We start from the raw sequence: 57,671 nt of genomic DNA on the forward strand, positions 1-57,671 counted from the left end.
AGCGGGGAATAACCATCTCCATGAACCCATTTCTGTATGCTTACTATACGAAAGGAATCTACTCTAAACAGATGCAATGGTATGTAAAATACAAAACGTGGGTCAAACTTGTGAAAGACAGCTCGTTAGGTATGGTTAACTTCAAGTTCTTTCATCAGACTGGAGAAGAAATTGAAGTTAGTAATAATGTGTAGTAACGTAGTAAAATTTTACTACGTTACTACATTTATCAACAAAGGTCAGCGCAAACGTTTGCGCTGACCTTTGTTGATTTAAGGAGGTTAGTATAGCACCTCCATTTCAAGTAATTCGTCAAACATCTGCTGACCAAGTTGGTCTTTAACAGAATCCATCGTATCAAGATTTAGAAGTAAATCACGTAGATCTTCAGTAATCTCGTATGTTTGGTACAGTCGCCTGTCAAATAGAATGGGCGCCTGTTCCAACTCGCATAGCGTATAACGATTTTCGTTAAAGGCCAACTGCTTCGGACGATGTCCGAAAAATTTGTTTCTAGGCGTTTCAGGCTCCAAAAAGGAGTGGATATAATTCCAGCCTTCCCATTGCGCTGGATGCCGATTTAAGTAGGGCCAGAAGGCATCATACAATTGTTGCATAGCTTCCTGACAATAGATTTCTCTGTCACTCTGACTAATTGGCCTAATGGGCTTGAGAAACCGAAGAACATTCGTCATATCAGCCTGCCGATAGCTTACCACAGGCACAATAGGTACACCTGCTGCGTGTGATAGAAAGCCAACACCTTTACGTGTTAAAACAGACCGATGACCAAAGCGCACCGACAAGAATTGATTTTCTTCACCCGGCTCAGGGGCAGTCTCAGGGCTGCCGTCCACATAAACAATTAGCGATCGGCCAGCCTTCAGTTCACGCAGGACGGTAAGTCCGGCGGAAGCACTCCCTGCTTCGACTACTCGAAAAACATTGGTTAGGCCATGTTTTTTGCGTAATCCCTCAATATGCTCTGTCATACCATCACCCTGGCTGCGGTTCATATTGTTCCCTACAAGCAATACGCAATCTATACCACGTCGAAAGAGTACACTCGTCAATAACCTGTAGGAACCAAGGTGGTACGTACAATAAATTTGGGGACCATCTGCTTTAGTTATTTTCTTATGCTCCCCGCGTAACTTTACCAGATCGCCAGCGGTTAGAAACCGCTGATCGAAAGATGTAAAGACTTGCTGCAACAATAGCTCCCGAAACAGTGTTTCGTGCTCATGGCGGGCAATTGAAGGAAGTATATTCTCAATATTAGCCGAGAATGTGGTAAACTTCATCAGATAACCCCGCTCTTTTTGCAGATCTATTTGCTCGAACTGCTCACGACAATGAGCTAATTCCTGTTGATAAAGTTGCTTTGCGGTTAACATAGTACACAGAAATTAGCGGTTGACTACTACCATTCTGGAAAGATCCCACTCGTGGCAGCAAGGTGACGTATCGTCGGCCAAAAGTCTTAATACACCTGTAGATTCTGCTTTAGCAGCTTTCGTGATTGCTTTTACTAATTGAGCTGGTTTGATGTTGAATTGCTTTTTCATGATGACTAATTGCTTTTGAGATTGAGATGATTTGTTTGTTAAATCAGCGCGTTTACAGCGCCTTTTTGTTGATACAAAGCTACTGCCTCCAGCAAGGGTCATCAATCGGCAAAAAGTCACAATTGACTGTTTGGATTTAGTTAAATATTACCACTATCTTAGTAGAAGTTTTGACTATAGGGACAGCATGAAGGAAATTCGACTTACCCGGGACTTCCTGAGAAAACCGATCAATAGCGTACTTATCCTGATGAGCATCGTACTGTTAATCGAAGCTCTGTCATGGTCAATAGGGTACGACATTAAAGCCAGCAAAATGCAGCAGGCTGGTGGCTTCGTTCACTATGCTGGTGTATTGCTACGCTCGCTAATTATTCCCGAATTAGTTACGCTTTTTATCACGATTACACTTATCAACCAGTTTCACAAGTGGTTGAGGCTGTATTCTGTACAGAATAATTGGCAGGCTATCGGTCGATATGAAATAAATTTCTTGCCCGTTTTAGCCTTTGCTTACTGGCTATTCACGCCCGTTACGCAGACTGTCCGTTACTTATTGGAAAAGTTTCCAACGTATTCTTTTTCTCTTTACTGGCAGAAGTATATTCTTTATACATTTAGCTGGTCCGTATACTTTACCTATTTATTCCCGGTAACTCTTATTGGTTATCTTGCTCTTAATATTTCACTTCTTAAAGATTATTTGAAGCAACGGCGACAAGCCCAGGAAACAGCAGAGGCAGAAGCAGCCGAAGCAGCTCAGAAAGCACTAGCACTCTCAACAACGTTTTCACCAAAGCCTACAGTATCGTCATCTCATTTGACTCATTTAAAAGGCAAAAATGCCATTGGTGAACTGGACTTTCCAGTCAATGATGTCTATTTCTTCACCATAGAAGATCGCTTTTATTATGCCGAACTAATCAAAGGGCGTTATTTAGTTGGCAAAACATTAAACGAACTCGAAACCGAATTGGATCCTGCCCAGTTTTTCCGCATCAAGCGTGATTATATAGTTAACCGACAAGCTGTATTGAACTATGCTTACTGGGAAAACGGTAAATACATTGTTCGGCTTAATTCGCCCGAACAACACAGTATTGTCGTACCCCGCGCCCGCATGCAGGAATTCCGGGAATGGCTTCAAAGCGACCATCGCCCTTATATCGACTCCAATTCACTTACGATGGCTTCTGACTGAATTCATCCCTCAGAGGTAATTCTTCACAGCAATGCCGTATCGCGGTAATTGCCGACAGCTGCTCAACTCCAGCTTTTTGGCTATATGGGCTTTATGGTTAACAGCCGTTCGATAGCTGATGCCCAACTCGTCAGCAATTTCATTGGCCGTGTGTCCATTGGCAATCATACGTAGTACTTCCCGCTCCCGGCCGGTTAATCGACTTAATTCAGCACGTGTTGTATCAGAAATTACCTCGACACCAAAATTCTTGAGCAACTTCATGAATCCATTACTATAATAGCATCCACCATTGCTGACAATCTGAAAGCATCGATACAATTCATCCAGTCCATCAGTAGCATAAAGGAATCCTAGAAACCCTATTTGCATCGCACTAGCTACCATCCGCATATCGGCATGACGCGTGTATAGAATGAACTTGGTCTCCTGATTCGATTGCCGCATCTCCTCAACAATATCAAAGCTCTGTTGACCTGAAATCTCAGACTCCAGAATTACACACTGTGGGCGCTTAACCCGGATCTGCTGAAGTGTGTCCTCCATCTCAACAGCACGACCGACAACATTGTAGCCCTGCTCCTTTAATAATTGACTCAATACTTCACAGTTGAAAAGCTCCGATTGCGCAACGAGAATTGAAAAATCTCGACGCCGAATCGCGAATTTCTTAGTGATCTCCTGAGCACTGTCTAATTCATTCATGATCTAATGACGCGTATAGGTGGATGAAAGTAAGACTGATTAAATAGTTCACATAACGGCTAGTAATGAAATCACCAATTCCCCGGATGAAATCACCTATTTAGATAAAACTTTATGGGTGATTTCATCCGGTAAAATGGTGATTTCACGCAAAGCATGTTGCATTAGGCCCCAGGACGACCCTATTTTTGATTACTCAATTGCGAAACAGGTATTAAAACGTAGGGTGATGAAACAGGAAAAATCAGTAGTATTGTCCGGCTACGAAGCATCGGCCGAGGAAGTACAAAGTTTGATTATGCAATGGGCAAAAGCGACCGAAGCCTTTCATTATCGCTACGTCAAGCTAGATAAAGCAATCAATACCTTACAGAAGGCTGCACGTCAGCAACCTAAAACTAACCGGGCTCAGCTACGTCGACTCATGGAATTACGTCAACATACAACCGACGTACTCATGACACTCTTGCTCGATATGTCGGGCCAGAAGTCAGAGCGTACAGCGCAACCTTCTAAACCTGGTCAACTCCACTCGCATGCCTGCTTGCTGGATGAATTGAACCGGAAAATAGATGCCGAACTGATTACTGTCATGCCGGTAGCTCAAGCTTAGTGTTCACCCTCCCCGTTATAAAGGTAAGCCCCGATCAATCAGGTCGGGGCCTTTTTGTGATCTGTTTTCCCTAGCCTGATATTACAGTACCCAGAAGGCTCGAAATTTCAATATCTATCCGTTTAAAGTGCATAAACTCAGTCAACAGTTGATCCGCTTCCTCAGGCGATTTGCTACCGGCCTCCCGCAGCAACTGTTGAAGAGCAGCCATTCGTTGTTCAGCCAGCATCTTCTTGATCCGTAAAATATTCCGGTAGGCTGCATCAGCTAGAATTCCAATCTCTTCTTCTGAAGGAACCAGAATTTCGTGCTTTAACCATCCACCACTAATTTCGTAGCGGGGAGTGGTTAAATGAATCGCCTGATGCTGGATGTCTATATCGTTGGCCTGCTCTGTTGTATTAGACCGACGATTCAGAAAGTCCCCAGCGGTCAGAATATCACCCCGGCTGTAGGCCTCCCTAAAGAGCGTTAATATCAGATCAAGGGGCGAGGTTTGAAATTCGATCTCGTGTAATTCGCTTAGCACGTACTGACAAAGCGTGATGCCCGGTTCCAGCTCACGTGCGCCATAATTTATTAATAGTCGGATACATTCTTCTTCCTGATAAGATATGGGCGTACGGACCAAATTAGCGCGGTCAGCAGTAGCGGGCCGAGGTGACGTAGTAGTTCTCAGCTCATCAAATCCGGAAGCATCAACATCGAAATCACCAAAGAGCGCATTTAGATCATCGACCGACGGTTCTGGCGAAATAGATGCAGGGCCAGGAGGTTGCTGTCTACCAAGATCCGAAGACCGCTGCTGTCGTTCGGAATCTTTCCTGCCCTGATCCTGCTGCTTCCGAAGTAATCGATTTATCTCCGAAATAACAGATTGCTCACTGACATGAAAGACTTGAGCTACCCGTTGCGAGAGTGTCTGGCGTTTGAGAAGGTCAGGAATTTTAGTGATGCTGGCACAGACGTCAGATATTCCTTCGGCACGTTTCAACGGATTATCACCCGCTTCGGTCAGCCAACGGCTCGCTTTAAAATCAATAAAGTCCTGCGAATGCTCGTTGATATAGGCTTTGAAAGCCTCTGCGCCAAGCTTATGAACGTAGCTATCGGGGTCTTCACCATCAGGCAATAGCAGCAGCTTAAGGTTTAAGCCTTCCTCCAATACCATATCTAACCCACGTAGCGCGGCTTTAATACCAGCAGCATCACCATCGTAGAGGATTGTTACGTTAGGCGTAAAGCGTGCAATCAGCCGAATCTGCTCAGTAGTCAGTGATGTACCCGATGAAGCTACTACGTTCTTGATTCCCGCCTGATGGAGCGAAATAACGTCGGTATAGCCTTCTGTCAGGTAACAGACATCTTCCTGACGAATAGCTTGCTTCGCCTGAAAAATACCATAGAGAACCTGGCTTTTATGGTAAACAGTTGTTTCGGGTGAGTTGAGGTACTTAGGCTGAGTTTTATCTACTTTCAGGATACGCGCGCCAAACGCGATTACCCGGCCCGAAACGTTATGAATCGGAAACATGACCCGCCCCCGAAACCGATCAAACATTTTCTGCTTTCCGCCGTCAGTGCCTTCTTTGGTTAAAATCAGACCCGCTTTTTCAAGTAGCTCGGTACTATACCCCCGCCGTTGGCCCTCCTGCAATAGTGCACTCCATTGATCGAGTGTATAACCCAGTTCAAAGGCCTCGATGGTTGGATTAGTGAAACCCCGTTCCCGAAAATAGCTTAGTCCAATTCCTTTCCCTTCGTCGGTATTCAGCAAGGTTTCCTGAAAAAACGTTTTGGCGAAATTCAGGACAATAAGCAGGCTCTCCCGCTCATTCTGACGTAACAAATCTTCCGGTGTTTGCTCCTGCTCCTCAATTTCAACACCGTATTTTTTAGCCAGATAACGTAGTGCTTCGCCATAACCGATGTTCTCAATGTCCATGACAAACCGAACGGCATCACCCGCTTTACCACATCCGAAGCATTTGTAGATCTGTCGAACGGGATTAACGTTAAACGACGGCGTTTTTTCGTTGTGAAACGGGCAGCAGGCAATGTAATTACTACCCCGTTTCTTGAGCGAAACAAAGTCGTTAATCACTTCAAGAATATCAGTAGACTGTCGAATTCGTTCAACAGTTTCTTCAGGAATACGCATCGGACGGATTAATATTTAGTCCAGTTTACAAAATTCATATCAAAAAAAGAGAGGAAAGAGCAAAAAAGGATTATAGAATCCGTTCTCTCTTTCCTCTCCGTTCGTTATCGTCAATCTTTAATAAGCCCGAACCAATTTGCCTTCCATAAAATTCACGAAGGCTTTGTTCACAACGTTGTTACCACCGGGTGTTGGGTAGTTCCCCGTGAAGTACCAGTCGCCGGAATGATTTGGGCAAGCCTTGTGTAAATTCTCGACGGTTTGATAAACAACGGCTACTTCGGCGTTCAAATCATCGGGCGTTACAATCTGAGCTACTTTTTGAGACAATTCCTCATGTGTAAAGGGGTCAAATAAAGCCTTTACGTAATTCTCTTTGCTGGCATTTCCTGATTCGATAGCCGCCACACACTGCGCATAGACTTCATCCAGCAAATTCTCCTGACCACGCTCACGGAGTAACTCCAGCGCAGCCCGAAAGCCAATGAATTCCTTGAATTTCGACATATCGATGCCGTAGCAGTCAGGAAAGCGAATCTGGGGAGCCGATGAGACGATAATAATTTTCTTGGGCCCTAAACGATCCAGCATGCGCAAAATACTCTTTTCCAAAGTTGTACCGCGCACAATGGAATCATCCACGACGACGACATTGTCTTTGCCTTTTTTAATGACCTCGAACGTAGTGTCATATACATGCGACACCATATCGTCCCGCTGTGAGTCGTCGGTAATAAAGGTGCGCAGTTTTACATCTTTGGCAACCAGCTTTTCGATACGTGGCCGAAAGGAAAGTACCCGATCCAGCTCTTCTTCAAACAGAATACCTTCCATTATCGCTTTTTTGCGCTGCTTGGCCAGGTAATCTTCCAGCCCCTCAACCATGCCAAAAAACGCCGTTTCGGCCGTATTTGGAATGTATGAGAAGACTGTGTTTTCTAGATCATAATCTATTTCTTTGAGAATCTGCGGAATAAGCAGTTTTCCCAGTGTTTTGCGCTCGTTGTAAATATCAGGATCGGTTGCTCGCGAGAAATAAATCCGCTCGAAGCTACAGGACTTCTTTTCGATAGGTTTTACAAATTCCTGCTCCATATACTCACCATATTTGTCAATGATGAGCGCATGACCAGGCTTCACTTCCTGAATAGCACTGTATTCGACATTAAAGGCAGTTTTGATGGCTGGTTTTTCTGATGCTACGACCACCACTTCATCGTCGGCATAGTAATAAGCCGGACGAATACCGGCTGGATCGCGGGCGACAAATGAAGCACCATACCCCGTCATGCCGACCATAGCATATCCGCCATCGAAATCACGGCAGGAGCGGTGTAAAACGCGCTGCATATCGACGTTGTCTTCGATAATATCCGACAAATCAGGGTTTTCGTAAATGCCTTTGAAGCGTTCAAACACGCGCTGGTTTTCTTCGTCCAGAAAGTGGCCGATTTTCTCCATTACTGTAACAGTATCAACCTTATCCTTCGGATGTTGACCCAGCGAAACGAGCTTGTCAAACAACTCGTCGACATTCGTCATGTTGAAATTACCGGCTACGACTAAATTTCGACTACGCCAGTTACTTTGGCGAAGCATAGGGTGACAGTTTTCAATCTCATTGGCCCCATGCGTACCGTAGCGCAGATGGCCCATCCAGACTTCGCCCGTAAAGGCCAGGTTTTCCTGAAGCCATTTAGCGTCTTTAGCTTTGTCTTTGTTGCCTTTAAGCGCCTTGCGAAATTTCTTATTGACTTTCTCGAAGATGTCCGTTACGGGTCGTTGATCTACCGAGCGATAGCGACTTATGTAACGACTACCGGCTGGCACATCGAGTTTGATATTTGCAATTCCGGCACCGTCCTGACCTCGATTGACCTGCTTTTCCATGAGCAGGTATAGCTTGTTGGCTGCGTAGAGAGGAGTACCGTACTTATCAATATAATACTGATACGGTTTGCGGAGCCGAATTAAGGCTATGCCGCACTCATGTTTGATGGCGTCACTCATGAGAGAGTTTGTCGAAGCGTGTTGGTTTACTTACGAATGAAGTAATAAAGAAGTAACGGCTCCTCATTGGCAATGGTTCGGCCGGTTGTTAAACAAAAGTAGGTAAAAACATTAATCCACCCCGCTTTTTATAGCCCATTTGCTTAGTAATACGTAAACTAATAGGGTTGAGATTGTGCCGATAAGAGAGCCAACGTAAGCATCTTCCACGAAATGCTGAAATAAATAAACGCGAGAATACCCCGTCAATATGGCTAACAGCAGGAAAATCCAGCCCCTACCCTTCTGAACATCAAGCAGAGCCAGCAGGCTGAACATAGCAAAAGCCGTTGTTGTATGACCTGAGGGAAAGCTATTAAAACTATGAATATCTAATCCCTCAATGAGGTGATATTTATTTATTGACTGCTCAAAAAACTTCAGTGGCCGGGGTGAATCTGTAAAGACCAGCTTTTTCAGGAATTCGGATGTCAGTGAAGAGAGGCCAAAACTAGCCAGGCCCATTAAGCCGACACGCCAATTATGAGTCATTAAGATCAGACACACAACCACGTAGAACGCACCGTCACCCAGATACGTAACGTACGGGAAAATAAGGTCAGCCACTAAACTATTGCGACGGTTTACCCATAGCATTAACTCTCCCTGCGTGTACTTAATCTGTAGTGTAGCAACTACAACCAGTATCAGAACATACGGAAGAAAGAAAAAGCGATTTTTTCGCAACAGTTCAAGCATCACTTACTAATTGCTGTAATCCCGACGTAGGAGGGATTTTGAAGTCTACTGTTGCCGCAACGGCGGCCCGGCAAAGATCCCTCCTACGTTGGGATTACAGAAATTTATTTGGCGGGAGCCGCCTTTTCGACGGTGATGCCTACGCTCTGAATATTGAGCAACGGGTCCTGACGCATATACTGCCGAATTTGCATAGTGTATTTACCCGGTTTTGGGAAGCGATAATTGCGCTTCATTAAAAACTTATGATCGAATAGGTCGCCAAGACCATCGCCATTGGGTTTGCCGGTTTTCGGGTCCATCAATAGTAATTCGTCCAGACGTGATTCGAGTTCCTTGCCACTGGCATCGCGCAGATAGCGAGTCAGATAGAGGTTATAGTAACCATAGGACAGGCTATTCCGAAGGTTATAATAAATATTGTAGGGCACCGAAGCATCCTTAATCTCAAACGTGAACGACGGCGCGTTTTTGATATACCACTTCCCATCATCAATGTCGGTGTACTCTTTATATACTGCATTCGTATCACAGCCGCCAATCAACAACGCCATGAACAGGAAAAGTCCTAATCGTTTCATACGTAACTCATATAGCCCGCAAAGCTACGACGGTGCCGTTGGCTTTTCAAATGACGTCAACTGTCAAAAAACTAGCTGGCTAGTTTGCAAACGATAAGAATAGTTTTAAGTTTGATACATGGAAAAACTAACCGCCAAAGAAGAAGAAGTGATGCAGGTGGTCTGGAAAATGGAACAGGGCTACGTGAAAGACATGGTTCCGCAGTTCACAAATCCTCCCCTACACTATAACACAGTTTCAACCATTGTTCGTAATCTCGAAGAAAAAGGGTATATAGGTCACAAAGCGTACGGTAATACCCATGAGTATTATCCCATTATCACAAAGGAAGCGTACCAGAATCGGTTTGTGCTTAAAAAAGTGGTGGATGATTACTTCGACAATTCGTACAAGAACCTGGTGAGCTATTTTGCTAAAAATGAGAAGATTACGGCCGATGAGTTACGTGAAATTCTAGCAATGATCGAACAAAAGAAATAACGGTATGGAAACCCTGCGCTACGTTGTACTGGTGAATGGGCTGCTGGTCGTATTCAGGAGGCCAACGCTACGTCAGCCCATTGGAAGGATTAACGGACAACGTTCCGGACTGTTAGCTTCGTGGCGCTACGTCCTGTGGGTGTTGTTAATGAGCGGAATGGCATTCGCTTGTCGTCATAAACATTCAACTCATCAGGAGGGCTTGCAATTGTCCGTTCCTGCTTTTTCCTCAATAAATGCGACACGGGCACTGGCAGCAGAACTTGATAAGCCGGGAATGCCCTGGTTTCGCGCGTCTGCATTCCTGAAAGAACAAAATCAGGTTGATACCGTCCGATTTCAGAACCGAATCATCATACGTAGTAATTCGGCGACAACCCGTTATCCTGAAATTTTATGTTTACGGAACAATCGTCTAGGGCTTAAGCTACCAGACGGCCAACAAGCAAAACTGTACATAAATGGCAAGGAAGAACCTGTTCAGTCTTTGTCGGCACTAACATTTAATGAAGTGAACGACCTGCTGGTTTACCAGAAATGGGAGGATCTAGCTGAAGCATCAACGTACCCGGAATCGCACCGGGTATTTGTAAGTACCACCCACAAAACGCCCGTAAAGAATCCGGTACGTACCAGATGGGAGCAATATTTACGGGCTAACGCTGTATCCGATCATCCACTCGGCCAAACCAGTACTTTCTCTATGAACAAGTTGTTGGAAGCCACCTTTTTCAGAAATAAACTTGCGTTTGTAGAACGTACGAAAAAAGACTACCTAAAACTTTACGACGAATACGCTACAGATATTGACTTATACATCAATGGCTTACCTGCTGATGTAAAAAGCATTGAAGGAATTCACGTCCGTGAAGTTGATAAACTCTACACCCAGGAACGCCGTTTCGAGGAATGGGCAGATGGACCAAATCGGAAACACAGGTTTTTGATGAATATCCAGACGTCACCCAAACGCGCTAAGCGTGACAGCAGCTACTACGTATTCAGTCCCTTCTATTCGGGTGACTTTTAAGCTACTGTTTAGGAAAAAACAACAAGCCCCAACCTGTCAGGTCGGGGCTTGTTGTTAAGATACTTTACCATTCGGCATAGGTCTTGGCGTATTGCCTTCTGGTCCTCTAGGTTTCTTTTTTTTCTTTTTGCTGGGCCTTGCCGTGTACTTGGCATCTAATTTTTGCAAGTCACTATTAAGCGCGGCTGCCGTAACGGGTTCTTTCTCACCTATCGGCGTCAGTACGTCAAACGATTCGGGAATAATTCCTTTTTTGTTCAATTCTACGATCTCCAGAACACGAATAATGGGAAGTGGATGCCAGGTGCTTTCGGCTCCATAACCAAACCACATGAGCTTGCGAAAAATGTCGGTCTTCTGTAAATAAGCCCGTCCCTTCTGCGTTTCCAGCGGCTTTTCAATCGTTGGAATATCCCGCAGTGCATCCATGTAGGTGTCCAGTTCGTAGTTCAGGCAGCATTTCAGCCGTCCGCATTGACCTGACAACTTTGCCGGATTCAGCGACAGATTCTGATAACGCGCTGCCGACGTAGCGATATTTTTGAAATCGGTGAGCCAGGTCGAGCAGCAAAGTTCGCGGCCGCAGGAACCGATACCACCAAGTCTTCCCGCTTCCTGCCGCAAACTAATTTGCCGCATCTCGATTCGAGCCTTGAATTCGCTCGCCAGCATTTTGATCAATTCCCGGAAGTCAACACGCTCCTCCGATGAATAATAAAATGTCGCTTTCGTATTGTCTGACTGAAATTCAACGTCCGACAACTTCATGTTTAACTTTAATTCCCTGACAATTTCACGGGAACGATAAAGGGCCGGCAAATCACGCAAAACGGCCTGTTCATGCCGTTCCATGTCCTTGGCGGTAGCTATCCGATGGATAACCTTCGTATCGTCGTTAATTTTTACGGCTCGTTTCTTCACTTGCAATCGGACCAATTCGCCTTGTAGCGAAACGGCCCCAATATGAAAGCCAGATTGCATTTCAACAACTACATAATCGCCGGTTGTTAAATCAAGCTGATGAACGTTGCGGTAATACTCCTTTCGACCGCCTTTAAACTTTACCTCCGTAACATCGTATCGCTTCGCACTTGGCATAGCGATGTCGCTTAGCCAGTCAAATGAATTTAATTTGTTGCAACCACCGGTGCTACATCCTCCACTTCCACATCCCTTTGTAGCCGTTTTCTGCGGTTCCCCGCCGGGACCATCGGATGCTCCGCGTTGTGTGCCACACCCACCAGTTGCACAGGATTTGCAGGACATAATATATATAGTTATAGGGTTCTAAGGTTTTAAAGTTGTGATACTGTCAGCACTGAAAGCCAGTACTGGAACCCACGACTCTTTAGCCTTACAACCTCGTTAATCGGAATACCGAATCAGGTCAACCCCAATGTCTTTTCGGTACTGCTTTCCGTCAAATTGCACCATCCGGGCCGCTTCCTGCGACTTCCTGACAGCATTTTCGAGTGAGTTCGCCTGAGCCGTTATAGCCAGCACTCGCCCACCATTGGTCAAAACCTGACCGTCTTTTTCTAACGTTCCGGCATGGAACGCCATAACATCATCTAAACGCTCTAACTCCGAAATGATTTTACCAGTTGCAAAGTTGCCGGGATATCCGCCCGAAACCAGTACAGTAGTTACGGCCGTTTGGGGCGACACTTGTATCGCAATTTTATCCAAATCCCCCTCGGCCGTCGCGACCATCATTTCCACAAAGTCGCTTTGAATTCGGGGTAAAACCACCTCTGTTTCTGGATCGCCCATACGGGCGTTGTATTCAATAACAAAGGGTTCACCATTTACTTTCATCAACCCAACGAAGATAAAACCCTGATAGCGGATCCCTTCCTGTTGTAAGCCTGCTAAGGTAGGTTTTACAACCTTATCTTCAACTTTTTGCAAAAACGATTTATTAGCAAATACTACCGGTGATACGGCGCCCATGCCGCCTGTGTTAGGGCCGGTATCGGCTTCCCCAATACGTTTGTAATCTTTCGCTTCCGGAAGAATTTTATAATTTGTACCGTCGGTCAGCACAAACACCGATAGCTCGATGCCTCGCATAAACTGCTCAACGACCACTTTACTGCCCGCATCGCCAAACTTCTGTCCGTCGAGCATATCATAAAGAGCTGTTTTTGCATCAGCCAGGGTATCGGCAATAATAACGCCTTTACCAGCCGCCAGTCCATCTGCTTTTAACACAACCGGTAATGAGTGGGTTTCCAGATATGACACACCTTCCTGCAAAGTAGCCACTGTGAACGTTTTCGACGTAGCAGTTGGAATACCATATCGGTGCATAAACTGTTTGGAGAAATCCTTACTTCCCTCCAGTTGCGCCCCTTTTGCATCTGGCCCAACGATCCGCAAGCTAGCCAAACCGGTTTGTAAACGGAGAAAATCGACTATTCCCTTCACCAATGGTTCTTCGGGACCAATAATAAGCAGGTCAATTTTGTTATCCCGAATAGCCTTAGTGACCGCCGGAAAATCGTTGTAGCTAATCGGTAAATTTGTTGCCACCTGAGCTGTTCCGGCATTGCCGGGCGCCACAAACAACATATCACATAACGGGCTTTGCGCTAATTTCCAAGCAAAAGCGTGTTCGCGTCCACCCGAACCCAATATAAGTATGTTCATAAAGAATGATTAATGATGAATGATGAATAATAAATGATAGTTAGCTTAAGCAGTTCATCATTTATCATTCATCATTCATCATTTAATTAGCTACTTCCGACAGGAACTTAATGCGCATCAGTCGCAAATCTTGTTCGGTGAAATCGTCGCCCCCGAATTCACGCATGGCCTGAGCGATGTTGTCGCTGTCGGCCCGCATAAAGTACTCGAAGATTTCGTCCTGCCGGTCTTCGTCCATTACCTGATTAATATAATAATCAAGGTTAAGCCGTGTACCTGAATAACAGATGTGTTCAATTTCTTCCATTAGATCCTCCATCGACAGTGACTTCGATTCAGCAATCTCATCTAGGTCAACTTTGCGGTCTATCTGCTGGATAATAAAAATCTTTACTTTCGATTTATTAACGGTAGACTTAACAACTACGTCTTTGGCCGTCTCAATCTCATTATCCTCAACATATTTCGTGATCAGGTCAATAAACTGGCGGCCAAATTTCTGCACCTTTCCCATTCCGACGCCGTTGATCTGCGCCATTTCCTCCCGCGTGGTTGGATAGGTGGTTGCCATTTCCTCCATCGAGGTTTCCTGGAAGATGACATAAGGTGGCAGATTCTTTTCTTTTGCGACCCGTTTCCGAAGTGCTTTCAGTAACCCAAGCAATTCTTCGTCATAGGCAACTCCACCCGAAGATGGTATTGAATCTTTATCTTCTTCCTCCTTCGCTTCTACACTCTGCAGGTCGTAGTTATGGTCTTTGGCAAGCGTAATAGGATACGGATCTTCGATATAATTCAGGCCACGCTGGGTGAGCTTCAGGATACCGTAATTATCAACATCTTTCTCTAAATAGCCGTAGATCGTAATTTGCTTGATCAGTGAACACCAGTAGTCACAATCTTCATTAAACTCACGGCCTTTACCATACACATCGAGTTTATCGTGCTCGTAGCTGGTCACGTATTGATTTGTGGTAGCGGTCAGAACGTCGGCTAAGTGGGCTACATCGAAACGCTGATCCGTTTGCAGTACCGTTTGCAGCGCCAGTACCACTTCGTGCTGCACTTTGAGTTTCTCGGTTGGCTTTAAGCAGTTGTCGCAAAAGCCGCAATCTTTATCCAGAAATTCGCCAAAGTAGCCAAGCAATTGGCGACGTCGACAAACACCCAGGTTAGCGTACGAAACCATTTCAGTGAGCAAGTGCTTGGCATTATCCCGCTCAGTAACTGGTTTGTCTTTATTAAATTTTTCGAGCTTAACGATGTCATCGTAACTATAGAACATCAGGCAATTGCCTTCCAGACCGTCACGACCAGCACGCCCTGTTTCCTGATAATAGCCTTCCAGCGATTTAGGCGCATCATAATGAATCACAAACCGAACATCAGGTTTGTCAATACCCATTCCGAAGGCAATAGTTGCGCAAATGACGTCTACGTCTTCATTCAGGAAAGCATCCTGGTTATGCATCCGTGTTTGCGGGTCCAGACCAGCATGATAAGGCAAGGCTTTTACGTCATTCACTCGAAGAAGCTCAGCAATTTCCTCAACCGTCTTGCGGCTTAAACAGTAAATGATACCTGATTTACCTTTATTCTGCTTAATATATTTAATAAGTTGTTTTTTAGCCTCAACCTTAGGCTTTATCTCATAATACAGATTCTTCCGATTGAAAGATGTCTTATAGAGATTGGCATCTTCCATCTGCAGGTTTTTCTGAATGTCCTGCTGCACTTTAGGGGTAGCCGTAGCGGTAAGGGCAATAACGGGCAGATTGCCAATATTATCTACAATTCCGCGAATTTTTCGATACTCAGGCCGGAAATCATGCCCCCACTCGGAAATACAGTGTGCTTCGTCGATTGCCACAAAAGAAATATTGGCTTTCTTCAAAAAATCCAAATTCTCTTCTTTCGTCAACGACTCGGGAGCAATATATAGCAGCTTAAGAGAGCTATTAAGCGTATCCTTCTTGACCTTATTCATCTCTGCCTTAGACAGCGTCGAATTCAGGAATTGCGCGTTGATTCCGAAGGCATTTAATTGGTCAACCTGATTCTTCATCAAGGCAATAAGGGGCGAAATAACTACTGCAGTGCCCTCACTTACAATGGCTGGCATCTGGTAGCACAAGGATTTACCAGCACCCGTTGGCATAATAACGAACGTATTACGCCCGGCCAGAATGCTATGAATAATGGCTTCCTGTTCGCCCCGAAACTGACTGAACCCAAAAATTTCCTTTAGTCGTTCTTTAAGGGTTGTATTGACCGACTGATCAACTTGCATCATTCTACAAATCGTACAAAAGTTACTTTACTCTATTTGCTTAGCGTATCTTTGCTTTATAAAGTTAGCGAATATACACAGCAAACACTTCCTGATTATCAAAACTGACGTTGAAAGTAATAAAAAATCCTCAGACTATTGCCCGGTCGGTCCTATTAGCCGAAGCTGAAGCCATTCGCCATGCGGTTGATTTGCTTGATGAACAATTCACTAATACCGTCGAAACAGTACTGAACTCTTCGGGCCGTTTAGTAGTAACGGGCGTAGGCAAAAGTGCCCTCGTTGGCCAGAAAATCGTGGCCACCCTAAACTCAACAGGCACACCTGCTCTGTTCATGCATGCTGCCGACGCCATTCACGGTGATTTGGGTATGATCCAGGACAACGACGTAGTACTTATTATTTCCAAGAGTGGCAATACGGCCGAAATCAAGGTGCTAGTGCCCTTATTAAAGCGAACCGGCGTCCGACTGATTGCGATGGTTAGCGCCCGCGATTCTTATCTGGCCCGTCATGCTGACAACATCCTTCACGCTTACGCTGAGCAGGAAGCGGACCCCTTGAATCTGGCGCCTACTACCAGCACAGCCGTTGCCATGGCCTTAGGTGATGCATTGGCGGTAAGCTTATTGGAAATGCGCGGCTTTACCCGACATGATTTTGCTCGTTACCATCCGGGCGGTTCACTGGGAAAAAGGCTACATTTAAAGGTGTCCGATATTTTTCCGCAGAATCAGTGCCCGCAAGTTTTACCCAACACCCCTGTTAAAGATGTAATTTTTACCATTTCGGCGAATCGCCTGGGCGCAACGGCTGTCGTTGACGAAGCTGGTTCGCTGGCAGGCATCGTAACTGACGGCGACATCCGGCGTATTGCCTATGAACATGATTCCATTTGGCAGCTCTGCGCGAAGGATGTCATGACGCACTCGCCCATTTGTGTAGAACCAGATGATTATGCTGTGGCAGCGCTACAGCTTATGCAGGAACGTAACATTACACAGCTCATTGTGGCAGAAGCTGGACATGTATATGGGTTTGTTCACCTACACGATTTGTTGAAAGAAGGATTAGTGTGATGTAAATTCCACACTGGGTCAGGCAAGGTTCCCGGATGGCTATGCTTGAAGAAGATAAAGTACATATTAACCGAATTTCAGTGGTGTATCCTTTACACACTCATTCCGTGTTCACTTATTTTCCACAAACATTAAACAAAGTCTACACACCATATTCCCCATAATGGGGGAAATATTCCACACTCCTCACCTCAAAGAATAACAATAAAATTAAGTTTTGAACAAAATAAAATTAATTAACTGCCTGTTTACAAATAAATTACACCTTTAATCTAGCAGGCTATTCGAATTCAGAAAAGACTGGTTGTTTTTTTGTTTAATACCTGAATATAATTGATTCAACAGAAAAACGTAAACAGCCATGACCGCTCTCGAATTTACTAATCATATTGGCAAAGTGTCCAAGTCATTGCGCCCATTCGCGCTCCGCCTTACAAAAGATGTTGAAGATGCGAATGATTTATTGCAGGACACCCTGTTGAAGGCGTTCACAAACCGTGACAAATACACGGACGGCACAAATCTAAAAGCTTGGTTATATACGATCATGAAGAACACGTTCATTACTAATTACCAGCGCATGGTACGTAAGAACACCTTCATTGATACGACAGATAACCTGCATTATATCAATTCCATTGAAAGTAGCACAGATAATTTAGCTTATTCATCGTTTGCCCAGGACGACATCAACCGGGCGGTGAATGACCTTGACGATACTTACAAAACCCCCTTTATGATGCACTTTAGAGGGTTCAAATACCACGAAATAGCGGCAAAATTGAACATCCCTATTGGAACTGTCAAAAACAGAATCCATATTGCCCGCAAAGAACTGAAGGATCAGCTAAAAGTTTATGCATATTTTAACGCTTAGTGCGAGACTTTTTTGAAATACCTCAGTCTAATTAGTATTGATTGAGTAGTTTTTGGTTAAAAAAGAGGAAGGTTCGAAAAGTTGGGTAGCTTCTACCCAACTTTTTTATTTTTATACATTTTGATAATCAGCTGTTTAACAACAAAAAGAGCTACTACTGTAGCAAGTGAGGGTTCAGGTAAGTACGTTTGTTAAACAAATTACTTAATCAGGTTATTAGGTAATGACTCACTCAATCTACTACTGATGCCCGGACGTATTCTTGTTATAGGAGCCGGATTCGCTGGACTGGCGGCTGCAACCAGTCTTGCCGACAAAGGTTACGACGTTACAGTACTCGAAAAAAACAGTATGCCCGGCGGTCGGGCGCGCGTCTTTCAGGCTGAAGGGTTTACGTTTGATATGGGCCCAAGCTGGTATTGGATGCCCGACGTATTTGAAACATATTTCGCCCGCTTTGGTAAGAAACCATCTGATTATTATACCCTGGTGCGGCTTGACCCTTCCTACAGTGTTATATTTAGTCCCGACGAAGCCGTTGATCTACCGGCTGGTCTGGAAAATCTGGAAGCCTTGTTCGATCAGATGGAACCCGGTAGCGGTCCCAAACTACGGGAGTTTCTTAAACAAGCATTCTATAAGTATGATGTGGGCATGAACAATTTTGTTTGGAAACCAAGCCGGTCGGTGACGGAATTCCTAAGTCTAAAGTTGCTCTACGACGTAACACGGCTGGATGTCTTTCAATCATTTGCTACACATGTCCGTAAATTTTTCAAAGCGCCACGACTGCTCGAAATTGTTGAATTCCCCGTCCTATTTTTAGGTGCCACCCCCGAGAACACACCTGCCATGTATAGCCTGATGAACTATGCCGAGATGGCCCTGGGCACCTGGTATCCCATGGGTGGAATGCACGAAATTGTGAAAGCAATGGTCAGTCTGGCCGAAGAGAAGGGTGTTAAGATTCTGCTTAACCAGACCGTTCAAAAAATTGACGTGCTAAAGAATCAAGCGCAGCGGGTTGTCACAAACGATGGTATCTTCGAGGGAGACGTAGTGGTAGCCGGTGCTGACTACAACCATGTCGAAACGGCTTTAGTAAACAACGAGCATCGTAATTACGACGACGACTACTGGAGTAAACGGGTGATGGCCCCCTCCTCTCTCCTTTTTTATCTTGGTGTCAACAAGCGTATTCCAAAGTTGCAGCACCACAATTTGTTTTTCGATGAAAATTTTGCGCTCCATGCGCAGGAAATTTATGAAACACCCCGCTGGCCTACTAAACCTTTATTTTACGCATCGGCCCCATCGAAAACTGACTCCAGCGTTGCGCCTGAAGGCTGCGAAAATCTATTTCTGCTGATTCCTGTCGCTCCTGATCTTGTAGACGATGACGCCACGCGGGAACGCTATTTCGAGATAGTGATGGACCGACTCGAAGCCTATGTTGGGGAGGATGTGCGTAATTACATTGTTTTCAAGCGCAGTTATGCCCATAGCGATTTCAAAAACGATTATAACGCCTTTCGGGGAAATGCGTATGGCTTGGCTAATACACTGCGTCAAACGGCGCTTTTAAAGCCATCACTCAAGAACAAAAGGGTGAACAACTTGTTCTACACCGGTCAACTGACCGTGCCAGGGCCAGGCGTACCGCCGTCGCTCATCTCGGGCCTGGTGGTTGCTGACGAGATTGCTAAAGAATTTCCTTAATTTAACCCCTTCCTCTTTTTTACTTATGATGGCGTTGTTCAATAAAACCGCACTGGAATGCAGCAAATTAATTACAGAGCGGTATAGTACTTCGTTTACGTTGGGCATTAAGACGCTCGATCGTAAATTTCACTTGCCTATTTACGCCATCTATGGGTTTGTTCGATATGCTGATGAGATTGTCGATACGTTCCATGAGTACGATAAAAAGACGCTGCTGGACCGTTTTAAACACGATGCTTATCAGGCTATTGAAGAAGGCATAAGCCTGAATCCCATCTTACACTCGTTCCAGATCGTTGTTCAGCAATACAAAATTGAGCCAGAATTGATAGATGCATTTCTGAAAAGTATGGAGATGGATCTGCATTATCAGGATTATAATTCGGCGGGTTATGAGGACTATATTTATGGATCGGCAGAGGTTGTTGGCCTGATGTGTCTGCGGGTATTTTGTGAAGGTAATATTCAGGAATTCAATCGCTTACGCGAACCCGCCCGAAAATTAGGTGCCGCCTTTCAGAAGGTAAATTTCCTGCGTGACATGAAAAGTGATTTCATCGAACGGGGACGTACCTACTTTCCGGGCGTTGATTTTAATAATTTTTGCCTTGAAGAGAAGCAGTCGATCGAAAGCGATATTCAGCGCGACTTCGACGACGCTTATATTGGTATTATGAATTTGCCTCGGGGTGCACGAATGGGTGTTTACCTGGCCTACATGTATTACCAGACGCTGTTCAACAAAATTAAGCGTTTACCAGCTTCCCGTATTCAAAACGAGCGCGTTCGGGTGCCAAATCCGCAGAAGCTGGCTTTGCTAGCGCAAACGTACCTGAAATATCGGCTGAATGTGCTGTGAGGCATTAAGATCAACTCTATAAGCTTCCAAAGCTTAGCCCTCCGCGCCTTTTCGCTATCTTTGCCTTAAATCATTTTTTATTGACAATGGTAGCCGAAGCGACCCTTTCGCCGGAGGTTCTGGCCCAATATGAAGCCGTTATCGGACTGGAAGTACACTGCCAGTTGATGACGAACAGCAAAATTTTCGCGGCCGATGCCAACGCGTTCGGTGCTGATCCGAATACAAATATCAGCGTTATTACGTTAGGACATCCGGGAACGCTACCCAAATTAAATCGAAAGGCTGTTGAGTATGCCATCCGAATGGGGCTGGCCTGCGGCAGTGAAATCACCCGTCATAACATATTTGCACGCAAAAACTACTTTTATCCCGATCTGCCAAAGGGCTACCAATTGTCGCAGGACAAAGGGCCAATCTGCGTGGGTGGGGGTATTTTGGTTAAAGTGAAAGACCCAGCAACGGGCCAGCCATACCAGACAACAATTCAGATTCATCACATTCACCTCGAAGAAGACGCCGGAAAATCGATTCATGATGGCGATGAATGGGCAACGCAACTGGATTACAACCGCGCTGGAACGCCCCTTATCGAGATGGTAACCGACCCCTGCCTTCGCACTGCCGATGAAGCCGGTCAGTATTTGACCGAAGTCCGGCGGTTGGTTCGGTATCTGGATATTTGCGATGGCAATATGGAAGAAGGATCGCTACGTTGTGATGTCAACGTTTCCATCCGCCCCAAAGGTGCTACGTATCTGGGCACGAAGGTTGAAGTCAAAAATCTGAACTCCATTCGAAACGTAATGCGGGCAGTAGATAGCGAGTTTCTGCGGCAGGTCGAACTGACCGAATCGGGGAGACGTATCATACAGGAGACCCGCACCTTCGATGCAGCCACCGGCCTCAGCTACGCCATGCGCGAGAAGGAAACCATGAACGATTACCGGTACTTCCCTGACCCCGACCTGACGCCGGTCGTTATTTCGGAAGAGTGGCTGGCGGATGTTCAGGCTCGTATGCCGATGCTTCCGGCCGCTCTGTATCAGAAATTTACCACATATTATGGTCTGCCCGATTATGATGCCGCCCTGTTAACCGATGCAAAAGAACTGGCCGAGTACTACCAAGCCGTCTGCACGTATACAGAAAACTACAAAGCCGCGTCGAACTGGGTTATGGGCCCGGTAAAAGGCCACCTCAACGAGAAAACACTACGTGAACGCCAATTCCCTGTTTCGGCTGAACGTTTGGCATCCCTTATTGCGTTGATTGACAGTGGTATAATAAGCCAAACAGCGGCCCAGCAAGTATTTGTGCTAATGACCGATCAGCCGAACGTATCACCCGCCGATCTGGCTCAGGCTCACGGCCTGGTGCAGAATCGCAATACCGACGACCTCCAAGCGTTGGTAGAACAGGTACTGGCAGCATGGCCCGACAAAGTGAAGCAATATAGAAAAGGCAAGAAGAACCTGCTGGGTCTGTTTGTTGGTGAGGTAATGAAAAAATCGAAAGGATCAGCCGATCCGAAATTGGTTAATGCGTTGTTAGCGAAGACATTACAGACAACATGAAAAATTTACTTTTTAGTGTCGCCAGTTTACTGGCTTTGAGCCTTTCGGCCAACGCCCAAACCAAGCCATTTACGGTAACGGGCAAAGTAACAAAGGCTGCACCGGGTAGCTACGTCTATCTGGAAACCAACTCCCAGCCAACCCATAAAATTGACTCAGCAAAAGTGGCAGCGGGGAATACGTTCACAATCAACGGTAAAGTGGCGGACGGTGGTGAAGTCTTCGTACTAAACGTGGGTGGAGGCCAAAAGATGGCCCTGCTGGTTGAGGGTGGCGAAACACTGAACGTAGTAGCAGACGGTTTCCGAATGGATGCAAAGACCGGACAGGAAGGGAAAGCAACCGTAACTGGCTCCAAAAACATGGAGTACTACGATAAGCTGAATACGCTACGTACCGACATGGAAAAGAAAGTAGCCAGTTGGAACAAGCAAGTGGCAGCCGCGACAGAAAAGAAAGATAATAAGACGATTGCTCAGATTGAACAGCAGTACGAGGCTGCCGAAACCGACGTTGTCAACAAAGTAAAAGCCATGTTACCCGAAATGGGCACTTCGCTTGTGTCGCTTTTTGCATTGAATTTCATCAACATAGATACCGATTTTGCTACGTATGATGCACTGGCTCAACGGTTTGAAAAGGAAAGACCGAATAGCCCACATGCAAAATCGCTCATTGGTCGCGTGGCGCGTATTAAAGGCGTGTCGATTGGTGCGCAGGCTCCTGAGATTTCATTGAGTGATACAACCGGCACGCCAGTGGCGCTTTCTTCGCTACGTGGTAAATACGTTTTGCTCGATTTCTGGGCATCCTGGTGCGGCCCCTGTCGGCAAGAGAATCCGAACGTAGTACGCATGTATAACAAATTCAAAGACAAAGGCTTTGCTATCTACAGCGTCTCGTTAGATCAGGCTAAAGCCAACTGGACAAAGGCCATTCGTAACGACAATCTCACCTGGACGCATGTGTCAGATTTAAAATTCTGGCAGTCGGCTGCGGCTCAGCAATATGGCGTTCAGGCTATACCGGCTACGTTCCTGCTCGATAAAGACGGTAAAATCATTGCCAAGAACCTGCGGGGTGATGCTTTGGAACAAAAACTGGAAGAAGTTCTGAAAGGTGGTCAATGAGTTAAATACAAGTCATTAGTTTTGTGGGGTCGGATTTTTGAATCCGACCTTTTTGTTTACTTCATCAGCTAGGCTTTGTTCATTCACTCACTCTTTCGCTCGTTAAACGAATGAAAATTACTATCGTCGGCTGTGGCAATATGGGCATGGCCTTTGCCAAATCGTTTTTACAGTATGATCTCGTAAAAAAAGACGACTTACTCCTGATCGAAAAAAGTACCGACCGCTCCGAAGCCCTGAAGAGCGAAAAAGCGGGCGTCGTGGTCGACACCATCGGTCCACACGTTGGCGAAACAGACTTGATCATTTTGTCGGTGAAGCCCCAGGATTTTAACAGTGTTCATGAATCACTACGTACCGTTATTCAGCCAAAGCAGGTCATATTGTCGATCATGGCGGGCATTCCAATCGCGCAGATTCAGGAAAAATTGGCGCATCCGCTGGTTGTGCGGGCCATGCCTAATACGCCCGCTATGCTTGGTATGGGGATTACGGGCTTTACAGCGGCAAAAGAAGTCGATCTGGCTAGTCTTCGTAAAGTTGAAAACCTCATTAATGCTACAGGCCGATCTATTTTCCTGGAAGATGAATCCATGATTGACGCCGTTACGGCACTCAGTGGCAGTGGTCCGGCTTACTTTTACTACGTGGTGAAAGCCATGATAGACGCCGGAAAGCAAATGGGTTTCGATGATGCGGTATCGGCACTCTTGGTAAAACAAACGATGCTCGGTGCGTATCATCTTATTAATACTGCCGACAAATCATTAGATGAACTTATCAAAGCCGTAGCATCCAAAGGTGGCACGACCGAAGCGGCCCTTCGTGAATTTGAAAGCGGTGCCCTAGCCGATACGTTGGTGGCGGGCATTAAAGCCGCCCAAACACGGGCAATGGAATTATCGAAAGGGTAATTGTGTAGTATCGACCGGAACAGTCGGTACTGCAACGGCATCTATACTAAACTTGTCACTTTGCAAAGCATACCTATGCCCAGTATGCTCTTTCTAGTTTTGCAGAATTACCTCCTCAATCAGCGTTTATTCGCATTCACTGTTCCTTCATTATAAATAAAGCCAGGATCACACATATAGAAGGTAATCGGGATTTTATCAATACGATTGAGACTTATTAACGGTAATTATAAAGATGATTTTCCAAAGAAAATAGGCTTTTGAACAAGGTCTTCACTACCAACTAAAACAGTCGGTATTAAAGACCCGTATAGGTAAATGGCGTTATGGCGCGCAATTCGCCTTTCACGGCCTCTGATACGTCCAATTCATCAATAAACTGCCGGATGGTATCAGCCGTAATTTTTTGGTTTGTGCGGGTGAGTGCTTTCAGTGCTTCGTAAGGTTTGGGATAGCCTTCACGCCGGAGAACCGTCTGGATGCCTTCGGCCACAACGGCCCAGTTATCGTCAAGATCTGCGTTGAGAGCCGCCGTATTTAACTCCAGTTTGTTCAAGCCTTTCAGCAATGATTTCAAGGCAATAAATGAATGGGAAAATGGAACCCCAATGCTACGAAGCACGGTCGAGTCGGTCAGGTCGCGCTGAAGCCGGGAGATGGGTAATTTGCCGGAAAGATGCTCAAACAGCGCGTTGGCAATCCCCAGATTTCCTTCTGAATTCTCGAAATCAATCGGATTCACTTTGTGTGGCATCGCTGATGAACCGACTTCACCTTCCTTCAGCCGTTGCTTAAAATAATTCATCGACACATAGGTCCAGATGTCACGGTCGAGATCAATCAGAATGGTATTCAGACGTTTAAACGCGTCGAGCGTAGCCGCCAGCATGTCGTAATGCTCTATCTGCGTTGTAAACTGACTACGTACCATCCCCAAACTCTCAACAAACTGATCACCGAATTTCTTCCAGTCTTCATTGGGGTACGCCACCGCATGGGCATTAAAATTGCCCGTTGCTCCCCCAAACTTAGCCGCCGTCGGAATAGAGGATAATAGGCTGAGTTGCTTTTCAATACGTTCTACAAACACCATCAATTCTTTCCCTAAGCGCGTTGGCGAAGCCGGTTGACCATGTGTCCGGGCTAACATCGGGACATCTTTCCACTCCTCAGCTAACTGCTGTAAACGTTGGAATATTTGTTGGTACATCGGCACAATCTCGGTGTCTAGCGCGTCAGACAATGACAGCGGGATCGCTGTATTATTAATATCCTGTGAGGTTAGACCGAAGTGAACAAACTCCAGAAATGGCTCAACCGGCGAGCCTTTCAACTTCTCTTTGATGAAATATTCAACTGCCTTAACGTCGTGATTCGTTGTTTTCTCGATCTCCTTGATACGTAGCGCATCAGCTTCCGCAAAGTTTTCGTAGAGTGCCCGCAACGCAGGAAATTGTACCCGGTCAACACCAGCCAACTGTGGTAACTGCCATTCGCAGAGGGCAATAAAATACTCAATCTCAATACGAACGCGGTAATGAATCAGGCCGAATTCAGAAAAATAAGGAGCCAATACGTCAACCTGCGACCGGTAGCGACCGTCAACAGGTGAGATGGCCGTTAAAGCAGATAAATTCATACGGTAATTATATTTTACAATGTAAGCGCTCACGTAAGCGCTTACATCAGAAGGGGTTTAGATATAGGCCAACGCCGATCCAGGATGTTTGCTGGTCTTCGAATTGGCTGTATGGGCGAAAACCCGAGTAGCCTTCCAGCAAGAACGTCAGATTATTTTGGGTGCGCCCTAGTTCAATACCAACTCCACCGTGAATACCCGGCCGGAAGTCGGTCTGTTGCCAGAATTTAATGTCGACCCCACCCACTAATCGGGCCGCTTTGGCCGATGGCTTTTTATAAAATGCGCCCAGTTGAGCACTCAGTGGTTTCCGTTCCTCAGTCTTGCGCAACACCACACCAGCCCCTCCATACAACCGCCAGTTACTTACGTTCCGGCTATAAGTGATGTCCAGAAGTTCGTAGTTAACCGAATTTGGGGAAGGAGCCCCTAATTTATTGCGGTAGATGTAATCGTCTCCCAAGTGCGATGACAGGTGATATACCCGAATCCGATAGTTGTTTTCGCCCCGGCGGATGTTGTAAATAATACTGATTTTGTAATCATTATTTATGATCTGCCGACGAGCTTTATTTAACTTATCGTCGTGATAAGCCTCAAACTGCGTAAAGGACGCTAGATCAAGTACCCATTCTTCGGAGCGACCTGGCGACGTAGTCCGGCGATAAAAAGGCTTGGCAAAACCAAAAGCGAATGGAACAATACTACCCTTATACCTTTGCCCTTCGGTCCAATAGCCCGGCAAAACACTTCCATAGGTTTGGGCTTCCAGCGGGTCAAGTAAAATTGGTTCGAATAAGTGGCCTTTTGGCAGAAATTCTCGTCGGGGGCGTAGCGAAGTTGGCTCACTACCTGCCTCCAAGGTTGAGTCAACCGGCTGAAAGACAGGAATTTTCCCCCGCTTCGCTCCAGGGAATTTAACGGGCTTCTCGACAGGCAGGGCTGTTGGAGCAGCCGGAGTAGGCCGGTTTGCTTTCTCCGCCTTTTCTTTGGTCTCTCTCGCTTCTTTTGCTGTTTTTTCCTGTGCTTCTTTAGCGTCTTTTGTTTCTTTTTCTTTAGCTTCTCCGCGTTCTTTAGCTTCTTTTTCCTCCTGTCTGCGCTTTTCTCTCAACTCTTTCCGCGAAGGTTCCGCAACGGCCGGTGCAGTCTCTACCGGTTGGCTTGCTGTTGGCGTAGTAGCTGGCGCTGTTGGCGTTGGTGTAGCTGGGGTTACAACGGCCGGTTTTGCTGGCGGAGCTTCCTGCGGCTGCACATCTTTACCCGCTTTTTTAGCCTGTTTCTGGCGTTCTTTTTCGGCCTGTTTCGCTTCGTATTCGCGCTGTTTTTGGGCCCACTCTGCCCGAATCTGGCGTTCTCGCTGAATTTCGCGGTCTATTTTGTCTTTCTGCTTCTGTTCAGCAGGCGTCAGGGTACGGGTAGGCGTCGTTGGGGCTTGCTGTGCTACAGCCAATGTTCCTGCTAAAAAACTCAGCAAGAGAACCGACAGCGTTTTTCTCATAAAATACAAGTGAATAATTCTTAACGTGTGCCGCATTAATTCAGGCCGAACAGTCTATTGTTTAAGTGCAGAATAGTATTTGTAGAAATAGGGAATGGTTTCGATACCCTTATAAAAATTAAACAGGCCATAGCTTTCATTAGGTGAATGCAGCGCATCACTATCTAATCCAAACCCCATCAAAATAGACTTTACGCCGAGTTCTTTTTCGAATAAGGCCGTGATGGGAATACTCCCGCCCCCACGCGTTGGTATGGGTTTCTTACCCCAGGCTTCTTCCATCGCTTTGCTGGCCGCTTCGAACTCGACGGAGTCGACCGGCGTTACGTAAGGCATACCACCATGATGGGGCATCACCTCAACTGTCACACCAGCGGGCGCAATAGATTTAAAGTGCTTTGTAAATAGTTCGGTAATTTCGTCCGGGGTCTGGTTGGGTACTAACCGCATACTGATTTTAGCTGAAGCTTTCGATGGCAGCACAGTTTTGGCCCCTTCACCCGTGTATCCGCCCCAGATACCGTTAACATCCAGTGTTGGTCGAATAGAGGTGCGTTCGTTGGTCGAATAGCCCGTTTCACCCATTACGTCTCCGATACCCAAATCACGCTTGTACTCGTCCAGATCGAACGGTGCTTTGGCTAATTCACTACGTTCAGTATCGCTTAAATCAGTTACGTTATCATAAAAACCAGGAATCGTGATGCGGCCATTCTCGTCATGAAGCGAAGCAATCATTTCGCACAATACGTTAATCGGATTGGCAACCCCTCCTCCATACACACCCGAATGCAAATCGCGGTTGGGGCCGGTTACCTGGACTTCCACGTACGAAAGACCACGGAGACCCATTTCAAGCGAAGGCGTTTCGTTGGAGATGATGCTGGTGTCAGAAATCAGAATAACGTCAGCCTTAAGCATATCCCGGTGTTCGGTAACGAAGAGGCCAAGGTGGTCAGAGCCTACCTCTTCTTCCCCCTCAATCATCACCTTGACGTTACAGGGCAAGCCGTCCGTCGCCACCATAGCCTCAATTGCCTTGATGTGCATGTAGAACTGGCCTTTGTCATCGCAGGCACCCCGGGCGTAAATACGCTCATTCCGAATGGTCGGCTCAAACGGGGGGGTATGCCAAAGTTCATAGGGATCAGCCGGTTGAACATCATAGTGGCCGTAGACCAGTACAGTCGGTCTGGCAGCATCTACGAATTTTTCAGCGTATACAACAGGATGGCCCGGTGTTTCATACAACGTAGCGTTATCCAGGCCAGCCGCGGTTAATTTGTCTCTAACAAATTCAGCGGCCCGGCGCACATCGCCTTTGAACGTAGAGTCGGCCGATACGGACGGAATGCGCAATAATTCGAGCAATTCGTCTAAAAACCGTTGTTTGTTGGTTTCGAGGTAATTAGTCATGTTTGGATATATGGCGTATGATATATGATATAGGCCAATACATCATACTTCCTACATTATACATCATACATCCAAAAAGTTCGCCCCGAAGTTACGCACTTTTCGCGCAACGCCGGGGCGTCAATTCATATCAGAACGTTGTTTCTTCGTTTATTCCTTCTTCCGAAATCGAATCAGGATAGTTCTGCTTTCCTGACCGCGTAACAATCGGCCAATGTTTTTCTGGTGGGTGACCACAACCAGCAGGAAGACAATGAAACCAAAGACGATAAGTAGGGGGCTTTCTTTCTGACCAAAAATTTGCAATAATAGGAGAACCGGAAAGGCCAGAGCCGCCATGATTGACCCTAATGATACGTATTGCGAGGCAATAACGACCAACAGAAAGATGCCAATACAAACAACGGCCATTTCTGGGTGAGTAGCCAGCATCATGCCCAGCAACGATGCTACGCCCTTACCACCCTTAAAATCAGCAAAAACAGGGTACAAGTGGCCAATAACAGCAACTAGGCCAAAAACGATCTTGAACGTCAGGACTTCATTAGTCGTAATGACGTCGGCATACCAAAGTAGAGTCGAGAGACCAGCAGCCGTATACCCTTTTAACACATCAACCAGCATTACAATGGTTCCGGCTCGTTTACCCAATACCCGAAAGGTATTTGTGGCACCAGCGTTTCCGCTACCAAACTGCCGAATGTCAACGCCAAAGAATCCCTGCCCGTACCAAACAGCGGTAGGAATTGACCCTAACAAGTAGGCGACTACTGTAGTAATGCAAATTAGAAGGACGTTCATTAAAAATTTGACTGAATAATTGCTGGATAAAGAAGTTGACTAATTGAAACAATTAGCCTTGTAAAGAGAATGTAACCTCAAAATTAAGCGATTGTTACTAATCGGCCAATCTTTATATCCCATAAATAACCTGGCTACCTACTCTATTGACCAATATCCTTATTTGCCCCCCACGACAACTTCGCGTAAATAATCACTAGCCAAATAATGGGTAGCCATTTCCAGAATATCAGTTGGCGTAACAGCGCGTATCTTTTGAATGTACGTAGTCAAAAAATCGGCAGACATGCCATCCAGCAGAATCACTTTATACCGATCGGCAATTTCGAAGGGCGTGTTGAGTGAGCCAACAAATTCACCAGCCATGTAATTTTTTACAACCTCCAGCTCTTCGTCGGGAACCAGTTCAGTCTGTAGGATTCGAATTTCCTTACGGATTTCGTCTAACGTTTGCTGGGTATTTTCCTTGTTGACATCAGTACCGATCAGGAAATACCCATCCCGGCGATAGGAGGGCATATTCGATGAAATACCATAGGTAAATCCTTTTTCCTCCCGGATATTTTTCATTAACCGAGACCCAAAATAGCCACCTAAAATCTCATTTGTCACCAGCATTCTGAAATAATCAGGATGCGCCCGATTAAAAAGACGCCGACCTAATCGGATGGAGGATTGGACACTATCAGGCTTTTCGGCCAGAACGGGCAAATCGCTATCAGCCAGTGTATTATCGACAAACGACGCTAAAGAGTCTGTCCGAATAAAAAGCTGGCCTAGCTCGCGATTGATGAGAAGTACCTCGTTTTCGGTAGCATCTCCGGCCAGAATTATCTGAAACGGACGATTTTGGATAGTCCGCTCATAAAAGGTGACGACACCTTCCCGCGTGAGTTGCTCCACTACGTCAGGGCGCTGGCTACGACCATATGGGTGCTCAGCGCCAAACAACTTTGCCCGAAACAGGACACCGGCGAGATAGGCGTTTTTTTCGTAATTGACGCGCAGGTTCTGGAGGGTAATATTGCGCAGATCGTCTAGCTCTTTCTGTGGAAAAGTCGGCTCCGTGAGCATCTCACGAAGTATTGGCAGTACCTCAGGCAGAAACTTCGTCAGGCAGTAAACGACAATACTAGCCCGGTCGGGACCGCTGTTCAATTCCAGAAAGGCCCCATATCGATCGACATATTCACTGATTTCGGCCGACGAACGGGAAGGGGTCCCCTCCGACAGCATTTTCATGGCGAAGAACGACGTACCAGGCACTTGTTCGTACCAGGTTCCGGCATCAAATACGCACTCTAAACGAAGAACAGGTTGTTGGGCAACGGCAATCAGATGTAGAGGTATGGCATTGTCTAAGCGATGAGTTTGTACAGCAGGAAGCCGAACTTCCTGAATAGCTTGAAAAGCAGGAGACTGGGTTCTATCGAGTATCATTTGGTGTAAAAAGAGCGAAATCGGCCCGCCGAAGCGGACTGAAAGAGTGAGAGAGTGAATCAAACCGGCTGGCTCTTACTCTTTCGCTCTTTCAGTCCGTTTCGGCGGGCCGATTTCGCTCTTTATTTATTTTGAATCATCTGTCGTCTCTTCATCATCACCGATTCGGTTTCCTTTGCTAAAGTTGAATAGCAATGAAATCCGGAAAGTATCGGCTAGAGGATTTCCTTGTTTAATAGGAATCAGGTATGAGAAATCGACGCCAAACCGCTGTTGCAAACGCAAGCCAATGCCAGTTGTGAAGTATTTGCGCCCCCCTTTCTCGGCTGACTCATTGAAGTAACCAACACGGGCGGCAAACTGATCGTTATACCAATATTCAACACCCGTTGAGATGGTGACCTCTTTCAACTCTTCACTAAAGCCCCCCGGTGCGTCAGCAAAAGAACCGAATACCGCACCAAAATAGTTTTTACCCGCATTCAGGTTTACGCCATTAACGTAGTTCGGCGTTGGTACCATCAGCTTATTGAAGTCAAGCACAAAATTGAATTTATTGTACTGATCGGCATAAAGCGTCAGAGCGGTTCCTAAACGAAGATTGGTTGGAATATATGAATTTTGAGTGCCACCGTAGTTGATTTGACCACCAAGATTGGAAATCATACCCCCGAAGGCCCACCCAATACCCTGGCCTGTAGAACGGTCTCGCGATTCATTCTGGTAGAAGGCGCTAATATCAGCTGCGGCAGTTGCCCCCGGTTTTAACCCCGGCGTACTGCTGCCAGCCGCCAGATTGGAATTAAGGTACTTAATGTCAACCGCCATCGAAAAGTTTTGCGAAAGCCGTTGCGCAAATGAAGCGGTTAAAGCGTATTCCCGAGAATTAAATGTACCAGCCGCCACACCGGTTGCTGTCGTAAAATCGACCGTTCCCAGGTCGAAATACATCAATGAGCCTGATATGACTGAGTTTTTACCAACTTTCCCATAGCCGCTCAGGTACGTATAATACATGTCGCCAATCAGGTTGCGAAGCCAGGGCGTATAGGAAACTGACGCGCCAGACGACTGTTTGGCAAAGACTAGTTTTGAGGGATTCCAGTAAACCGCGTTTGCATCGGCATCGCCAAGGGCTACGCCAGCCTCCCCAAGCGCACCAGAGCGTGCATCGGGAGTGAAGTTAAGAAACGGGACCGCTGAGGTCGGAATATTTAATTGGCCGCTAAGTGTGGGGACGACTGGAACGGTGGTTTGAGCAAAAATGACGAACGGGGAAAAACTACAAACGCCAAGGAGAATACGAGCAAAGTTTCGCTTCATACAAAGAATGTTAGTCAACGACAGTAACTGGTGAGATGTATTTTATAAGCAGTTCTGTGCGGTCAAAATTACAATGAAACGTTGGATAAGAAAAAGAGAGACGCTATATCTCAGTAAATCATTTTGTTAATACCAATCGTCCCGTGCTAATGGCTAGTGTTCCATCCGTTGCCGATCGGATTTCAAGCCGAACGATATACAACCCATTTGGAACCGATTGACCGGTATCGGTAAGGCCATTCCAATGGCCAACGTCCAACGTAGCATCGCAGGCAGTACACTGGCCCCTTTGCTGATTTAGCAACCGACTATTAAGGTCATAGACACCCAATGTCCAATCGAGAGGCTCGCCTGAGCGGTTGAGTTCAGCCGTTACTACCGCCTGGGTAATTACCGGATTGGGACTCACCCGCAGTACTCTCAATGCTAATCCTGGCCGTTCAGAAACTACTATGGTCAACGCACCCTCTGTGGAATTATTGTTGATATCCCAAGCTTTGGCTCGAATCGTGTAAGTTCCCGGTGCTACGTCGCGGAAATTATATTGAACCACACCCTCTCGTCCATCCACACCAGTGGCAACATAGTAGTCATTTACGATAACTTTCGCCTGATCACCAAATTGGGCTGTCAATTCATGGCCTAATCCCGACTGAGCGATGTTAATGCCCCGATTATCACTCAGATTTATCTGTAAGGTAACGTCTGGCCCAGTTATGTGTATGGTTTCTCCCTCTTTCACACCGCCAACAACCGAGAGCGCCATCACAGGCGATTGTGTATCAATACTATCGGCTAAAATACTTCCTCCTATTCGTAAACTATCGTTGCTGCCCAATGCTGTCAGTAAACTATCCTGTTGGACAGCATAAAGATACAATTTACCAAGCCCAACTGTATAGTCAATGTCTTTCGGCATGGTAAACCGTACGCTGAAGTGTCCTTGACGGACTGGCACCTGGCCCGAAAAAATAGGATTACTAAACTCCTGATACGTCATTTTGGGTGTATCAGCCTTCGTACCAAGCGTTGTATGCGTTACAGTCTTATCGTATAAAGTGAGCCGAAGTGTTCCCGTAAAGTTTGTTAACCGTTGACCTTGTTGCCGGATTTCGCCCGCAAGTTCAACCGTTTGTAAGGCTCGTAACGTATCAATTCGATTGACAGCTATATTTTTTCCGTTCACCTGAGTAAGCGTTGCCTGCGCTTGTGGATAAGCCAAACGCAGGGAAGGATCACCCAATAGCGCAAAGTTCCGATTGGGAGGCCCCGATAAGCTTTTATTTTTCGTCAGCCGCATTACGTCACCTAAACGGGGCATCTGGCCATTGACGGGCGCAAAGACAGCGCTGTAAAAGGCTTCGTTGAGCAACAGATTGGTATTGGAATACACGGGGCGGGTGGTTGTCAGTAACGCAACTGCCCCACCTGTCCGGCTTAATAAGGTCAGTTCGGCACCCGAATTAGCCGTTGGGTCATCATACCGCCCAAACTGGCAGGTAGCCGTTACGAACAGGGGTAATCGTCGATTTTTCCAGGAAAGGATGTCCTGAAGAGTCACAACCTGCTCCTCGGCCAAGGTGAGTTCACCACCATGCCCATTGTAGTTTATAATTAGTCGTCCATCCGAAAAAGCCTGATTAATTAACTGATTAACCATAGGGACTTTCTGGCCATTATTGGTATTTTCCGTTGGATAGTTGTCCAGAAACACACGCTCCGGTCGGTAAGCAGACGCTATCTTTTCGATACGTTGGGCCAGTTGATCCGTGTCCTGCTGATGCGTATTGTAATCACCATCATCCGCAACGAGCATAACCTTAGTTTGCCAGTCGCCAGTCAATGTCTGGTCAGAGCTATACTGGATAAGTTTATCAACGACGGTCTGCGCTTCGTCTGGCGATTTGACCGGCAATCGTCCTATGCCGATATCCATAGGAACATCACCATACGCGCTCCTTCCAAGCTCCGGCCATTCACCTTCGTTGGTATCCATGAAGCCAAAATAATCGTCGGACGAGTAACTCAATACAGGGTGCAGCGACTCGCGACTTTCATAGACGGGCACCATATTGGCCAGTTGAGCAGGACTGATAAAACCAGAAATATTACGGTAGTCGTAGGTGGCATCACCAAAAAGCAGGAGATAGCGCAGTTTAGTCGGTTGCTTCAGGTAAAAATACCGAGCCATATCCCGAATGGCGGTAGGGTCAGCTTGTCCCGAGCCAAATTCATTATATACTTGTTGCGTCGTAACGACCAGTACCGATAGCTGATCATGGTCACGGCGATACGTAGCAAGCCGTTCCGCCTGATTTCGCCAGGCAGCAGGTGTTACAATCAACAGATCTGGCACGTCCTGACTGTGCAAATCCTGATTAGCAACTGGCACTATCGACACGGGCGATTCGTACTGGCCCTCCGTAAATAAGAAATAATCACCTGCTTGAGTAGCAGCCCAGCCTGCTTCCTGCGTAGCCGAAAGCGTATATCCCTGAATGCTGGGCACAAGCGGATTGGTCACGTTCCAGATGCGTAAACTAGTGGCCGCCTGCCGAACAGCGTATTGTCCAGCCACCAATTGATGCACCCAGGTCGGTTTATCATATTGCCGAAGTTCACGTCGTACCTGGAAAGTCAAAAAATTTAGGTAACCCTGTGCAGCGTATAGCCCATTTTTCTGATAGGTAACAGCAAGCCGGATTTGACTATCCGTTGTGGTAAGGTTAGCTGTAAACGTATCAGTCCGCGCTATACCCTGATAATCATACTCGCCAGGCTTTCCACCCGTAATAGTTGGCATAGCCATTGTCCCTACTAACCGGCCATTAAGCTGAAGCTTAAACTGAGTGGGAATAGTGGACCCGGCAACTACGGAAGCGATTATCCGGGCGGGTACAGTAGCCATGACGCCCGGTACGTCGAAGGGAATCACGTTGGTTGTATCATTGGTCAGGTATTCGCCTAACCATTCCCGGCCTGAATATACCGTCGGTATTTTTACTAAATCCTGCTCATGAACCTGGTAGTCATCGAACGTAGTAATGGCTGGTGTAGCCAGGAAGGGGCCTGCCGGACGATCAGCCATGCGAAGCCCTGACGACGTACCTATTGATAAAAAATAAAAAGTCGTGTCGGCGTAGGGATTCGTCTGGTGGCTGAAACGCCGGGCTGTTGAATCATACCGAATAATGTGCGGACTTTGTCCAAAAAACAGAATCGCATCCCCGGCATCAAATCGGCCGTCGGCTTCACCCACCACCTGAATCGCATTTTCGGTCAGGTCAGCCAATCTAGGCGTAGCATTGGGCTGGGGCAGGGCGGCTCCTCCGTTACCATACAGCCGAAACCGTCGTGGATCGGCGGTGGCAAAAGCGGGGTTGACCCGTGCCAATTGTGCTGGAGTAAGCCGATAAACACCAGATGCCGTAACGCCGATTTTCACCCAGTCTCCTGTTCGTAAAACCGACTGCGCCGTTGATGGAAAAATGATGAATGATAAATGATGAATGATAAGTAAGTAGAACAGCCTATACCTCCTTACTCTCCTCTTATTCACTCGTGGATCATTTCTTGTTCTGCATGTATCATTCATCATTTATTGTTGTTGACACTAAGGCATGAGCCAGAATTGCGTACGATTTCCCCGACGATAGTTCTTTACAAACGACGCGAGTACGGCGTAACGTACCTCGTTTATAGGTCTTTTTTGCCAATTGAAAAACCTCTCCCTCAGGCACATCACGTAGCAATACCTGATTTTCATCTACGGATGCTATCGGACTTATATCCAGTCGCCGTAGAGCCAGCATTAATGCAGGACTTGCAGAGGTTGTAGCAGCCGGTTTCGCCAAGTAGTGTCGGAGAGGGTGTAAAACAGTCATTGGAAAAACGGCTTCGTTCAGAAGAGGCTGCATGAGTCTCTGAAAAGCCGTTTGCCATTCCCTTCCATGTGGTAACGGTCTACGTAAACGAACGCCACGCAGGGTTATTTGCTGCTGTGTTCTATACTGACGATTAACAGCAGCATGAGCCACTTCGTGGACATACGTAATCAGGAATGCGTAAGGGTTCAAATTCGCATTAACGGTGATTTGTGTCTGATTATGAGGCAACACCCGAAAATCGCCTAAGCGCGTTCGGCGTGGTTTAGCCACTAGAAATTTGAATTGATAGTGTTGCCAGAGCTGTTGGCAATAGGCCACTGAAGCGGGTGGGCAGTATGTTGTAAAAACGTTGGTCAAAGTCGAAACAAAAAAGAGCCTTATACAAGATAAGACTCTTTTGGACTATTTGAAATAAGCGACACTTACTTTTTCACGCTATCAGGAATCATTGTCGTATCAGATTCAGTCACTACAGTAGTCGACGAATCGGTGGCAATAACGGCGGTGTCTGTTGTAATTACGGCGGTTGAATCGGTAGTAGATTCTTCCGTTTTAGGTTTGCTTTGGCAAGCAGCAAATGTTAGCATGCTGCCAACGAACAGTACAGTGAATATTTTTTTCATTACCCTTAGTAGTGATATTTTAGGTTTCAAGGGCAAATATACTTTTTTTTCAATTAATACAATCTATTACCCCATCTATGAGTCCCGCAGATTGATTGCTATAAAAAAAATCCTATTCGAAATTGAACAAAGGAAAGATTGTATCTATCTATTAAAGCTGTTCTTCTTCCTGTTTAGATGAACGCGAGCGAATTTTATCGTAAAAGCCCGTACTACGGAAAGTCAATAATTTATGGCCAAAATAATTGGCCAGGAAGCTAAAGCCCATACCAACCACATGGGAACCCGTTTCCCGATAGATTTTACCGAGTGTAGGGAATAGAGGAGTGGCAATCCACTCTAGTGTAAATTGAGCTACATACACCTGTACGACCAAGGCAACTAAAGATATGCCAAGAAATTTGATCGCTTCACGTCCTGTATTACCCGTTTTACCAGCCGCAAAAGCATATTTCTTAGTTGGCAGGAAGGTCAATACGGTTGCGGTCAGGTAGCCACACAGCACACTCGTATCAAAATCAAAGAATTCCCGATAGAAGATTCGACTAATAAAATTAATAGACGCTCCCAGCAAGGCCGTTAGAAAGAACGAGAAAAAGTCCTTAAAGTCTCTTTGTTTAGGCTGTTCGATACTGCTCACGTTCACTTTTTTACCGGATAAGAAGCGCTAAGTTTATTTATTAATTGGTTATTTAAGATCTCAAAAGTACAACTTAGGACTCAAAGGTGTATGTCACTATAGATGATAACTTAGGGTACGGTATGAACATAAGTGACTTACTTATCAGAAAAGACCCTGTAATAACCCAGGAGCGATACCTAATCCCAACGTTAGAATAGTCGCTATCAGTAATATATATTGATAAAAAGGAGCTACCCGAATTGGCTCTGTGGCGCCATTCCGGAAATACATAGCAATAATAACCCGGAAGTAATAATAAATCCCAACAGCCGACATAAGTACTGCCACAACTAATAACCAGATTTGGCCTCGCTCAACCGCGGTTGAAAACATGTAAAATTTACCCCAGAAACCGGCCGTTAGCGGGATACCAGCTAACGATAGCATTGACACTGTCATGGCAAAACCTAACATTGGATTCTGCCGGGCCAGCCCATTGAATGAGTCGAAGCTTTCGGCCGATGTACTTTCTCTGGATAACGTCTGCGAGCTACGTTGCTGAGCCACTAACAGGAGCACTCCAAAAGCCGAGATTGTAGCTACGGAATAGGCTAACGAATAGAAGACAATAGCCTGTTTGGTTTGTGCCCCGAGTGCGGCCAAACCGATTAGCAGGTAGCCCGCATGCGAAATGCTGGAATAAGCCATCATCCGCTTGAAGCTGTTCTGGTAAGCGGCAGTAATGTTACCGATCACAAGTGTGATGGCTGTAATAATGGCAAGAATTGTCCACCAGAACGAATAAACCCCATCGAATGACACATACAGCAATCGGAATAGAGCAGCAAAACCAGCGGTTTTGACCACTGTGGACATAAATGCTGTAAAAACCGTTGGGGCGCCGTCGTAAACATCAGGTGTCCAGAAATGGAAGGGAGCTGCTGATACTTTAAAGAGCAGGCCAATTAACAGCATCAAAAAACCGACATAGAGCAATAAAGAAAGACCTGCCTGCGGATTAGCGGCATAGGCTCCGATGCCAGCGACTGTAAACGAGCCGGTTGCACCATAGAGCAAAGCCATGCCAAACAGCATAATACCCGTGGTAAAAGCACCCATCAGGAAGTACTTCAGTGCGGCTTCGTTCGAACGCAGATTGCGCTTGTCGCTACCCGTCAATACATACATGGCTACCGATAGAATTTCAACCCCAACGAACAGCATGATCAGATTCTCAAAGGTGATCATCATTACGGCACCTACGAGCGAGAACAATATAAGAGCGTAGTATTCAGCCGGTTGGGCTTCCTCACTCTCCATGAAACTTCCTGATAGGGCAACCACCAGAAACGCTGAACCCAATACAATGGCCGTAAATACCATTGATAGGTTGTCAGTCCGCATCATATCGTTAAAGTACAGATAATTCTTATTCCAGTCGAGGAAGTTAATCGCCAGCGTTACGAGCAAAAAAAACAACGTAGCTGGTAACAGCACTGCCCTCGATTTCATGAAGCCAAGAAACAATAACCCAATACCAAAAACCGATAATAGAATGATGGGAAGCATATTTTTTTAATTCAATGTTTGACGTTTCAAGCTCAAGCGACATTGAGCTTTACTTCATGGACACCGCTGTGGTACCAATATATTTCATCAGATTGGCGACGGCAGGTTCGGTTACTTTTAAAAACGTATGTGGGTAAATTCCAATCCAGAACACCATAACAACAAGTGGAATAAATACCCAGCTTTCAGAAGTAGTCAGATCAGCAAAGGATTGCGTACGCGATGAGGTAGGGCCAAACATGCTTTTCTGAAACATCCGAAGCATATAAACCGCGCCGAAAATAATAGTGAACCCCGCAGCTAATCCCAGGTAATGATTGTAGGTGAAGACGCCATGTAGCAGCAGAAACTCACCAATGAAGCCATTTGTGAGCGGCAAGGCCACGCTCCCCAACAGCATAATCAGAAAGTAGACTGTCAATTTGGGAGTTGACTGCGTGATACCACCAAGCTGATCAAGCTGGCGGGTGTTTGTGCGGGAAAAGATTACGTCGGCCACAAAAAACAGGCCCACTACGTTGATTCCGTGTGCCAGCATCTGCACCAAGGCGCCCTGCATCCCGGTTTCGGTTTGCGAGAATACACCGGCCGCCATGAGTCCTACGTGCGAAAACGATGAGTACGCGATCAACCGTTTCATATCGCGCTGGCGAATGGCGATAATAGCCCCATAGATAATACCAATGACTGCCAGAACGACGGCCGTTTTTCCCCAGGTCTCAACACCCAATGGCACAATTGGCAAAATAAATCGAATCAGTCCATAGACCCCCATTTTAAGCATAATCCCGGCCAGTAGCATGGTAGCGGGCGTTGGCGATTCAACATACGTATCGGGTTGCCAGGTATGAAACGGGAAAACGGGCATTTTAATGGCAAAGGCAATAAAGAAGGCCCAGAATACCCAGTTCTGCGCACCGGGAGTAAGTTTCAGTTTATACAAATCAACAATGGCGGCTGAATGAGCTGATACGTTAGTAGCGGGTGTCTGGTAGTATAAATAGACCAAAGCCAGTAACATGAACAGACTCCCAAAAATCGTATAAACGAAGAATTTAAACGTAACAGGAATACGATTCTCACCACCCCACATGGCAGCCAGAAAATAAATCGGAATCAGCGCGGCCTCAAAGAAGAAGTAGAATAAAAATGCATCGCGAGCGGTAAAAACACCCATCAGTGCCGCCTGCATGTACAGCATTAGCGCGTAGAACGTAGCCGGTTGCTTGTACGACCGATTAAAGGTTGATAGTACAATGAACGGAACGAGTAGGCCCGTCAACAAGACCAGCAGCACACTAATGCCGTCGATACCAGCACTAAATCGGATCCCTAGCGAGCCAATCCAGGCATAGTCGAAGCCAAACTGGGAGCTTGTATCGGGGCGAAACCGGAAGAATGCATAGCCAGCAAAAATCAGTTCAACCAACGCGGCCACCAAAGCCATCTGTTTTATTCGTTCTCCCCGAAACAGTAGAATCAGGGTAGCCGCTACGACAGGGAAAAGAATCAGGAATAGTGTAAGCATGTACTGATTAATAATTTATGACCGAAATGCCGGCCTAAAGACAAGTTACCGCGTTGTATATACCTTATAACCGGATGAAAAAGCGTAAGGCAAAAATGACGACAATGCTGACCACCATTGCCAGGACATAAAAGCCGATAGACCCACTTTGTAGTAGCCGCAACTGTGCCGAACTTTTCTGTACAAGCCAGGCAACCCCGTTTACGACGCCGTCAATCAGACCTTCACCGAAACTGTACAGCGCATCACCCATGCTACGAATTGGTCGGATAATGATTGCTTCGTACAGTTCGTCTACGTAGTACTTGTTGTAAATGACCTGCTCTGGCAACGACCGTTCGTCTGTTTCGGGAGCCGGAACGGCTTGGCGGCTGATGTACATAACGTATGCTACGATGAGTGCCAGCAAAGCAACACCCGCCGAAACGGCCATTAGTATATATTCTGTGCTGTGCTCAATGGTCGATTCAGCAAACGCTTCGGGATTGACTTGCCGCGATCCTTCGAACAAAGGAGCCATAAATTGGCCAAGCCAGCCATCACCTGGCAGATTAAGCGCCCCGCCAACAGCCGACAGAATGGCCAGAATAATCAGCGGAATTGTCATCGAACCAGGGGACTCGTGGAGATGATGCTTCTGCTCGTCTGTTCCCCGGAATTCACCGAAGAAGGTCAGGAATAACAGGCGGAACATGTAAAAAGAAGTCAGGCCGGAACCCAGAACACCCAATGCCCACAGCAATTTGTTGTGCTCGAAAACGTGCGCCAGAATTTCATCCTTCGAGAAGAATCCGGCAAAGGGTGGTAAACCCGAAATAGCAATTGTTCCAATCAGGAACGTAACGAACGTAATGGGTAGCGCTTTCCGCAGGCCACCCATTTTACGAATATCCTGCTCGTCGGACATGGCGTGGATAACGCTACCCGCACCCAGGAATAACAGGGCTTTGAAGAACGCGTGGGTAATAACATGGAACATGCCCGCGGTGTAAGCCGTTGCGCTCAGCCCCAGAAACATATAGCCCAACTGCGAGACCGTCGAGTAAGCCAGCACTTTCTTGATGTCGTTTTGCAGCAGACCAATGGAAGCCGCCAGCAACGCCGTTGCGATAGCAATTCCTCCAACAATTTCGAGCGTGAGCGGAGACAAAGTATACAATACATTCGAGCGAACGACCATGTAGATACCAGCCGTTACCATCGTAGCTGCGTGAATCAGCGCCGACACAGGCGTGGGACCAGCCATCGCGTCAGGAAGCCAGGTATATAATGGAATCTGCGCTGATTTCCCCATCGCTCCAACGAACAATAGAAGCGTAATCGCCAGCACCGTTTTATCGCCAATTTCCAGACTTGTCGCCTGCTTGAAAATATCCAGATATTCAACCGTACCGAACGTATTGATCAGCATGAATATACCCAGCAGAAAACCCAGGTCACCAATGCGGTTCATGACGAAGGCTTTACGGGCCGCATTGTTGTAGCTAATATTCTTGTTCCAGAAGCCAATGAGCAGGTAGGAGCATAGACCAACACCTTCCCAACCAATGAACATGATGACGTAGTTTGACCCCATCACCAGCAAGAGCATGAAAAATATGAAGAGGTTCAGAAAGGACATGAACTTGCCGAAACCTTCATCGTGACTCATATAGCCGATGCTATAGAGATGAATCAGCGAGCCAACACCCGTTACGACCAGCAACATTAACAACGATAACTGGTCGATCTGGAAGGAGAAATTGATATGCAGATCACCCACACTAATCCAGTCGAAAAGCGTCGCTACGATGGGTTGCGCTTGCTCAGTACTGACAAAAGATCTGAACAGAATTATTGATAGCAGAAACGAAGCCAATACAGCCGCCGTCGCGATAGTTCCGGCCAGACCCTTGGGTACCCGGCGAAAGCCAAGGCCGTTAATAAGAAAGCCAATCAGCGGAAAGAGTGGAATTAACGCACAGAGTAATTCTATTTTCATAAAAATAGGTATTAGTCGTAAGTCGTAAGAAAACCCTGCGTTAGTCACTTACGACTTACGACTTACAGACTTACGACTAATTTTTACCATTTCAATTTGTTAAGTAAGCCCACGTCAATGGAGCGGGTATTCCGGTAAATCATGACAATAATAGCCAAGCCAACTGATACTTCAGCGGCAGCAACGGCCATGATAAAAAAGACGAACACCTGGCCGGCTGAGTCGGAACGATAGGATGAGAAGGCGATCAACAATAAATTGACAGCGTTCAGCATCAGCTCAATGGACATGAATATGATAATGGCGTTACGTCGGGTTAGTACACCAATAATGCCAATAACAAACAGTGCGGTGCTGAGAATCAGATAATACGTAAGCGGTATTTGTTGAATGACTTCCGGAATGAGGACGTCCTGCGTGGGTTGCATGGCTTGCCGGTTAATAGAAAGTGTCGCAAAGGTAAAGATTATTCGCTATTGGAGGAAAGGTGTTTTCCGACTCCCCTGCTGATCGACGAAATATCAGGCGATCTAAATCTGTTTTTAATGTTAAATTATACGTACTGAACAAAAATGTACCAAAACGCCGGTTGTCCACTGGCTGATACGATAAGTTGATTATCGCTTTGTAGTAGTCAGCCCATTGCTGAACATACGCAGTCGAATTTCGGTTAGTCGACGTTTGGTATCAAGCGGAAATTCCCCTTTTAGTATCCAATCGTAAAACGAAGGTTCTTTTTTTAATACATCCAGTACCGGTGAGCCTTTATGTTTTCCAAAGTTAAAGACCTCTTCACCTTTGTCGTTGATAATCATTCGGCCGGCAAGGTCAACATTTTTGTTGGCGGTCAGGCTGTGTAGCATGTCGATATCATTATCGAAAACAACTTCCTGACCACTATCGGCTTTGGCAACCATACCCATATAACGCTGTACCTGAGCATCAAGCACTTCGAGGGTAGCAATGGTATCGGCTTCGGCACCGTGTGCGCCAATCAATTCTTTGTTGCAGTAAAAGCGGTAAGCGGCCGACAGATTTCGGGGTTCCATCAGGTGAAAAATTCGTTGCGCATCTACCAGTCGCCGATTTTTCATGTCAAAGTCCACGTTAGCCCGCAAAAACTCTTCGACCAGCAGCGGTACGTCGAAACGGTTGCAATTGAAACCCGCCAGATCGCAGCCATCGAGAAACTGCGACAATGTCCGGGCGACCGATTTGAAGGGAGGGGCATCTTTCACGTCATCGTCATAGATGCCATGAATCATGCTCGACTCCAGCGGAATCGGCATGCCGGGATGAACACGCTGTGTTTTGCTAACGACCTCCCCGCCGGGCAACGCTTTAATGATACATATATCAATAATGCGGTCTTTGGCGATATTTATTCCCGTCGTTTCGAGGTCGAAAAAAGCGAGCGGTTTCTTGAGTATAAGTTGATGCGTCATAACCAAACCAGGATTTCGCACGGTTTGGCTGCAAATGTAAACACGTTTCGCCGGAATCAGGCTTTTTTCAGTACCTCTACCCACTTTACCCCCTGCCGGACAGCGTCGGGAAGTGGCATACGGTCTGCCTGCATCAGTTCCCTAATGGCAATTATATCCTGATCGCGTTTAAGTCCGGCTGCCGCTCTTATCTGCCCATTCTGAATATAAAGTGCGAGAAAGGCATCATCTTTTTCGGGATCACCGTCATAGATAATATCGTCAATCTGTGTGGCGTGACCAACATAATTGATACGCTTGCCCTGCTGATTGGTCCAGAAAAAAGGCGCCATTTCATATAGTTCCTCCTTCCCCGCCATGTTTGAACCCGCTACGTGGCCCTGTTGACCTGCCACTTTCCAGTGTTCGATACGTTGCGATCCGTCAGCTACAGGGTAATGCGCAATATCTCCAGCTGCGTACAAATCATTGAAAATCTGCAAATGTGCATCTGTTTTAACGCCACCATCTTTTTCGAACGTAACGTCTTTCAAAAAGTCAGTACGTGGCTTAACGCCTAACCCCAGTAAGACAAAATCGGCGGAGAGCCGTTCACCATTGTCGAGTATGACGGCATTAACCGCCCCATTACCCTCCAGATGATCAACTTTACGGCCTAAGTGAAACCGGATGCCTTCCTTTTCATGCCAGCCCTGCACAACCCGACCAATTTTTTCACCCAGCATTTTCTCAAAAGGCGTATTTTCCAAACCCACTACGTCTACGTCGCTACCGAGCTTCTGTAAACTCATCGCCCCTTCCAGGCCTATAAACGAACTGCCGATAATCACCACACGCTTGCCCTGTTGCCCCAAGTCGCGCAACGTCTGGCTATCGTGCAGACTGCGAAGTACATACACGCCTTTGAGGCCAGTTTCCAACCCGGGCAGCGAATTCGGTTTTCCTCCCGAACAGACAAGCGCCTTATCATACGTGAGCGTTTCACCGGAATCCAACTCAATCCGTTTTGTCGTCGGATCAAGCGACGTTACATGCTGATTTGTGCGGATTTCGATACCATAATCCTGATAAAATTCTTCCGTACGTAGTGGCATCCATTCATCAGGCGCTTTACCCTGAAGATAGTCTTTCGAACAGTTTGGCCGGTCGTAAGGGCCTTCCTGGCTTTCGGTAAGCATCACTATTTTGCCCGTAAAACCACCTTCACGCATTCCCTCAGCCGCAAAAGCCCCAGCTCCTCCACCGCCTACAATAACATACGTTTCCGGATTGGCTTCATCGAGTGCGACCATTGGATTCTCCAGGCTTTCTTTGTCCGTCGTCAGGCGTACAAACACCTGATCCCCTTCGATGCGCACCTCATGCGTAGGTAATCCATTGAGCGCCGGCGCTTCCAGCCGATGCCCGTCCCGAATATCGAAACAGGCATTGTGCCAGGGGCAAACGAGCCGATGGCCATTGAGCAAGCCTTTGGCCAAAGGGCCCTGATAATGAGAGCATTTGGGATAAAGTGCATAGTATTGGCCGTCGGCACGGGCCAGTAATACATCCGTATCGCCCACGCGAACTTCTTTCAATTCACCATCAACAAGATCATTAACATGGCAAACAGCGGCTTCAGTGTAGTCAGCTAACATGATGGATTGCAGTTTTTTGTTATAAACTATGAAGTCCATTAGATTGATTTATAACAAAGTCATACTAACCCACAGGCAGACGTAACGAGAAAGGCTTTTTTATCTTTCTTACAATTAATTTACTGTTTATAAGGGGGACAAGCATTACTTTTGTCATCCCTAAATCAGCAATCACAGAACATCCTACTGTTTGCAACCTTTCGTTATATCAAATAGTAACGCGCTTTTTAATTTTCCGTCTATAGCTTAATACGCTTTATCTAATTTTCATCCCTATAGTTTTCCCTGAATGAATACCAATGTTTTAGCTGTCTGTTGCCTGTTGTCGGCAACAGCTTTTGCACAGAATATACGTGGTCGTGTTACCGACGAATCAACTAAAAGTCCATTACCGGGCGCAACCATTGTCGTTGTTGGCCAGCAACTTGGCACAACGACGAATGGTGAAGGTGATTTTTCACTGAAGCTAGCACCGGGACCGTATACGTTACGTATCAGTTCAATAGGTTTCGAGCCTCTCGACCAGGCAGTTACCGTTGAAGCTTCTGGAACAACGAACGTAAATCTGGCTCTCAAGCCCACGCAGACCAGCCTTAGTGAAGTAATGGTAGTAGGTTCGCGCAACTTGAACCGCTCCGTCACCGATTCGCCCGCGCCCATTGATATCATTGATGTACGGCAGGTAACCTCAAAAACGGGCCAGTTGGACGTAAACCAGTTGCTACAATTTGTGGCCCCATCCTTCAACTCCAACCGGCAAACCGGCTCCGATGGTGCCGACCACGTAGACCCGGCTTCCCTGCGCGGGCTTGGCCCCGACCAAACGCTGGTATTAATCAATGGCAAACGCCAGCACCAGTCGTCGTTGGTTACGTTGTTTGGCACACGCGGCCGAGGCAACACGGGAACTGACCTGAACACGATTCCAGCGGCAGCGATCGAACGTATCGAAATTCTGCGCGATGGCGCTGCGGCTCAGTATGGTTCCGATGCCATTGCCGGAGTTATTAATATTGTTCTAAAAACGAGTACAAATCAACTGACGGCCAATGTCAACTACGGGGCTTATCAGGCCAAATACCGTTTCGATAATCAGAAATTTGATGGCGGCAATCTCAATGTGAATGCCAACTACGGCTGGCGCATTGGCAAAACCGGCTTTCTCAACGTAACAGGCGATTATAACCAGCGCGATCATACAAACCGCGCCAACACGCCCGGTATCGACTCAACGCTTCAACGGCGTCAGTACGGTGATTCGAAAATTACGAACTCATCGCTCTATGCCAACGCCCAAATTCCGCTCACGACCAATACACACATTTATGCCTTCGGAGGCATCAACGCACGCAAAGGCGATGCCTATGCCTGGACGCGTGCCGCCGACAGCGACCGGAATATTCCCTCTATTTATCCTGATGGGTTCGATCCAATCATTACCAGCAAGATCCTTGATGGCACCTTCGCGGCTGGGGTACGTACTAATTTCCGTGGCTGGAACGTAGACTTTGGTAATATTTTCGGGTCGAATCGTTTCGATTATGGCGTTAAGAATACGCTCAATGCATCAATGGGTCCCGCTTCACCCCGTGAGTTCAAGGCAGGTGGTTTTCAGTTACAACAGAACGTAACGGGTTTGCACTTCACTCGCTTTTACAAGAATACGCTGCAAGGGCTGAACATCGCTTTCGGGTCAGAATTCCGGTATGAGGACTACAAAATTTTTGCGGGTGAAGAAGCGTCGTATAAAGCATACGACATTACAAAAGCCGCTGGTTCACAAGGATTTCCTGGTTTTCAACCAAGTAACGAACTGAATAAAAGTCGGACCAATCTTGGCATTTATGTCGACGGCGAAGTCGATATCACGAAAGCCTTTATGATTGGCGCGGCTGCACGCTACGAAAACTACAGCGATTTCGGTAGTACGTTGAATGGAAAATTATCGAGTCGCTTTACAGTCAGTCCCGCGTTTATGCTACGTGGTACATTGAGCACAGGCTTCCGGGCTCCGTCGCTGGCGCAGACCTATTTCAACTCAACTATTACCAACTTCGTCGGCGGTCAGGCGGTACAGGTGCAGATCGCGCAGAGCGGCAGTGCCATTACGCAGGCGTTGGGCGTTCCGCCCCTTAAGCAGGAAACCTCGCTTAATGCCAGTTTGGGCTTCACGAGTCAGTTAGGGAGTGGTTTTTCATTAACAGTCGATGCGTATTACGTTCGCATTAAGGATCGGATTGTCTTGACAGGGCAGTTCAGTGATAATTTACCGGCTATTTCTGACGCCTTGCAGGCATTGAATGTGAGCCGGGTACAATTTTTCACAAACGCTATTTCAACCCGGACACGCGGTATCGACATCGTTTTAGCACACCATACGCAGCTAGGCAATGGCCGTTTAAATACATCGCTGGGCATAAATTTCAATTCGTTAGATACAATCAGCGTCAACACGAATGCTAAATTGAAGCCTTATAAAGACCTTTACTTCGATCTGCGCGAGTACTACTTCGTGAAAGCGTCGGCTCCGCCATCCAAGATGAACCTAACGATTGACTACAGCATCAACAAATGGGCTTTCCTGCTACGTTTCGTGCGTTTTGGCGAAGTGAAACTGGCAAACTGGAGCTACGAGCCGAATAACCTTGACATATACAAACCTAAAGTCACTACTGATTTATCGATCTCGTATCGCTTTACGCCACAGGTCGGTTTGTCGATTGGTGGGTCGAACATTTTGAACGTATATCCCGATATGCACCGCGCCGACCTCACTGAGTCGGGTGGTGCCTGGGACCCCGTTCAAATGGGTATCAACGGTGCGTATTGGTTCGGCAAACTGAACTTCCGGTTTTAGACTAAGACGTGAAAGATTGTCAGGCTAGACAATCAAAAATGCCCATTCGTTATGTCGACAGTTGACATAGTGAATGGGCATTTGTGTTGCTCTGTGAACAACACCGGGTTGAAACCCGGCGTACTACAAAAAGAAAAAGCCGACGCAATTATCGCATCGGCTCAAAATCATATAAATCAATCAAATTCTGCCGGGCTGCCAGCGCAGTCCTACTTCGACGTCGCCATCACCATTTTAATATTCAGCTTGGCGCCGGTTTGTAATACATCTACTAAGTCCTGAACGGTTAGGGTTTTGTCGAAACGCACCACAACTGTGGGTTCAGCAATGCCCGCCATCATCGTTTTAAGCTCGGTCTCCAGATTCGCAGGATCAACCGGCTTCTTATCGATAAAATATTGTTTGTTCTCGTCTACCGACAGCGTCACCTGCTTTTTGCTCAACTGCTGCGTCGACGCGGCTTTGGGAAGCATCAGTTTAATGACGTTCGGGTTAGCCACTGTCGAAATGATCAGGAAGAACAACAGCAAAAAAAACATGATGTCGTTCAGCGAGGACGTCGCGACTTCGGCAGCAAACTTAGTTTTTCGTCTGAGTTTCATAAATAGTAGTCGTTAGTGATTAGTCGCTAGTCTTATACTACTGACTAACGACTTCAACTGATGACTTTTTTTACCGCATCCGGGCCGGTTCGGCGGTGGGTTTCTGAAGGACTTCGATAAACTCGAACGCATTCATTTCAAGCGTCAGCGTAAAGCGCTCGATCATCATGTTCAGCAGGTGATAGCCTGTGTAGGCAATAACCCCCACAATCAGACCAGCTCCCGACGTAATCATTTTCTCGTATAGACCACCGGCAATAATCCCGACGCTGATGTTGTCTGAAAGAGAAATGTCGTAGAAAATACGGATAATCCCAGAAATAGTCCCGATGAAACCCATCATGGGAGCGATACCGGCAATAATGCCCAGATAGCCCATATTACGTTCCAGACGAGACAGTTCAATCTGGCCAACCGTTTCGACCGTGCCTTCAATTTCCCGAATGGGCGATCCAATCCGGCCAATGGCTTTCTCGAACACCCGACCCATGGCAGTACGTTGGTTTTTAGCAAATGACTCTGCCGATTTAATATTCCCCTGCGCCACCAGATCACGAATGTTGTCAATGAAATTGGCATCCGATTTAGTTTGGGAACGGATCACAAAAAACCGCTCAAAAATCAGGTAGAGGGCAGAGAAAAACAGGAATGCGATGGGAATCATGACCCAACCGCCTTTGGCTACCAAATCAAACAATTGCAGACTTTGGGGTTGAGCAGCTGCCGTGGCTGATAATGATGCGGCCGCGGTGTCGACGGCCGGAACCTGAAGCAATAGCATACGAACGAGTCGGGTAAATAGATGAGTTTGAGACCAGTGGTCGTTATGAAAACAAACGAGTTGGTTTCGTCGGATATTGTTGTCAAAGATAAGGAAGCATCTTGAAATCGACAGATAAAATTAGCCAATGCCCGCGAACGGCCTACATGTGATACCGTTGAATGTATTCCCTCGGCGGCATGCCGGTAATCTCTTTAAACTGACGGTTGAAATTCGATAGGTTAGTATAACCGCAATTGAAGGCAATTTGGCTAATGGTTTGCTTCGATTCGCGCAGGTGCCGACAGGCATGTTCGATCCGTACTTCGTTGAGCAGGTGCGAAAATGTTTTCCGGGTGTGTTGCCGAAAAAAACGACAGAAAGCCCCCGGCGTTAAATTCGCTACGTTCGCAACATCATCCAGCGAGATGGGCGCTGCATAGTGCTGAAAAATAAACGAAAACACCTGTTCCAGCCGCCGGTGATCGTCGAAACGACGAGGCTGCTCGTAGGCCGTTACGGAAAGCACCTCGCGATCTGGGCTGGTAGTCAGCTTGTCCAGAATACTCAACAGACTTAAAAACTGCTCGAACGGGCGCAGGCTAGGCAATACTTCCAGTTGAGTTGCCAGGGGATTGCCCTCCCGACACCGGAGCCGGACCCCATGCCGGGCCTCCTGCAAGAGCTGGTTTAAATGCCGCGTTTCGGGTAGGTCCAGCACATTCGTCTCCACCTGTTCTGGACGGAACAGCACAGAAACCGACGTTGAGCGTCGGGTTGAATCGGGTTGAAAATAATCAGGATCGCTCCGCAGTACATGCGGCAGATTAGCTCCTAATACTAAAATATCATACCGGCTAAAGCGATCAATCCGGTCACCCGCAATCAGCGTTCCCTCCCCTTCCAGAATCAGCGTCAGCTGAATTTCGGGGTGGAAGTGCAACTGGCCATAGAAATGTGGCAAGTCGTCCTGTTCCACCCGAAATGATCGGTCATCAACCGTAGGGACTTTGAACAATAAAGGCTTCATTGGTATGGATTTGACGCTATTTATCCATTAATATTCTCAATATAGTGAAAATAGTATCATAACCGACGAATTGCAAGCTATGTCTTTTTGCACAGAATACTGAACTTTGACTAACAAATGTCAAACCAGCTACTACGTATGAACGTCTCTGTACAGTGGGAAGGTGTTTACCCCGCGCTCCTGACTCCGTTTACGGCCGATGACCAACTGGATCTGCCACTTTTTGAAAAAAATCTGCACGCTCAACTTGAGGCCGGTGTCCACGGATTTATTATTGGCGGCTCGTTGGGCGAAGCCAGCACGCTGTCAAATGAGGAAAAAATTGATCTGCTCAAATCGGGTTTGGCCGTTTGCGACGGGAGCGTACCAGTGCTGATAAACATTGCCGAACAGGCAACCAAACAGGCGATTGCCCGCGCGCACGAAGCGGAAAGCAAAGGGGCTGACGGGTTGATGTTGCTGCCGCCCATGCGCTACCCCGCTGATGCCCGAGAAACCGTTACGTTCTTCAAGGCAGTGGCCCAGGAAACGTCGCTGCCGATCATGATTTACAACAACCCGTACGACTACAAAATCATGACGACCGTAGCCATGTTTGAGGAGTTGGCCGAGTTACCCAATATCCAAGCCGTTAAAGAGTCAACCCGCGATCTGACCAACATTACCCGGATGCGTAACGCCTTTGGTGACCGGTTCAAGCTAATGGGTGGTGTCGATACGTTGGCGCTGGAAGCGCTGTTGCTGGGTTGCTATGGCTGGGTAGGTGGTCTTGTCGATGCATTTCCCGCAGAAACTGTTGCCATTTATGAACTGGCGAAAGCAGGCCAAGTGGCCGAAGCGCTGGAAATCTACCGCTGGTTCATGCCATTACTCGAACTGGACATTCATCCGAAACTGGTGCAATACATCAAACTGGCAGCTACTGCAACGGGTCTCGGTTCAGAATACGTTCGGGCCCCTCGCCTACCGCTCATTGGTGCCGAACGGGAGCAGGTTTTGACCGTTATCGAAACGGCACTGGCAAAGCGGCCGACTAACGTAACACGGGTAGAAAGCCGAACTTTTTAAACCCTACTTGCGGGTTTCCACTCGCACTACATCATGTCCGAATTTCATTTTTTTTGCATCGATGCACATACTTGTGGCAATCCGGTACGGGTCCTTACGGGCGGCAGCATCCCGTTTTTGCAGGGCGAAAGCATGAGCGAGAAGCGGCAGCACTTTCTGCGCGATTACGACTGGATTCGGAGGGGGCTGATGTTTGAGCCACGAGGCCACGATATGATGTCGGGAAGTATTCTGTATCCACCCACTGATCCGGCCAACGACGCGGGTGTACTGTTTATCGAAACATCGGGCTGTCTGCCCATGTGCGGCCACGGTACCATCGGGACCGTTACAGTCGCTATAGAGCAGAATTTAATTAGGCCCAAAACGCCGGGTGTACTCATGCTTGAAGTACCCGCCGGGCTGGTTCGGGCAGAGTATGTGCAGGAAGGTAAGAAAGTTACGTCGGTGAAGATTACGAATATCAAGTCGTATCTGGCCGCTGAAAATTTGACCGTTGACTGCCCAGACCTTGGTCTGTTAACGGTCGATGTAGCCTACGGCGGCAACTTTTACGCCATCGTTGACCCACAACCTAATTTCCCCGGGCTAGAACACTATAAAGCCGAACAACTCATTGCCTGGGCGCGGGTTATGCGCCAGCGGATGAACGAGCAATACACGTTTGTGCACCCAGAGAATACGACAATTAACGGGCTGAGCCATATTCTCTGGACAGGTAAACCGCTTCAGGAAACATCGACCGCCCGAAATGCCGTTTTCTACGGCGACAAAGCCATTGATCGATCACCCTGCGGAACGGGAACGTCGGCACGGATGGCCCAATGGTACGCCCAGGGACGCCTTAAACCGGGTGATGTATTCGTTCACGAGAGCATTATCGGTTCAATCTTCAATGGACGTATTGAAGCCGAAACTGAGCTAGCAAGTCATCCGGCCATTGTGCCGAGCATTGAAGGGTGGGCTCGGATTCATGGCTACAACCACATCATTCTGGATGAAGCCGATCCATACGTATTTGGTTTTCAGGTAATATGACACATATCGGTATTGTAGGTGGAGGCATCATCGGGCTTAGCTCGGCGTATTATTTGCATAAAGCGGGGCATCGCGTTACGTTGTTCGATCAGGCGCCCATTGCCGACGGTTGCTCGTTCGGGAATGCGGGAATGATCGTACCCAGTCATATTATTCCGCTGGCGCAACCGGGTATGATCGCCAAGGGCATGCGCTGGATGCTGAAATCGACCAGTCCGTTCTACGTCAAACCACGACTGAATGCTGATTTGCTCCGTTGGGGATGGTTATTTTACCGCCATTCGACACCCGAACACGTCGAGCGATCCATTCCGCTGCTGCGCGACCTGAGTTTACTGAGCAAAACGCTGTATCAGGATCTAGCAGCCAACGGTGATCTGGAATTTGAGTGGCAGGAACGGGGACTGCTCATGCTCTACAAAACGGCTTCAGCCGAACACGAAATGGTCGAAGAAGCCGATGTGGCAAATCGTGCTGGTATCGAAGCAAAAGTGCTTGATGGACAACAAGTCCAGGAGTTGGAGCCGAATACGCGCGTTGATGTTCGTGGGGGTATTCTATTTCCTGGCGATGCCCATTTGAATCCGGGAGAACTGATACGTTCATTGCTGTTCTTTTTACGAAAGAAAGGCGTCACAATTCTGGAAGATCACACTGTAACAGGCTTCGGGAAGTCCGGCTCCCGCGTTACAACCGTGCAAACGTCGCGGGGCGATTATCCTATCGATGAGGTTGTTGTGGCGGGTGGAGCCTGGTCGCCGGTTATTGCGCGACAAGTAGGACTGAACCTTTCGTTGCAGGGCGGGAAAGGGTACAGCTTCATGCTTCGGAACGTAGCGAACAACATACGTGTGCCCGCCATTATGCTCGAAGCCCGCGCGACGGCCACGCCTATGGGATCAGATCTGCGCTTTGCCGGTACCCTTGAAGTGGCCGGTACGGATATGAAGGTGAACATGAGCCGGGTGCGCGGTATCGTTCAGTCCATCAATCAGTATTATCCAGACATCCCGGTCGAGATGCCGGTTGTTGACACCGTCTGGCGGGGGTTAAGGCCCTGTTCACCAGATGGTCTGCCGTATATTGGACGTATCGAAAAATTCGATAACATAGTACTGGCCACGGGACACGGCATGATGGGTCTCAGTCTGGGCCCGGCAACGGGCAAACTGGTTAGCGAGCTTATTAATGGCGCGACAAAGAGTATGGATATTTCGGCTTTTAGTCCAGATCGATTTGCGTAAAGCGGCATTTCATAAGTAAATCGGGCTAATTTTGCCTTATTCTTACTGCATTTGTATCTAACCCGTTATGACTAACGCACCCATAACCACTACGTCTCCAATCGATTCATTTCAAGGCATCAACCCCGCTACAGGTGAAGCTTTACCCGGTTTCTTTCAGGAAGCGACTACCGACGAAGTAGCGCAAGCCTGTGAGCTGGCCGCAAAAGCATTTAGCGAATACCGCAAAAAATCAGGTGCTGAAAAAGCCAACTTCCTGGAGCAGATCGCTACCGAAATTGAAGCGCTGGGCGATGAATTATTGACACGAGCCCAAGCCGAATCGGGTTTACCCTTAGCCCGCTTAACGGGTGAGCGCGGCCGCACAACGGGTCAGCTTCGTCTATTTGCCGACTACCTGCGTGAAGGTTCCTGGGTGGATGCGCGCATCGACACTGCCCTCCCCGATCGTCAACCGCTTCCCTGCCCCGATTTACGGCAGATGCTACGTCCGTTAGGACCAGTGGGCGTATTTGGCGCGAGTAATTTTCCGCTGGCATTTTCCGTAGCCGGGGGCGATACGGCTTCGGCGCTGGCCGCTGGTTGTCCGGTTGTGGTGAAAGGCCATCCAGCCCATCCCGGTACGTCAAAATTAGTGGGCGAGGCTATCAGTCGGGCCGTTACAATCTGCGGTATGCCCGCTGGTACGTTCTCAATCGTGCAGGGACATACTGTAGCAGTGGGCATGGCGATTGTGAACCATCCGGCTATTAAGGCCATTGGCTTTACTGGCTCATTTCGAGGGGGGAAATCCCTATTTGATGCAGCCGCCCGCCGTCCAGAACCAATTCCGGTGTATGCCGAAATGGGAAGTACCAACCCTGTTTTCTTTCTACCGAAAATACTTCAGGAAAAAGGCAGTATACTGGCGCAAAGCTACGTTGGTTCCGTTACGTTGGGCGTTGGTCAATTTTGTACAAATCCAGGTCTCGCCGTCATACAGCAATCGCCCGAAGCGGATACGTTTTTGCAGGAAGCAGGTAATACGATTACGAAAAGTCAGCCTGCGGCTATGTTAACACAAGGCATTCAGCGAGCGTTTACGGAAGGAATCGGTAAGTTAAGCGGAACCGAGGGCGTCAACGTACTGGCACAGGCCACAGCTGTTGAAAGCTTTGCTCATGGGACGCCAACCCTACTAAAAACCACCGCTGACGCCTTAGTCGCTAATCCGGCCCTGGCCGAAGAAGTTTTTGGCCCAAGCAGCGTAATTGTTGAAGCGGGTAGCCGTGAGCAATTACTAGCTGTCGCGAGTGGACTTGAAGGCCACCTGACCGCCACCGTGTATGGTACGGATGATGAGTTGCTGGAATACGCTGATCTTCTCGAAATTTTAGAGCAGAAAGTAGGCCGCCTGCTCATCAACGGCTTCCCAACGGGCGTTGAAGTGAGCCATGCGATGCAGCACGGTGGTCCCTATCCGGCCACAACTGATTCGCGCTCTACGTCAGTTGGCACCAACGCTATTCTACGATTTGCCCGCCCCGTTTGCTATCAGAACTTTCCGGATGCGTTGCTTCCAGATGAACTCAAAGCTGCTAATCCCTTGCACATCTGGCGCTTAGTCGATGGCAAGTGGACGAATTAATTATTGGTCAACAACTTCCCGAAAGTTCTAAACTTTCGGGAAGTTCCATCTGCATAAATTTAAGAAACCAGCAATCTTCACTTCCACTGAATTACATCCAGTACGTTCGGGCAGAAGTCGTATTCCTCAGGCTGGTTTGAACCGATCAGCAGAAGTTGGTCTGGGGCGAGTTGACGGACCTGTTCGTGGTACCAGGCGGCTCCCTGCCGGTCCAGATTGGCCGTTGGTTCGTCGAGGATAACGACTGGAGAAGTAGAGAAAAACGCTAAACCAAGCTTAACCCGCTGCTTCATGCCCGATGAAAAATACTTGATTTCCTTGTGCCGGGCGTGGCTTAATAACAAACGGTCAGCCATGATTTCGGGCGTCAAATTCGCTTTGAAGGGTTTGAAGGTCTGGTGAAATATCAGCAATTCATCCAGCGTCAGCTCTTCAATCAATTCAAGATAAGGGGCTGCAATGCTAACCTGCCGGAACCAGTCATCTGGCTCAAGGTCTTTACCCGATACGTTATACGTCAGCTTACCTTCTGTAGTGGGCAAACTTCCGGCAATCAACTGCAACAAGGTAGATTTACCACTGCCATTCGGTCCCACAAACGTGTAACTCGTCCCGGCTGTGAGGACTAAATTCACGCGCCGAAAAATCCATTCCTTCCGATATTTCTTGCCAATTTGTTCGCAGTTGATCGTCAGCATCGCACGTCCATCACCGTGGCCGGTATCCCCACTAACCTGCCAATAAAACAAATGGCCTGTGGGGACACAGGCCACGGATAAGCATCATCTATTACTCGTTTGGAAACGCCCGCACGATATAACGCTTTATTCCCTTTCGCCATTCGACGATGGGCCGCGCATGATACCCCGCTCCGACGCACGAATAAAGTTAACGATTTCGTCACGCTCATCCGACGGCGGTAGTTCCAGCTCGATCTGCGTCAGGGCATCCGCATTGTTTAGGCCCCGCATGTAGATATAGCGGTAAATTTCCTGCACCTGGTTGATTTTATCGTTATCGAATCCCCGACGACGTAGGCCAATCGAATTGATGCCTACATAAGACAGTGGTTCACGGGCGGCTTTTGTGAACGGCGGTACGTCTTTCCGCACCAGTGAGCCGCCCGAAATCATGGCGTGGGCACCAATACGTGTAAACTGAAGCACCGAACTCGATCCACCGATAATTGCCCAATCGCCCATGTGCACATGGCCGCCCATTTGTACATTATTGGTTAGAATGCAATGGTTACCAATCCGGCAATCGTGCGCTACGTGTGCATAAGCCATAACGAGACAATCGGAACCAATTTCGGTTTTCCAATGCTCTTCGGTTCCCCGGCTGATGGTAGCGTATTCACGAATGGTTGTATTGTCGCCGATGAACGTACGCGTGTATTCGTTTTTAAACTTCAAATCCTGGGGGGTCGATGAAATAACAGCTCCCGGATAAATCTTACAGTCGCGGCCAATGCGGGCCCCTTCGTTAATCACCGCGTGCGAACCAATCCATGTTCCCTCGTTAATCTCAACGTCTTTATGGATAATAGCAAATGGCTCGATAACTACATTCTGCGCGATTTTCGCTTCAGGGTGAATATAGGCTAATGGTTGAATCATGTTTTTTAATGATGAATCGGGGCCGCCCGTGCGGATGAATGATAAATGATGAATGACTGATAAGCTGTTACAGGGCACCTATCATCCATCATTCATCATTTATCATTTCTTTTTGACCAAACTGGCAATCATGTCGGCTTCGCACACCAGTTGGTTGCTCACGTAGCCCCGGCCCTGCATTTTTACGATACCGCGTTTCATGGGCGAGGTAAATTCACATTTAAAGATT

Annotated in this window: 49 protein-coding genes and 1 pseudogene (2 of these 50 only partly in view); 18 read left to right on the forward strand and 32 right to left on the reverse strand. The window is 47.2% G+C overall.

Translation table 11 applies throughout. The annotated features are described in order from the left end of the window. Positions 1-194: the 3' end of an Rne/Rng family ribonuclease gene (locus ACYVEA_RS23755; RefSeq protein WP_461115923.1), read on the forward strand. The gene continues 1,369 nt to the left of window position 1, outside the view; the window shows 194 of its 1,563 coding nt (coding positions 1,370-1,563); the start codon falls outside the window, past its left edge; its stop codon occupies positions 192-194. Positions 195-281: 87 nt separating this feature from the next. On the opposite strand, the gene ACYVEA_RS23760 is transcribed toward ACYVEA_RS23755, so the two are convergent. After that, the gene (locus ACYVEA_RS23760; protein WP_461115924.1) at positions 282-1,397 is read right to left on the reverse strand and encodes a lysophospholipid acyltransferase family protein; all 1,116 of its coding nucleotides are present in this window, start codon (positions 1,395-1,397) and stop codon (positions 282-284) included. 12 nt (positions 1,398-1,409) lie between these two features. Next, complete coding sequence (locus tag ACYVEA_RS23765) at positions 1,410-1,568, reverse strand: hypothetical protein (protein ID WP_177236561.1); 159 nt, start codon at positions 1,566-1,568, stop codon at positions 1,410-1,412. A gap of 187 nt (positions 1,569-1,755) precedes the next feature. Between ACYVEA_RS23765 and ACYVEA_RS23770 the strand changes: the two genes are divergently transcribed. Continuing rightward, positions 1,756-2,769, forward strand: a complete 1,014-nt coding sequence (locus tag ACYVEA_RS23770; RefSeq protein ID WP_461115925.1) for a LytTR family DNA-binding domain-containing protein — start codon at positions 1,756-1,758, stop codon at positions 2,767-2,769. Positions 2,770-2,778: 9 nt separating this feature from the next. Here the strand turns inward: ACYVEA_RS23770 and ACYVEA_RS23775 are convergent, their stop codons facing one another. After that, positions 2,779-3,474, reverse strand: a complete 696-nt coding sequence (locus tag ACYVEA_RS23775; protein ID WP_461115926.1) for a LuxR C-terminal-related transcriptional regulator — start codon at positions 3,472-3,474, stop codon at positions 2,779-2,781. Between the two features lie 229 nt (positions 3,475-3,703). On the opposite strand from ACYVEA_RS23775, the gene ACYVEA_RS23780 reads away from it, so the two are divergent. Continuing rightward, positions 3,704-4,087, forward strand: coding sequence for a hypothetical protein (locus tag ACYVEA_RS23780; RefSeq protein WP_461115927.1), 384 nt, complete (start codon positions 3,704-3,706; stop codon positions 4,085-4,087). A 70-nt stretch (positions 4,088-4,157) separates the two neighbouring features. On the opposite strand, the gene dnaG is transcribed toward ACYVEA_RS23780, so the two are convergent. From dnaG to ACYVEA_RS23800, 4 genes are all read right to left on the reverse strand, one after another. Next, the gene (dnaG, locus tag ACYVEA_RS23785) at positions 4,158-6,248 is read right to left on the reverse strand and encodes a DNA primase (RefSeq protein WP_461115928.1); all 2,091 of its coding nucleotides are present in this window, start codon (positions 6,246-6,248) and stop codon (positions 4,158-4,160) included. Between the two features lie 117 nt (positions 6,249-6,365). Further along, on the reverse strand, positions 6,366-8,258 hold the full coding sequence (locus tag ACYVEA_RS23790) for an amidophosphoribosyltransferase (RefSeq protein ID WP_461115929.1): 1,893 nt from the start codon (positions 8,256-8,258) through the stop codon (positions 6,366-6,368). Positions 8,259-8,369: 111 nt separating this feature from the next. Further along, on the reverse strand, positions 8,370-8,996 hold the full coding sequence (locus ACYVEA_RS23795) for a phosphatase PAP2 family protein (protein WP_461115930.1): 627 nt from the start codon (positions 8,994-8,996) through the stop codon (positions 8,370-8,372). Positions 8,997-9,100: 104 nt separating this feature from the next. Then, on the reverse strand, positions 9,101-9,577 hold the full coding sequence (locus ACYVEA_RS23800) for a gliding motility lipoprotein GldH (protein WP_461115931.1): 477 nt from the start codon (positions 9,575-9,577) through the stop codon (positions 9,101-9,103). Positions 9,578-9,695: 118 nt separating this feature from the next. Here ACYVEA_RS23800 and ACYVEA_RS23805 point away from each other — a divergent pair, with 118 nt between their 5' ends. Next, the gene (locus ACYVEA_RS23805) at positions 9,696-10,058 is read left to right on the forward strand and encodes a BlaI/MecI/CopY family transcriptional regulator (protein ID WP_461115932.1); all 363 of its coding nucleotides are present in this window, start codon (positions 9,696-9,698) and stop codon (positions 10,056-10,058) included. 4 nt (positions 10,059-10,062) lie between these two features. Continuing rightward, a complete protein-coding gene (locus ACYVEA_RS23810; RefSeq protein ID WP_461115933.1) occupies positions 10,063-11,088 on the forward strand; it encodes a hypothetical protein in 1,026 nt (341 codons plus the stop codon). Positions 11,089-11,142: 54 nt separating this feature from the next. Here ACYVEA_RS23810 and ACYVEA_RS23815 read toward each other — a convergent pair whose 3' ends face one another. From ACYVEA_RS23815 to recQ, 3 genes are all read right to left on the reverse strand, one after another. Then, positions 11,143-12,354 (reverse strand): PSP1 domain-containing protein, encoded by a 1,212-nt coding sequence (locus ACYVEA_RS23815; RefSeq protein ID WP_245776627.1) that lies wholly within the window; start codon positions 12,352-12,354, stop codon positions 11,143-11,145. A 99-nt stretch (positions 12,355-12,453) separates the two neighbouring features. Continuing rightward, positions 12,454-13,740 (reverse strand): phosphoribosylamine--glycine ligase, encoded by a 1,287-nt coding sequence (gene purD / locus ACYVEA_RS23820; protein ID WP_461115934.1) that lies wholly within the window; start codon positions 13,738-13,740, stop codon positions 12,454-12,456. Between the two features lie 82 nt (positions 13,741-13,822). Then, on the reverse strand, positions 13,823-16,033 hold the full coding sequence (recQ, locus tag ACYVEA_RS23825) for a DNA helicase RecQ (protein ID WP_461115935.1): 2,211 nt from the start codon (positions 16,031-16,033) through the stop codon (positions 13,823-13,825). A 107-nt stretch (positions 16,034-16,140) separates the two neighbouring features. On the opposite strand from recQ, the gene ACYVEA_RS23830 reads away from it, so the two are divergent. The 8 genes and pseudogenes from ACYVEA_RS23830 to ACYVEA_RS23865 all read left to right on the forward strand — a co-directional run. Next, a complete protein-coding gene (locus tag ACYVEA_RS23830) occupies positions 16,141-17,109 on the forward strand; it encodes a KpsF/GutQ family sugar-phosphate isomerase (protein WP_461115936.1) in 969 nt (322 codons plus the stop codon). A gap of 361 nt (positions 17,110-17,470) precedes the next feature. Beyond that, positions 17,471-17,986 (forward strand): RNA polymerase sigma factor, encoded by a 516-nt coding sequence (locus tag ACYVEA_RS23835; protein ID WP_093826047.1) that lies wholly within the window; start codon positions 17,471-17,473, stop codon positions 17,984-17,986. Positions 17,987-18,232: 246 nt separating this feature from the next. After that, on the forward strand, positions 18,233-19,705 hold the full coding sequence (locus tag ACYVEA_RS23840) for a phytoene desaturase family protein (RefSeq protein WP_461115937.1): 1,473 nt from the start codon (positions 18,233-18,235) through the stop codon (positions 19,703-19,705). 25 nt (positions 19,706-19,730) lie between these two features. Further along, on the forward strand, positions 19,731-20,567 hold the full coding sequence (locus tag ACYVEA_RS23845; protein ID WP_461115938.1) for a phytoene/squalene synthase family protein: 837 nt from the start codon (positions 19,731-19,733) through the stop codon (positions 20,565-20,567). Positions 20,568-20,653: 86 nt separating this feature from the next. Beyond that, a complete protein-coding gene (gene gatB / locus ACYVEA_RS23850) occupies positions 20,654-22,144 on the forward strand; it encodes an Asp-tRNA(Asn)/Glu-tRNA(Gln) amidotransferase subunit GatB (RefSeq protein ID WP_461115939.1) in 1,491 nt (496 codons plus the stop codon). Then, positions 22,141-23,274 carry a redoxin domain-containing protein gene (locus ACYVEA_RS23855; protein ID WP_461115940.1) on the forward strand — a complete coding sequence of 378 codons (1,134 nt, stop codon included), beginning with the start codon at positions 22,141-22,143 and terminating at the stop codon, positions 23,272-23,274. The genes gatB and ACYVEA_RS23855 overlap by 4 nt, the downstream gene beginning before the upstream one ends. A gap of 110 nt (positions 23,275-23,384) precedes the next feature. After that, a complete protein-coding gene (proC, locus tag ACYVEA_RS23860) occupies positions 23,385-24,188 on the forward strand; it encodes a pyrroline-5-carboxylate reductase (RefSeq protein ID WP_461115941.1) in 804 nt (267 codons plus the stop codon). Between the two features lie 89 nt (positions 24,189-24,277). Beyond that, positions 24,278-24,409 (forward strand): annotated as a pseudogene (locus tag ACYVEA_RS23865) (LytTR family transcriptional regulator DNA-binding domain-containing protein); the annotation flags it as partial. A 77-nt stretch (positions 24,410-24,486) separates the two neighbouring features. Here the strand turns inward: ACYVEA_RS23865 and purB are convergent. From purB to ACYVEA_RS23945, 16 genes are all read right to left on the reverse strand, one after another. Continuing rightward, complete coding sequence (purB, locus tag ACYVEA_RS23870) at positions 24,487-25,827, reverse strand: adenylosuccinate lyase (protein WP_461115942.1); 1,341 nt, start codon at positions 25,825-25,827, stop codon at positions 24,487-24,489. Between the two features lie 46 nt (positions 25,828-25,873). Further along, complete coding sequence (locus ACYVEA_RS23875; RefSeq protein ID WP_461115943.1) at positions 25,874-27,325, reverse strand: DUF1207 domain-containing protein; 1,452 nt, start codon at positions 27,323-27,325, stop codon at positions 25,874-25,876. Between the two features lie 54 nt (positions 27,326-27,379). Beyond that, the gene (locus ACYVEA_RS23880) at positions 27,380-28,741 is read right to left on the reverse strand and encodes a dipeptidase (RefSeq protein WP_461115944.1); all 1,362 of its coding nucleotides are present in this window, start codon (positions 28,739-28,741) and stop codon (positions 27,380-27,382) included. 150 nt (positions 28,742-28,891) lie between these two features. Beyond that, a complete protein-coding gene (gene plsY, locus ACYVEA_RS23885; RefSeq protein ID WP_461115945.1) occupies positions 28,892-29,542 on the reverse strand; it encodes a glycerol-3-phosphate 1-O-acyltransferase PlsY in 651 nt (216 codons plus the stop codon). Between the two features lie 159 nt (positions 29,543-29,701). Beyond that, positions 29,702-30,982: a M16 family metallopeptidase gene (locus tag ACYVEA_RS23890; RefSeq protein WP_461115946.1), complete on the reverse strand. Its 1,281-nt coding sequence runs from the start codon at positions 30,980-30,982 to the stop codon at positions 29,702-29,704. 126 nt (positions 30,983-31,108) lie between these two features. Continuing rightward, positions 31,109-32,305 carry a type IX secretion system outer membrane channel protein PorV gene (porV, locus tag ACYVEA_RS23895; RefSeq protein ID WP_461115947.1) on the reverse strand — a complete coding sequence of 399 codons (1,197 nt, stop codon included), beginning with the start codon at positions 32,303-32,305 and terminating at the stop codon, positions 31,109-31,111. A 118-nt stretch (positions 32,306-32,423) separates the two neighbouring features. Further along, the gene (gene porU / locus ACYVEA_RS23900; RefSeq protein ID WP_461115948.1) at positions 32,424-35,903 is read right to left on the reverse strand and encodes a type IX secretion system sortase PorU; all 3,480 of its coding nucleotides are present in this window, start codon (positions 35,901-35,903) and stop codon (positions 32,424-32,426) included. Then, on the reverse strand, positions 35,893-36,462 hold the full coding sequence (locus tag ACYVEA_RS23905; RefSeq protein WP_461115949.1) for a sprT domain-containing protein: 570 nt from the start codon (positions 36,460-36,462) through the stop codon (positions 35,893-35,895). Before ACYVEA_RS23905 ends, porU begins: the two co-directional genes overlap by 11 nt. 152 nt (positions 36,463-36,614) lie before the next feature. Continuing rightward, entirely contained in the window at positions 36,615-36,815 is a 201-nt protein-coding gene (locus ACYVEA_RS23910; protein ID WP_461115950.1) for a hypothetical protein, read from the reverse strand. Between the two features lie 151 nt (positions 36,816-36,966). Next, positions 36,967-37,461 carry a GtrA family protein gene (locus ACYVEA_RS23915; RefSeq protein WP_093826016.1) on the reverse strand — a complete coding sequence of 165 codons (495 nt, stop codon included), beginning with the start codon at positions 37,459-37,461 and terminating at the stop codon, positions 36,967-36,969. 138 nt (positions 37,462-37,599) lie between these two features. Then, positions 37,600-39,006 (reverse strand): NADH-quinone oxidoreductase subunit N, encoded by a 1,407-nt coding sequence (locus tag ACYVEA_RS23920; protein WP_461115951.1) that lies wholly within the window; start codon positions 39,004-39,006, stop codon positions 37,600-37,602. A gap of 49 nt (positions 39,007-39,055) precedes the next feature. Continuing rightward, positions 39,056-40,534 carry a complex I subunit 4 family protein gene (locus tag ACYVEA_RS23925; RefSeq protein WP_461115952.1) on the reverse strand — a complete coding sequence of 493 codons (1,479 nt, stop codon included), beginning with the start codon at positions 40,532-40,534 and terminating at the stop codon, positions 39,056-39,058. A 64-nt stretch (positions 40,535-40,598) separates the two neighbouring features. Continuing rightward, a complete protein-coding gene (gene nuoL, locus ACYVEA_RS23930; protein ID WP_461115953.1) occupies positions 40,599-42,515 on the reverse strand; it encodes an NADH-quinone oxidoreductase subunit L in 1,917 nt (638 codons plus the stop codon). 83 nt (positions 42,516-42,598) lie between these two features. Beyond that, positions 42,599-42,943 (reverse strand): NADH-quinone oxidoreductase subunit NuoK, encoded by a 345-nt coding sequence (gene nuoK, locus ACYVEA_RS23935; RefSeq protein ID WP_020597411.1) that lies wholly within the window; start codon positions 42,941-42,943, stop codon positions 42,599-42,601. 189 nt (positions 42,944-43,132) lie between these two features. Further along, the gene (locus ACYVEA_RS23940; protein WP_461115954.1) at positions 43,133-43,960 is read right to left on the reverse strand and encodes an exonuclease domain-containing protein; all 828 of its coding nucleotides are present in this window, start codon (positions 43,958-43,960) and stop codon (positions 43,133-43,135) included. 56 nt (positions 43,961-44,016) lie between these two features. Continuing rightward, complete coding sequence (locus tag ACYVEA_RS23945) at positions 44,017-45,597, reverse strand: FAD-dependent oxidoreductase (RefSeq protein WP_461115955.1); 1,581 nt, start codon at positions 45,595-45,597, stop codon at positions 44,017-44,019. Between the two features lie 289 nt (positions 45,598-45,886). Between ACYVEA_RS23945 and ACYVEA_RS23950 the strand changes: the two genes are divergently transcribed. Then, entirely contained in the window at positions 45,887-48,454 is a 2,568-nt protein-coding gene (locus tag ACYVEA_RS23950; protein ID WP_461115956.1) for a TonB-dependent receptor, read from the forward strand. A 209-nt stretch (positions 48,455-48,663) separates the two neighbouring features. On the opposite strand, the gene ACYVEA_RS23955 is transcribed toward ACYVEA_RS23950, so the two are convergent. The 3 genes from ACYVEA_RS23955 to ACYVEA_RS23965 form a co-directional block, all read right to left on the reverse strand. Next, positions 48,664-49,056 (reverse strand): ExbD/TolR family protein, encoded by a 393-nt coding sequence (locus tag ACYVEA_RS23955; protein ID WP_093826004.1) that lies wholly within the window; start codon positions 49,054-49,056, stop codon positions 48,664-48,666. 70 nt (positions 49,057-49,126) lie between these two features. Then, positions 49,127-49,837: a MotA/TolQ/ExbB proton channel family protein gene (locus ACYVEA_RS23960; RefSeq protein WP_093826002.1), complete on the reverse strand. Its 711-nt coding sequence runs from the start codon at positions 49,835-49,837 to the stop codon at positions 49,127-49,129. Between the two features lie 142 nt (positions 49,838-49,979). Next, positions 49,980-50,846, reverse strand: coding sequence for a helix-turn-helix domain-containing protein (locus ACYVEA_RS23965; RefSeq protein ID WP_461115957.1), 867 nt, complete (start codon positions 50,844-50,846; stop codon positions 49,980-49,982). Positions 50,847-50,984: 138 nt separating this feature from the next. Here ACYVEA_RS23965 and ACYVEA_RS23970 point away from each other — a divergent pair, with 138 nt between their 5' ends. The 4 genes from ACYVEA_RS23970 to ACYVEA_RS23985 all read left to right on the forward strand — a co-directional run bounded on the left by ACYVEA_RS23970 (position 50,985) and on the right by ACYVEA_RS23985 (position 55,823). Further along, the gene (locus tag ACYVEA_RS23970) at positions 50,985-51,914 is read left to right on the forward strand and encodes a dihydrodipicolinate synthase family protein (protein ID WP_461115958.1); all 930 of its coding nucleotides are present in this window, start codon (positions 50,985-50,987) and stop codon (positions 51,912-51,914) included. A gap of 33 nt (positions 51,915-51,947) precedes the next feature. Continuing rightward, a complete protein-coding gene (locus tag ACYVEA_RS23975) occupies positions 51,948-52,952 on the forward strand; it encodes a 4-hydroxyproline epimerase (RefSeq protein WP_461115959.1) in 1,005 nt (334 codons plus the stop codon). Next, the gene (locus ACYVEA_RS23980) at positions 52,949-54,196 is read left to right on the forward strand and encodes an NAD(P)/FAD-dependent oxidoreductase (RefSeq protein WP_461115960.1); all 1,248 of its coding nucleotides are present in this window, start codon (positions 52,949-52,951) and stop codon (positions 54,194-54,196) included. Before ACYVEA_RS23975 ends, ACYVEA_RS23980 begins: the two co-directional genes overlap by 4 nt. 67 nt (positions 54,197-54,263) lie before the next feature. Further along, positions 54,264-55,823, forward strand: coding sequence for an aldehyde dehydrogenase (NADP(+)) (locus tag ACYVEA_RS23985; RefSeq protein WP_461115961.1), 1,560 nt, complete (start codon positions 54,264-54,266; stop codon positions 55,821-55,823). Positions 55,824-55,900: 77 nt separating this feature from the next. On the opposite strand, the gene ACYVEA_RS23990 is transcribed toward ACYVEA_RS23985, so the two are convergent. The 3 genes from ACYVEA_RS23990 to ACYVEA_RS24000 all read right to left on the reverse strand — a co-directional run. Further along, positions 55,901-56,521: an ABC transporter ATP-binding protein gene (locus ACYVEA_RS23990; protein ID WP_461116005.1), complete on the reverse strand. Its 621-nt coding sequence runs from the start codon at positions 56,519-56,521 to the stop codon at positions 55,901-55,903. 126 nt (positions 56,522-56,647) lie between these two features. After that, positions 56,648-57,442: an acyl-ACP--UDP-N-acetylglucosamine O-acyltransferase gene (lpxA, locus tag ACYVEA_RS23995; RefSeq protein ID WP_093825990.1), complete on the reverse strand. Its 795-nt coding sequence runs from the start codon at positions 57,440-57,442 to the stop codon at positions 56,648-56,650. Positions 57,443-57,544: 102 nt separating this feature from the next. Beyond that, positions 57,545-57,671, reverse strand: the end of a protein-coding gene (locus ACYVEA_RS24000) for a bifunctional UDP-3-O-[3-hydroxymyristoyl] N-acetylglucosamine deacetylase/3-hydroxyacyl-ACP dehydratase (protein ID WP_461115962.1). Its footprint extends 1,268 nt past the window's final position; 127 of the gene's 1,395 nt are visible here — the last part of the coding sequence; its start codon lies beyond the right edge, outside the window; the stop codon is at positions 57,545-57,547.

The sequence above is a fragment of the Spirosoma jeollabukense genome (assembly GCF_054777855.1).

Coding starts and splice junctions, on each gene's coding strand:
- ACYVEA_RS23760 (WP_461115924.1), bottom strand. CDS start 1,397: ATGTTAACCGCAAAGCAACTTTATCAACAGGAATTAGCTCATTGTCGT.
- ACYVEA_RS23765 (WP_177236561.1), bottom strand. CDS start 1,568: ATGAAAAAGCAATTCAACATCAAACCAGCTCAATTAGTAAAAGCAATC.
- ACYVEA_RS23770 (WP_461115925.1), top strand. CDS start 1,756: ATGAAGGAAATTCGACTTACCCGGGACTTCCTGAGAAAACCGATCAAT.
- ACYVEA_RS23775 (WP_461115926.1), bottom strand. CDS start 3,474: ATGAATGAATTAGACAGTGCTCAGGAGATCACTAAGAAATTCGCGATT.
- ACYVEA_RS23780 (WP_461115927.1), top strand. CDS start 3,704: ATGAAACAGGAAAAATCAGTAGTATTGTCCGGCTACGAAGCATCGGCC.
- dnaG (WP_461115928.1), bottom strand. CDS start 6,248: ATGCGTATTCCTGAAGAAACTGTTGAACGAATTCGACAGTCTACTGAT.
- ACYVEA_RS23790 (WP_461115929.1), bottom strand. CDS start 8,258: ATGAGTGACGCCATCAAACATGAGTGCGGCATAGCCTTAATTCGGCTC.
- ACYVEA_RS23795 (WP_461115930.1), bottom strand. CDS start 8,996: ATGCTTGAACTGTTGCGAAAAAATCGCTTTTTCTTTCTTCCGTATGTT.
- ACYVEA_RS23800 (WP_461115931.1), bottom strand. CDS start 9,577: ATGAAACGATTAGGACTTTTCCTGTTCATGGCGTTGTTGATTGGCGGC.
- ACYVEA_RS23805 (WP_461115932.1), top strand. CDS start 9,696: ATGGAAAAACTAACCGCCAAAGAAGAAGAAGTGATGCAGGTGGTCTGG.
- ACYVEA_RS23810 (WP_461115933.1), top strand. CDS start 10,063: ATGGAAACCCTGCGCTACGTTGTACTGGTGAATGGGCTGCTGGTCGTA.
- ACYVEA_RS23815 (WP_245776627.1), bottom strand. CDS start 12,354: ATGTCCTGCAAATCCTGTGCAACTGGTGGGTGTGGCACACAACGCGGA.
- purD (WP_461115934.1), bottom strand. CDS start 13,740: ATGAACATACTTATATTGGGTTCGGGTGGACGCGAACACGCTTTTGCT.
- recQ (WP_461115935.1), bottom strand. CDS start 16,033: ATGATGCAAGTTGATCAGTCGGTCAATACAACCCTTAAAGAACGACTA.
- ACYVEA_RS23835 (WP_093826047.1), top strand. CDS start 17,471: ATGACCGCTCTCGAATTTACTAATCATATTGGCAAAGTGTCCAAGTCA.
- ACYVEA_RS23840 (WP_461115937.1), top strand. CDS start 18,233: ATGCCCGGACGTATTCTTGTTATAGGAGCCGGATTCGCTGGACTGGCG.
- ACYVEA_RS23845 (WP_461115938.1), top strand. CDS start 19,731: ATGATGGCGTTGTTCAATAAAACCGCACTGGAATGCAGCAAATTAATT.
- gatB (WP_461115939.1), top strand. CDS start 20,654: ATGGTAGCCGAAGCGACCCTTTCGCCGGAGGTTCTGGCCCAATATGAA.
- ACYVEA_RS23855 (WP_461115940.1), top strand. CDS start 22,141: ATGAAAAATTTACTTTTTAGTGTCGCCAGTTTACTGGCTTTGAGCCTT.
- proC (WP_461115941.1), top strand. CDS start 23,385: ATGAAAATTACTATCGTCGGCTGTGGCAATATGGGCATGGCCTTTGCC.
- purB (WP_461115942.1), bottom strand. CDS start 25,827: ATGAATTTATCTGCTTTAACGGCCATCTCACCTGTTGACGGTCGCTAC.
- ACYVEA_RS23875 (WP_461115943.1), bottom strand. CDS start 27,325: ATGAGAAAAACGCTGTCGGTTCTCTTGCTGAGTTTTTTAGCAGGAACA.
- ACYVEA_RS23880 (WP_461115944.1), bottom strand. CDS start 28,741: ATGACTAATTACCTCGAAACCAACAAACAACGGTTTTTAGACGAATTG.
- plsY (WP_461115945.1), bottom strand. CDS start 29,542: ATGAACGTCCTTCTAATTTGCATTACTACAGTAGTCGCCTACTTGTTA.
- ACYVEA_RS23890 (WP_461115946.1), bottom strand. CDS start 30,982: ATGATACTCGATAGAACCCAGTCTCCTGCTTTTCAAGCTATTCAGGAA.
- porV (WP_461115947.1), bottom strand. CDS start 32,305: ATGAAGCGAAACTTTGCTCGTATTCTCCTTGGCGTTTGTAGTTTTTCC.
- porU (WP_461115948.1), bottom strand. CDS start 35,903: ATGATGAATGATACATGCAGAACAAGAAATGATCCACGAGTGAATAAG.
- ACYVEA_RS23910 (WP_461115950.1), bottom strand. CDS start 36,815: ATGAAAAAAATATTCACTGTACTGTTCGTTGGCAGCATGCTAACATTT.
- ACYVEA_RS23920 (WP_461115951.1), bottom strand. CDS start 39,006: ATGCTTCCCATCATTCTATTATCGGTTTTTGGTATTGGGTTATTGTTT.
- ACYVEA_RS23925 (WP_461115952.1), bottom strand. CDS start 40,534: ATGCTTACACTATTCCTGATTCTTTTCCCTGTCGTAGCGGCTACCCTG.
- nuoL (WP_461115953.1), bottom strand. CDS start 42,515: ATGAAAATAGAATTACTCTGTGCGTTAATTCCACTCTTTCCGCTGATT.
- nuoK (WP_020597411.1), bottom strand. CDS start 42,943: ATGCAACCCACGCAGGACGTCCTCATTCCGGAAGTCATTCAACAAATA.
- ACYVEA_RS23940 (WP_461115954.1), bottom strand. CDS start 43,960: ATGACGCATCAACTTATACTCAAGAAACCGCTCGCTTTTTTCGACCTC.
- ACYVEA_RS23945 (WP_461115955.1), bottom strand. CDS start 45,597: ATGTTAGCTGACTACACTGAAGCCGCTGTTTGCCATGTTAATGATCTT.
- ACYVEA_RS23950 (WP_461115956.1), top strand. CDS start 45,887: ATGAATACCAATGTTTTAGCTGTCTGTTGCCTGTTGTCGGCAACAGCT.
- ACYVEA_RS23955 (WP_093826004.1), bottom strand. CDS start 49,056: ATGAAACTCAGACGAAAAACTAAGTTTGCTGCCGAAGTCGCGACGTCC.
- ACYVEA_RS23960 (WP_093826002.1), bottom strand. CDS start 49,837: ATGCTATTGCTTCAGGTTCCGGCCGTCGACACCGCGGCCGCATCATTA.
- ACYVEA_RS23965 (WP_461115957.1), bottom strand. CDS start 50,846: ATGAAGCCTTTATTGTTCAAAGTCCCTACGGTTGATGACCGATCATTT.
- ACYVEA_RS23970 (WP_461115958.1), top strand. CDS start 50,985: ATGAACGTCTCTGTACAGTGGGAAGGTGTTTACCCCGCGCTCCTGACT.
- ACYVEA_RS23975 (WP_461115959.1), top strand. CDS start 51,948: ATGTCCGAATTTCATTTTTTTTGCATCGATGCACATACTTGTGGCAAT.
- ACYVEA_RS23980 (WP_461115960.1), top strand. CDS start 52,949: ATGACACATATCGGTATTGTAGGTGGAGGCATCATCGGGCTTAGCTCG.
- ACYVEA_RS23985 (WP_461115961.1), top strand. CDS start 54,264: ATGACTAACGCACCCATAACCACTACGTCTCCAATCGATTCATTTCAA.
- ACYVEA_RS23990 (WP_461116005.1), bottom strand. CDS start 56,521: ATGCTGACGATCAACTGCGAACAAATTGGCAAGAAATATCGGAAGGAA.
- lpxA (WP_093825990.1), bottom strand. CDS start 57,442: ATGATTCAACCATTAGCCTATATTCACCCTGAAGCGAAAATCGCGCAG.